49 protein-coding genes and 1 riboswitch (2 of these 50 only partly in view) are annotated in these 57,671 nt (G+C 40.0%); of the genes, 32 read left to right on the top strand and 17 right to left on the bottom strand.

The features are described 5' to 3' along the window. On the top strand, nt 1-118 hold the 3' portion of the coding sequence (locus PR725_RS10325) for a helix-turn-helix domain-containing protein (protein ID WP_004913320.1). 137 nt of this gene lie to the left of the window's left edge; 118 of the gene's 255 nt are visible here — the last part of the coding sequence; the start codon falls outside the window, past its left edge; it ends in the stop codon at nt 116-118. Between the two features lie 110 nt (nt 119-228). Here PR725_RS10325 and PR725_RS10320 read toward each other — a convergent pair whose 3' ends face one another. Beyond that, a complete protein-coding gene (locus PR725_RS10320) occupies nt 229-1,224 on the bottom strand; it encodes a hypothetical protein (RefSeq protein WP_267751132.1) in 996 nt (331 codons plus the stop codon). A gap of 232 nt (nt 1,225-1,456) precedes the next feature. Then, the gene (locus PR725_RS10315; RefSeq protein ID WP_004913314.1) at nt 1,457-2,293 is read right to left on the bottom strand and encodes a MurR/RpiR family transcriptional regulator; all 837 of its coding nucleotides are present in this window, start codon (nt 2,291-2,293) and stop codon (nt 1,457-1,459) included. A 393-nt stretch (nt 2,294-2,686) separates the two neighbouring features. Between PR725_RS10315 and PR725_RS10310 the strand changes: the two genes are divergently transcribed. From PR725_RS10310 to iolB, 9 genes are all read left to right on the top strand, one after another. After that, nucleotides 2,687-4,198, top strand: a complete 1,512-nt coding sequence (locus PR725_RS10310) for a CoA-acylating methylmalonate-semialdehyde dehydrogenase (RefSeq protein ID WP_004913311.1) — start codon at nt 2,687-2,689, stop codon at nt 4,196-4,198. A gap of 12 nt (nt 4,199-4,210) precedes the next feature. Continuing rightward, nucleotides 4,211-6,148 (top strand): 3D-(3,5/4)-trihydroxycyclohexane-1,2-dione acylhydrolase (decyclizing), encoded by a 1,938-nt coding sequence (gene iolD, locus PR725_RS10305; RefSeq protein WP_123382326.1) that lies wholly within the window; start codon nt 4,211-4,213, stop codon nt 6,146-6,148. 582 nt (nt 6,149-6,730) lie between these two features. After that, nucleotides 6,731-7,717: an inositol 2-dehydrogenase gene (gene iolG, locus PR725_RS10300; RefSeq protein ID WP_004262138.1), complete on the top strand. Its 987-nt coding sequence runs from the start codon at nt 6,731-6,733 to the stop codon at nt 7,715-7,717. Between the two features lie 393 nt (nt 7,718-8,110). Then, nucleotides 8,111-9,517: a sugar porter family MFS transporter gene (locus PR725_RS10295; protein ID WP_004913304.1), complete on the top strand. Its 1,407-nt coding sequence runs from the start codon at nt 8,111-8,113 to the stop codon at nt 9,515-9,517. 54 nt (nt 9,518-9,571) lie between these two features. After that, nucleotides 9,572-10,000 carry a PTS sugar transporter subunit IIA gene (locus PR725_RS10290; RefSeq protein ID WP_004262128.1) on the top strand — a complete coding sequence of 143 codons (429 nt, stop codon included), beginning with the start codon at nt 9,572-9,574 and terminating at the stop codon, nt 9,998-10,000. A gap of 316 nt (nt 10,001-10,316) precedes the next feature. Then, nucleotides 10,317-11,450: a Gfo/Idh/MocA family protein gene (locus PR725_RS10285; protein ID WP_004913299.1), complete on the top strand. Its 1,134-nt coding sequence runs from the start codon at nt 10,317-10,319 to the stop codon at nt 11,448-11,450. Nucleotides 11,451-11,475: 25 nt separating this feature from the next. Continuing rightward, entirely contained in the window at nt 11,476-13,380 is a 1,905-nt protein-coding gene (locus tag PR725_RS10280; RefSeq protein ID WP_109912707.1) for a bifunctional 5-dehydro-2-deoxygluconokinase/5-dehydro-2-deoxyphosphogluconate aldolase, read from the top strand. A 30-nt stretch (nt 13,381-13,410) separates the two neighbouring features. Further along, nucleotides 13,411-14,304, top strand: a complete 894-nt coding sequence (gene iolE / locus PR725_RS10275) for a myo-inosose-2 dehydratase (protein ID WP_004913294.1) — start codon at nt 13,411-13,413, stop codon at nt 14,302-14,304. 187 nt (nt 14,305-14,491) lie between these two features. Beyond that, nucleotides 14,492-15,322: a 5-deoxy-glucuronate isomerase gene (iolB, locus tag PR725_RS10270; protein WP_004913292.1), complete on the top strand. Its 831-nt coding sequence runs from the start codon at nt 14,492-14,494 to the stop codon at nt 15,320-15,322. A gap of 84 nt (nt 15,323-15,406) precedes the next feature. Here iolB and PR725_RS10265 read toward each other — a convergent pair whose 3' ends face one another. Both PR725_RS10265 and PR725_RS10260 read right to left on the bottom strand, forming a co-directional pair. Then, nucleotides 15,407-16,048 carry an NAD(P)-dependent oxidoreductase gene (locus PR725_RS10265; RefSeq protein ID WP_004913290.1) on the bottom strand — a complete coding sequence of 214 codons (642 nt, stop codon included), beginning with the start codon at nt 16,046-16,048 and terminating at the stop codon, nt 15,407-15,409. Nucleotides 16,049-16,188: 140 nt separating this feature from the next. After that, nucleotides 16,189-17,157 (bottom strand): FUSC family protein, encoded by a 969-nt coding sequence (locus PR725_RS10260; RefSeq protein ID WP_004913289.1) that lies wholly within the window; start codon nt 17,155-17,157, stop codon nt 16,189-16,191. Between the two features lie 210 nt (nt 17,158-17,367). Between PR725_RS10260 and PR725_RS10255 the strand changes: the two genes are divergently transcribed. Beyond that, nucleotides 17,368-17,988: a malonate decarboxylase holo-ACP synthase gene (locus tag PR725_RS10255; protein WP_004913285.1), complete on the top strand. Its 621-nt coding sequence runs from the start codon at nt 17,368-17,370 to the stop codon at nt 17,986-17,988. Nucleotides 17,989-18,129: 141 nt separating this feature from the next. Here PR725_RS10255 and PR725_RS10250 read toward each other — a convergent pair whose 3' ends face one another. Then, the gene (locus tag PR725_RS10250) at nt 18,130-18,759 is read right to left on the bottom strand and encodes a glutathione S-transferase family protein (RefSeq protein WP_109912706.1); all 630 of its coding nucleotides are present in this window, start codon (nt 18,757-18,759) and stop codon (nt 18,130-18,132) included. 383 nt (nt 18,760-19,142) lie between these two features. Here PR725_RS10250 and PR725_RS10245 point away from each other — a divergent pair, with 383 nt between their 5' ends. The 5 genes from PR725_RS10245 to tehB all read left to right on the top strand — a co-directional run bounded on the left by PR725_RS10245 (nt 19,143) and on the right by tehB (nt 23,635). Next, nucleotides 19,143-19,700, top strand: a complete 558-nt coding sequence (locus tag PR725_RS10245) for a cytochrome b (RefSeq protein ID WP_004913280.1) — start codon at nt 19,143-19,145, stop codon at nt 19,698-19,700. Between the two features lie 13 nt (nt 19,701-19,713). Beyond that, nucleotides 19,714-20,292, top strand: coding sequence for a YceI family protein (locus PR725_RS10240; RefSeq protein ID WP_042851639.1), 579 nt, complete (start codon nt 19,714-19,716; stop codon nt 20,290-20,292). Between the two features lie 318 nt (nt 20,293-20,610). Further along, a complete protein-coding gene (locus PR725_RS10235) occupies nt 20,611-21,384 on the top strand; it encodes a hypothetical protein (RefSeq protein ID WP_004913275.1) in 774 nt (257 codons plus the stop codon). Nucleotides 21,385-21,546: 162 nt separating this feature from the next. Beyond that, nucleotides 21,547-22,626, top strand: coding sequence for a linear amide C-N hydrolase (locus tag PR725_RS10230; protein ID WP_109912705.1), 1,080 nt, complete (start codon nt 21,547-21,549; stop codon nt 22,624-22,626). 121 nt (nt 22,627-22,747) lie between these two features. Next, on the top strand, nt 22,748-23,635 hold the full coding sequence (tehB, locus tag PR725_RS10225; RefSeq protein WP_004913269.1) for an SAM-dependent methyltransferase TehB: 888 nt from the start codon (nt 22,748-22,750) through the stop codon (nt 23,633-23,635). A 71-nt stretch (nt 23,636-23,706) separates the two neighbouring features. On the opposite strand, the gene clcA is transcribed toward tehB, so the two are convergent. Next, the gene (gene clcA / locus PR725_RS10220; RefSeq protein ID WP_004913264.1) at nt 23,707-25,104 is read right to left on the bottom strand and encodes a H(+)/Cl(-) exchange transporter ClcA; all 1,398 of its coding nucleotides are present in this window, start codon (nt 25,102-25,104) and stop codon (nt 23,707-23,709) included. A 305-nt stretch (nt 25,105-25,409) separates the two neighbouring features. Here clcA and hcp point away from each other — a divergent pair, with 305 nt between their 5' ends. Continuing rightward, nucleotides 25,410-27,062: a hydroxylamine reductase gene (gene hcp, locus PR725_RS10215; protein WP_004913261.1), complete on the top strand. Its 1,653-nt coding sequence runs from the start codon at nt 25,410-25,412 to the stop codon at nt 27,060-27,062. A gap of 75 nt (nt 27,063-27,137) precedes the next feature. After that, nucleotides 27,138-28,142, top strand: coding sequence for an NADH oxidoreductase (gene hcr, locus PR725_RS10210; protein ID WP_110732108.1), 1,005 nt, complete (start codon nt 27,138-27,140; stop codon nt 28,140-28,142). 101 nt (nt 28,143-28,243) lie between these two features. On the opposite strand, the gene PR725_RS10205 is transcribed toward hcr, so the two are convergent. Further along, a complete protein-coding gene (locus tag PR725_RS10205; protein ID WP_004913253.1) occupies nt 28,244-28,480 on the bottom strand; it encodes a HEAT repeat domain-containing protein in 237 nt (78 codons plus the stop codon). A 585-nt stretch (nt 28,481-29,065) separates the two neighbouring features. Next, nucleotides 29,066-29,237, top strand: a riboswitch (M-box (ykoK) riboswitch). 73 nt (nt 29,238-29,310) lie between these two features. On the opposite strand from PR725_RS10205, the gene PR725_RS10200 reads away from it, so the two are divergent. Further along, nucleotides 29,311-30,381, top strand: a complete 1,071-nt coding sequence (locus tag PR725_RS10200) for a magnesium transporter (protein ID WP_004913251.1) — start codon at nt 29,311-29,313, stop codon at nt 30,379-30,381. 32 nt (nt 30,382-30,413) lie between these two features. On the opposite strand, the gene PR725_RS10195 is transcribed toward PR725_RS10200, so the two are convergent. Continuing rightward, nucleotides 30,414-30,947, bottom strand: a complete 534-nt coding sequence (locus PR725_RS10195; protein ID WP_147318185.1) for a SprT family zinc-dependent metalloprotease — start codon at nt 30,945-30,947, stop codon at nt 30,414-30,416. 106 nt (nt 30,948-31,053) lie between these two features. On the opposite strand from PR725_RS10195, the gene PR725_RS10190 reads away from it, so the two are divergent. From PR725_RS10190 to PR725_RS10180, 3 genes are read left to right on the top strand one after another with little or no spacing between them, the layout of a single operon-like run. Continuing rightward, nucleotides 31,054-31,380, top strand: a complete 327-nt coding sequence (locus tag PR725_RS10190; protein ID WP_110732107.1) for an ArsR/SmtB family transcription factor — start codon at nt 31,054-31,056, stop codon at nt 31,378-31,380. Nucleotide 31,381: 1 nt separating this feature from the next. After that, nucleotides 31,382-31,819: a YeeE/YedE family protein gene (locus tag PR725_RS10185; protein ID WP_115166866.1), complete on the top strand. Its 438-nt coding sequence runs from the start codon at nt 31,382-31,384 to the stop codon at nt 31,817-31,819. Nucleotides 31,820-31,823: 4 nt separating this feature from the next. Further along, entirely contained in the window at nt 31,824-32,234 is a 411-nt protein-coding gene (locus PR725_RS10180; protein ID WP_004262080.1) for a DUF6691 family protein, read from the top strand. Between the two features lie 171 nt (nt 32,235-32,405). Here PR725_RS10180 and metK read toward each other — a convergent pair whose 3' ends face one another. Further along, a complete protein-coding gene (gene metK / locus PR725_RS10175) occupies nt 32,406-33,557 on the bottom strand; it encodes a methionine adenosyltransferase (protein ID WP_004262078.1) in 1,152 nt (383 codons plus the stop codon). A gap of 719 nt (nt 33,558-34,276) precedes the next feature. On the opposite strand from metK, the gene speA reads away from it, so the two are divergent. From speA to PR725_RS10160, 3 genes are all read left to right on the top strand, one after another. Then, on the top strand, nt 34,277-36,181 hold the full coding sequence (speA, locus tag PR725_RS10170) for a biosynthetic arginine decarboxylase (protein ID WP_004262076.1): 1,905 nt from the start codon (nt 34,277-34,279) through the stop codon (nt 36,179-36,181). 442 nt (nt 36,182-36,623) lie between these two features. Continuing rightward, nucleotides 36,624-37,544 carry an agmatinase gene (gene speB / locus PR725_RS10165; RefSeq protein WP_109912701.1) on the top strand — a complete coding sequence of 307 codons (921 nt, stop codon included), beginning with the start codon at nt 36,624-36,626 and terminating at the stop codon, nt 37,542-37,544. A 336-nt stretch (nt 37,545-37,880) separates the two neighbouring features. Continuing rightward, on the top strand, nt 37,881-38,660 hold the full coding sequence (locus PR725_RS10160; RefSeq protein ID WP_004913238.1) for an acetoin reductase: 780 nt from the start codon (nt 37,881-37,883) through the stop codon (nt 38,658-38,660). A gap of 62 nt (nt 38,661-38,722) precedes the next feature. Here the strand turns inward: PR725_RS10160 and PR725_RS10155 are convergent, their stop codons facing one another. After that, the gene (locus tag PR725_RS10155; protein ID WP_210850624.1) at nt 38,723-39,598 is read right to left on the bottom strand and encodes an alpha/beta fold hydrolase; all 876 of its coding nucleotides are present in this window, start codon (nt 39,596-39,598) and stop codon (nt 38,723-38,725) included. A 164-nt stretch (nt 39,599-39,762) separates the two neighbouring features. Here PR725_RS10155 and PR725_RS10150 point away from each other — a divergent pair, with 164 nt between their 5' ends. Next, complete coding sequence (locus tag PR725_RS10150; RefSeq protein WP_110732106.1) at nt 39,763-40,011, top strand: helix-hairpin-helix domain-containing protein; 249 nt, start codon at nt 39,763-39,765, stop codon at nt 40,009-40,011. Here PR725_RS10150 and PR725_RS10145 read toward each other — a convergent pair. The 7 genes from PR725_RS10145 to leuA all read right to left on the bottom strand — a co-directional run bounded on the left by PR725_RS10145 (nt 40,008) and on the right by leuA (nt 48,943). Beyond that, complete coding sequence (locus tag PR725_RS10145; RefSeq protein ID WP_272568831.1) at nt 40,008-40,739, bottom strand: TerC family protein; 732 nt, start codon at nt 40,737-40,739, stop codon at nt 40,008-40,010. The two genes, PR725_RS10150 and PR725_RS10145, sit on opposite strands and share 4 nt — an antisense overlap. 76 nt (nt 40,740-40,815) lie before the next feature. Further along, a complete protein-coding gene (gene mutH, locus PR725_RS10140; RefSeq protein WP_004913228.1) occupies nt 40,816-41,502 on the bottom strand; it encodes a DNA mismatch repair endonuclease MutH in 687 nt (228 codons plus the stop codon). Between the two features lie 560 nt (nt 41,503-42,062). After that, nucleotides 42,063-43,742, bottom strand: coding sequence for an HTH-type transcriptional regulator SgrR (gene sgrR / locus PR725_RS10135; RefSeq protein ID WP_109912698.1), 1,680 nt, complete (start codon nt 43,740-43,742; stop codon nt 42,063-42,065). A 514-nt stretch (nt 43,743-44,256) separates the two neighbouring features. Beyond that, nucleotides 44,257-44,862, bottom strand: coding sequence for a 3-isopropylmalate dehydratase small subunit (gene leuD, locus PR725_RS10130; RefSeq protein WP_123382319.1), 606 nt, complete (start codon nt 44,860-44,862; stop codon nt 44,257-44,259). A 7-nt stretch (nt 44,863-44,869) separates the two neighbouring features. Further along, the gene (gene leuC / locus PR725_RS10125; RefSeq protein ID WP_004913219.1) at nt 44,870-46,273 is read right to left on the bottom strand and encodes a 3-isopropylmalate dehydratase large subunit; all 1,404 of its coding nucleotides are present in this window, start codon (nt 46,271-46,273) and stop codon (nt 44,870-44,872) included. Nucleotide 46,274: 1 nt separating this feature from the next. Beyond that, on the bottom strand, nt 46,275-47,363 hold the full coding sequence (gene leuB / locus PR725_RS10120; protein ID WP_004913217.1) for a 3-isopropylmalate dehydrogenase: 1,089 nt from the start codon (nt 47,361-47,363) through the stop codon (nt 46,275-46,277). A 2-nt stretch (nt 47,364-47,365) separates the two neighbouring features. After that, nucleotides 47,366-48,943, bottom strand: coding sequence for a 2-isopropylmalate synthase (leuA, locus tag PR725_RS10115; protein ID WP_004262054.1), 1,578 nt, complete (start codon nt 48,941-48,943; stop codon nt 47,366-47,368). An 894-nt stretch (nt 48,944-49,837) separates the two neighbouring features. Between leuA and leuO the strand changes: the two genes are divergently transcribed. From leuO to mraZ, 6 genes are all read left to right on the top strand, one after another. Next, nucleotides 49,838-50,806: a transcriptional regulator LeuO gene (gene leuO, locus PR725_RS10110; RefSeq protein ID WP_004913213.1), complete on the top strand. Its 969-nt coding sequence runs from the start codon at nt 49,838-49,840 to the stop codon at nt 50,804-50,806. Nucleotides 50,807-51,162: 356 nt separating this feature from the next. Then, the gene (locus PR725_RS10105) at nt 51,163-52,995 is read left to right on the top strand and encodes an AMP-dependent synthetase/ligase (protein WP_109912945.1); all 1,833 of its coding nucleotides are present in this window, start codon (nt 51,163-51,165) and stop codon (nt 52,993-52,995) included. 370 nt (nt 52,996-53,365) lie between these two features. Further along, nucleotides 53,366-55,093, top strand: a complete 1,728-nt coding sequence (ilvI, locus tag PR725_RS10100) for an acetolactate synthase 3 large subunit (protein ID WP_004913206.1) — start codon at nt 53,366-53,368, stop codon at nt 55,091-55,093. A gap of 2 nt (nt 55,094-55,095) precedes the next feature. Then, nucleotides 55,096-55,587: an acetolactate synthase small subunit gene (ilvN, locus tag PR725_RS10095; protein WP_004262045.1), complete on the top strand. Its 492-nt coding sequence runs from the start codon at nt 55,096-55,098 to the stop codon at nt 55,585-55,587. 84 nt (nt 55,588-55,671) lie between these two features. Further along, entirely contained in the window at nt 55,672-56,682 is a 1,011-nt protein-coding gene (cra, locus tag PR725_RS10090) for a catabolite repressor/activator (RefSeq protein ID WP_004913203.1), read from the top strand. A 699-nt stretch (nt 56,683-57,381) separates the two neighbouring features. Further along, nucleotides 57,382-57,671 carry the 5' portion of a division/cell wall cluster transcriptional repressor MraZ gene (gene mraZ, locus PR725_RS10085; RefSeq protein WP_004262043.1) on the top strand. The gene runs 169 nt beyond the window's last position, so 290 of the gene's 459 nt are visible here — the first part of the coding sequence; the start codon lies at nt 57,382-57,384; its stop codon lies beyond the right edge, outside the window.

Genomic DNA, 57,671 nt, shown 5'->3' with positions numbered 1-57,671 from the left:
GAGTTGTATTGATGTTGATTCATTATTCCAATTTGCATACCTCTTCAATGTTGACCCGGCTTCTTTTTTATATGGGATTGTCAATGTAAATAGTGGAACGTGTAGGTTAATACACTGATTATAAGTAATTTGATTATGTTACATTAAATTTTAGAGTATTATTATATAACCCACTAATATAATAATGTGTTCTGTTTCTATCAGAATAATCTTTATATTTTATGGTAATCAAATATATCCATAGATATTTAACTGTTTTATTACTTTATCTGTTAGCTCATTAGCGCGGCTCCATTGATTAATCTTAGCTAATTTTGTATTACTACTGAGCCTTAAAACAAATTGGTCAAGTTGCTTTACAATGAAATTATCTTGATTAACCTCTTGATATTTTTCATTAAAAGAAAGTTTTTTCTCTACCTCATAGCGGTTATTGCACTGCTTCAATGATAGTTTGTCTGAGATCTTTCCTGTATTAAAAAAGATTTCAAATGAAACCAATAAACCGTTTTCTTGGCGTAAATTAATTATTAAGACGTCGCCATCGGCTCTTTGATTGAAGGGATGCGAGAACTGAATAGAAGGAAGTGAAAGGACAAAATCAGGCATTAGTGATAACAATAATTCTATGCTCTTTGTGATGGTGTTTCGTAATATATTGAATGGTAGTTGGTTTTCTGGCTCTACTATTCGGTGTGTTGTGATACGTAATAACCCTGTTTCGCTACCATGTTTAGGCATTAAAGATGCTTTTATTTGATTGAACTGGTTATCAGAGCTCAAAGGTTGGTTGTAGTCAATAAATACGTCATGGCGCATGGCTTGCTTTAATACTTCATTCAGTTCGCTTTCACTAAAGTTAGGGATATCATTCAATAGAACATCTTTTCCAGCAGTTACCGCTGTCTGAATAGCAAACTTTAGTAATTCATCACTACAAGTGGATGTCACTATGATGCAATCAACGTCATCATTGTTGATTAGCGCTTCTATTTTTTTCTTTTGGCACATGAAGTCAGTCATAGAAGGAAGAGATGGGGACAAATGGCAAATTGACTTTAGCTCACTATGATGGGTGCAGCATTTTATCGCATTTATATAAAGTTGGTTATAAGGTGCAGTGCCGATTAAACCAATACCAGAACGATTAATTGACGTGACAGAATGCTGTTCTTCAAGTAAACGCAGGTGGCCGAGTAAATGAAGAAAGTGTGTATTTAACATGCTTAGCCCTTATTCTTGGTTTATCTAACACGCGATATAATTCCAACATAACAGGGTGAAATAATAATTTCATTTTATTGTTATTTTAGAACTTGTATTTTCTGATGGGATTCACAAATTAAAGAAAAAGATGAAACTTAATTAGTATTCAATAATGACGTTTATGTTAATCAGGGAAAAGGTAGGAAGGGGCTCTGAATTAATGGAGGTGTTTAATTACAGAGCCGTATAACTAGACTAAGCTGCTGCCTTGACGATAGGCTAATGCAACGGTTAGTGATTGTGCTAAACATAAGGTGGCTGACTGCGAACGAAATGCATCTACTTGGGCTTCTTTGATAACAAAACAAACATCACTGAAACTTGCCAATGGGCTGATTTGACTATCAGTAATCACGATTTGCTGTGCACCCGCTTGAGCCGCTTTCTCACTTACCATGACAGTTTCCGAGGCGTAAGGTGTGAAACTGATTGAAATTACAACGTCGTTTTCACTGATCCGACTGATCTGCTCTTTGAACATTCCACCAAGACCATCAATAAGGACAGGGCGGCATTCCAAATGGCTAAGTGCGTAACTTAAATATGTTGCAACGCTGAATGAACGACGCAAACCGATAATGTAGATATTCTGTGCATTCGCTAAAAGTGATACGGCTTTTTCAATATCTTCAGCAGGGGTTCTGGCTGCCATTTGTTGTAACGCTTGGGCGTTAGAATGAGCGAACTCCTTCAAAATTTGTGAGGGGTCATCACTCAGTTCTTGGGAACCATCCATTTCACGAAACATACGGGCTCTATCTGTGTAGCTGGCCGTTTCTTCCACAAGGTTCATACGAAACAATTGTTTCATTTCATTAAACCCACTGAAATTAAAAGCATTTGCAAAGCGGATCAGCGTCGAAGGCGGAACCTTAGCTTCCTTTGCAATGACGGCAACGGTATCAAATGCCACACTATTCGTATTATCTAATACATAGCGTGCCACTTGCTGTAACCGTTTACTTAGTTCGTCATATCGTGAGCGAACTTGCTCTTGAAACTCATTTAAATTTGATGCACTTGACATATAACCTCCAGAATTTGGCTCTAATTGTAGTTGTTTTACAGCGTTAGTCGAATCTTTTTGAAACACTTAGTTCATATTTAAAAATTTTCTTTTTTTAGGATCGTGAAATAATTTGAATTTGGGATAATAAATTGAACAGCTTACATCAATTTGCTCTCTTATTTTCTTGATTGAAAGAAGGCCATGTTTAGCTCAATACAACGGCAAAATAGCCAATAAATAGGTGATGGACATAAGTTTAGGATTGGTATTTTTTTAGTCGCGATTAAAATTTCACAAAAACTTTGTCTAGATCACATAAATTGAATGTTATTTCAAATTTAGTTGTAAATGAAACAAATATTTCATATACATTGAGTAACAAGGTAACTCTGTCAGCTAAAGAGAGGCAACATGGAACAGATTCATAATTTCATTGGTGGTGAAATAGTATCCAGCAAAAGTGGGCGTTTTGCGCCTGTATTCAACCCGGCAACGGGGGAGCAAATTGCTCAAGTTGTACTCAGCAGTGCCGATGAAACAAAAAAAGCCATTGAGATTGCGAATAAAGCATTCCCTAAATGGTCAAAACTATCTCCCCTAAAACGTTCTCGGGTTTTATTCAAATTTAAAGCTTTACTTGAAGAGAATATGGATGAGCTGGCGCGTTTAATTTCAAGAGAACACGGTAAAGTTTTTTCTGATGCGGTAGGTGAATTAACCCGAGGTTTGGAAGTCGTTGAATTTGCATGCGGTATTCCTCACTTACAAAAAGGTGAGCACTCAGCCAATGTTGCTACAGGTGTTGATAGCCACTCATTAATGCAGCCTTTGGGTGTTTGTGCGGGGATCACGCCATTTAATTTTCCAGCAATGGTACCGATGTGGATGTTCCCAGTAGCTATTGCAACAGGTAATACCTTTGTTTTAAAACCATCAGAAAAAGATCCTTCATTAGCATTAGCATTAGCTAGATTATTAAAAGAAGCTGGCTTACCTGATGGCGTATTTAATGTTGTTCAAGGGGACAAAGAATCCGTTGATGTGCTCTTAACTGCACCAGAAGTTCAAGCCGTTAGTTTTGTTGGCTCAACGCCTATTGCTGAATATATTTACACGACGGCATCCGCTCATGGTAAGCGTTGCCAAGCACTCGGTGGAGCGAAAAACCATTGTATCTTAATGCCTGATGCAGACATGGGGCAGGCAGCTAATGCTATTATGGGCGCTGCGTTTGGTGCTGCAGGTGAACGTTGCATGGCATTATCCGTCGTCTTAGCTGTCGGTGATGAAACGGCAGATGCGCTCATTGCTAACCTGAAAGGCCAAATTGCCAAAATGTCCGTGGGTCCTGGTATTACTGACGGTAAAGAAAATGACATGGGACCTGTGATTTCCACACAACATAAAGCCAAAATCTGTGACTATATTACCAGTGGCGAAAAACAAGGTGCGACGTTATTGGTCGATGGCCGTGACTTTAAAGTGAAAGGCTTCGAAAATGGTTATTTTGTAGGGCCAACATTATTTGATAATGTCACGCCTGAAATGGACATTTATCAAGAAGAAATTTTTGGGCCTGTATTAGCCGTAGTGCGAGTTCCAGACTTTGAAACGGGTTTGAAACTGATTAACCAACATGAATATGGTAATGGAACGGCTATTTTCACCCGTGATGGTGAAACAGCGCGCGAATTCCAAGAAAATGTTCAAGCGGGAATGGTCGGAATTAACATACCTATTCCAGTACCGATGGCATTCCACAGTTTTGGTGGTTGGAAACGGTCTATTTTTGGTCCATTAAATGTACATGGAAATGACGGTGTTCGTTTCTATACTCGCATGAAAACAGTCACTAGCCGTTGGCCTGCCAGTGTTCGCTTAGAGCACCATGAAAGTAGTTTCACAATGCCAACCATGGAATAAACGGAGACCCGTATGAATAAGCAGAAAATGACGACCGCTCAGGCGTTGGTTAAATTTTTAAACCAACAATACGTTGATGTTGATGGTGAGCAATATCCGTTTATTCAGGGAGTATTTACGATTTTTGGCCATGGTAATGTTGTGGGTTTAGGTCAGGCGCTTGAAGAAGCGCCTGGTCATCTACGCGTTTATCAAGGATGTAATGAGCAAGGTATGGCGCACATTGCGACGGGTTTTGCTAAACAAAAAAAACGTAAACAAATTTTTGCTGTGACATCTTCAGTCGGCCCCGGTGCCGCAAATATGATTACCGCAGCAGCAACGGCAACTGCCAATCGTATTCCATTATTATTGTTGCCAGGGGATACCTTTGCGACTCGTCAGCCCGACCCAGTACTGCAGCAAGTCGAACAATACGGTGATGGGACTATCAGTACTAATGATTGTTTTCGCCCGGTTTCACGTTATTGGGATAGGGTTTCACGGCCTGAACAACTGATGGCGGCGATGGTTAATGCCATGCGAGTGTTAACTGACCCTGCGGATACTGGCGCGGTAACCATTTGCCTACCTCAAGATGTTCAAGGTGAGGCGTGGGATTACCCCGATTATTTTTTCCAAAAACGCATCCATCGTATTGAACGTAGACCACCGACAACGGTGAGTATCGAAGAAGCCGTAAATTTAATTCGTGGCAAGAAAAAACCATTGCTCATCTGTGGTGGTGGGGTACGTTATTCCGAAGCTCACGACGCATTTTTGCAATTTGCGGAAGATTACCGTATTCCATTTGGCGAAACTCAAGCAGGTAAAAGTGCCATCGTTGCTAGTCATCCCTTGAATATGGGCGGAATTGGTACAACAGGTGGGTTAGCGGCAAATTTGTTGGCTAAAGAAACCGACTTAGTGATTGGTGTGGGGACTCGCTTTACGGATTTTACCACCGCCTCTAAGTCGTTATTTAGTCATCCGAATGTGATGTTCTTAAATATCAATGTTGCGGAGTTTGATGCAAGTAAGTTAGATGCATTGAAAGTGGTCGCAGATGCCAAAGAAGCGTTACAAGCACTGAGTGTAAAATTGAAAGATTCTCACTATGAAGCTCAGTGGGGGGATGAAATTCAACAGGCTAAACAACAGTGGAAAAATGAGCTGGAGCGCTTGTTTAGTATACAGTATCGGCCATTAGATTTTGTCCCTGAAATTGCAGGCCATCTTGATGACAAGCTTGAAGAGTACCGTAAAACGCTTGGTACAGAATTGGCGCAAACACGGGTGCTAGGCTTGATGCAGCAATACATGGAAGACGATGCCATTATTGTCGGGGCTGCAGGTTCATTACCGGGTGATTTACAACGTATTTGGCTACCAAAACAACGGGATACATACCACCTTGAATATGGCTATTCATGCATGGGGTACGAAATTGCCGCTGCTGTTGGGGCTAAAATTGCTGCGCCAAAACAACCTGTTTATGCGATGGTCGGAGATGGCTCTTATTTAATGCTACACAGTGAGCTGCAAACTGCGATTCAGGAGAATATTAAGATCACCATCTTATTGTTTGATAACGCGGGATTCGGCTGTATTAATAATCTGCAGATGAGCCAAGGCATGGGAAGTTTTGGTACAGAGAACCGGCATCGAAACCCACAGACGGGGTTGATGGATGGGCCGTTAGTGAAGGTCGATTTTGCTAAAAACGCAGAAAGCTATGGCTGTCAAAGTTATCGGGTACATGATGAGGAACAATTGATTGCTGCACTGAAAGACGCGAAGTCCCATTCGGGCTGTGTATTGATTGATATTAAAGTACTTCCGAAAACAATGACCGATGGTTATGAAGCTTGGTGGCGCACAGGAACGGCTCAAGTTTCTAAAAAGCCTCAAATAGTTGCTTCCGCTGAAAAAATTAAAGAGATGGTTGAACATAAAGTTCGTCTTTATTAATCAACATATTGCGCTAGTGCCTTATAGTGTCAAAATAACTCGACGGTGTTTTACCGTCGAGGAATGTTTTTCGTTTTCTTAATGAGTCAGATGTGTAACTAAGTAGGGTAGTTACTGGAAACTTAGCAGGGATTGCTTTGGTTTTTATTTGCATAGTGGTTATCACTTGCCGTTCTATATTCGTCATACTTCAAGTTAAATGGGGATAGCGTTACGCTCATCGCCAACACAACTCGAATCATTTTGGATTATATACCCAGCTTTGGCTGGGTTTTTTTATGGTTTTTATAGTTTAAAAATTTATTTATTGAAATATATGTTTTATTGCGAGGCAGGGAAAGAACAAAAAAAGAAGTTATGGAAATTTAATATGCCAACAAACACAGACTTTATTGTTAAATGCTATTCGCTTGCATTGTCAATTTGTGATCTGAATAACACTAAAAATACACTTTAATATAACATTTGTTATCTAGAGCCCAAAAATATAATTTTCAAAAAATTATAAATTGAAATGAATGTTTTATTTGGTATATTCCGTAATATCCAAATAGTGGATTTAAGGTATCAAGGAGCATTTGAATGTTCAATATAGCACTATTCGGCGCAGGACGTATCGGACAGGTTCATGCTGTTAATATTGCCGGCCATAAAGAAACCAAACTTTATTCTGTCATCGACCCTTATCAACCGAATGCGGTTGCCTTGGCTGAAAAATACCAAGCAAAAGTACAGACGACAGAAGAAGCAATGCAAGACCCTAATATACAAGGGGTTTTAATCGCTTCAGCCACAGATACTCACGCTGATTTAATCGAACTCGCAGCCAAACATAAAAAAGTGATCTTCTGTGAAAAGCCTGTTCATCTCGATCTTGAGCGTGTGAAACAGTGTTTAAAAAGCGTGAAAGAACATAATGTTCCACTGTTTATTGGTTTTAATCGTCGTTATGACCCTCAATTTCGCCACTTGAAAAATTTATTCCAACAAGGCGCTATTGGTAAAGCAGAATCTTTAATTATCACGTCTCGTGATCCGTCACCACCACCTGCGGAATACGTCAAAGTCTCCGGTGGTATGTTCAGAGATATGACGATTCATGACTTTGATATGGCGCGCTTTATGATTGGCGAAGAGCCTTGCTCTGTCTATGCACAAGGCAGCAATGTTGTTGACCCTGCTATCGGCCAAGCAGGTGATATTGATACTGCATTTATTATCTTAAAATTTCCATCAGGCGCAATGGCGACCATCTCTAACAGCCGTCGTTCAGGTTACGGTTATGACCAACGCATTGAATTACATGGTGAAAAAGGCTTATTAACGGCAGGTAATATTAAAGAGAACAGTGTTGCGCTGTTAAGCGAAGTTGGATGTTTATCTGCCAAGCCAGAGTATTTCTTCTTACAACGTTACCATGAAGCATACCAAGCAGAGTGGCAGCATTTTGTTGATATCTTAGCAGGCCGTGCGGAATCTGAAACGACAGGTACCGATGGTGAATTGGCTTTATATCTTGCAGACAAAGCGCTGGAATCATTAAAAACGGGTAAAGAAGTTAAATTGTAATTAATGCGGTAATACTATTTAACTTAATTATAGACTTGCGGTTAAAAATGTATTTTTAGCCGCAATTGTAAATATATTCATTTATCAATGAGTATATAAAATACTGACCTTACTTTTATTTAATACTCTTTAGGCTTTCAATATTCTGAGATTAATTGAGGCTTTTTATAATCTTACTTTCTTTAATTTAACTGATGTATTTATCGTTTTTAAATTCGCGAAAACTATTTTCAAAGAGTTTATCGAACAGGCCTAAAGCTAGCAAAGTAGCGATTCAAACCAGAGTGCCAGAAACTTATTTCATTATTTAACATTTAACATTAAACATTTATTTAAATATTGAAAAATTGTTTTTTTGGTAAGACATAATGATTCAAATAATAAGGTAATAATATGTCATTAATCATGAATCTCAATCAACAACAGAGAAAAAGGTTGCACCAAATAACCTTGGTTGCAACCTTTGGTGGATTACTATTTGGTTATGATACTGGTGTCATTAACGGTGCATTTTCATCACTGAAAGAAAACATGGGATTAACGCCAACCACGGAAGGGCTGGTAATGAGTGTCCTATTAGTGGGCGCGGCATTAGGCAGTGTTTGTGGTGGACGTGTAGCAGACTTTGTCGGGCGCCGTACTTATTTGCTTTACCTCTCATTTCTGTTTTTATTTGGGGCATTTTTATCTGCGGCGGCTCCAAACATTGAAGTTCTTCTTATTGCTCGGTTTATATTGGGGTTTGCGGTGGGCGGGGCTTCAGTGACAGCACCGACATTTATTTCGGAAGTGGCCCCGACTGAAATGCGGGGAAAACTTACCGGACTCAATGAAGTTGCTATTGTTATCGGGCAGTTAGCGGCATTTGCTATCAATGCGATTATCGGTTCTATTTGGGGTCATCTACCGGATGTCTGGCGTTATATGTTGTTAGTGCAGGCGGTACCTGCATTGTGCCTATTATTTGGTATGTGGAAAGCGCCTGAAAGCCCACGCTGGCTAATGAGTAAAAACCGTCGTGAAGAAGCGCTGAAAATTTTAAAGCAAATTCGCCCTGAAAAACGTGCTATTCAAGAATATGAAGATATCGTGACCTTATTAGATGTTGAAGCTGCGGAAGCTAAACGTCATCCGAATGCCAATAAACAAAATTTAGCGTTAATTTTTAATACGCCTTGGATTTTTAAATTGGTATTAATTGGGATGGTGTGGGCGGCATTACAGCAAACGACTGGGGTTAACGTTATTATGTATTATGGTACAGAAATTCTCAAAACAGCGGGTTTTTCTGAGCAAACTTCTTTAGTTTTCAACGTATTAAATGGTGTGTTTTCTGTTGGTGGTATGGTGATAGGGGTACTATTCCTTGTTGACCGATTTAAACGTAAGACACTGATTGTTGGTGGTTTTGCTCTAATGGCATCGTTACACTTATTAATTGCAGCAACAGACTACTTCTTAACCGGGGATGTTAAAGCAACATTAATTTGGTTACTTGGCGCGGTGTTTGTTGGGGTTATGCAAGGAACAATGGGCTTTTTAACTTGGGTAGTACTTGCAGAGCTATTTCCACTTAAAATCCGCGGGTTATCTATGGGGATCTCAGTCTTCTTTATGTGGATTATGAATGCGATTGTGAGTTATTTATTCCCTGTATTACAAGCAGAACTTGGTTTAGGTCCAGTATTCTTAATTTTTGCGGTAATAAACTACTTAGCTATCGTTTTTGTGGTGAAGTTATTACCAGAAACATCAAACAAATCATTAGAGCAATTAGAAGAAGAGCTCTCATCAATGTAATTATTACTTATTGGTGGTGTGAATATACCTAATTAACTTAATCGAGGGTTGGATATGATAGAACAACTAACCACAAGTAATTTGCATTTAGGTTGTCAGGCAAGAAATAAAGCTGAAGTACTCAAAATGGTGGGTACGGAATTTAAAAATAAAGGTTATGTTGATAGGGATTGTGTGCATTTCTTAACGGAAAGGGAACAACAAATATCAACATTCTTGGGGAATGGCATTACGTTGCCTCATCTACCTAAGTCCGCCAATGATATTATTTTGCATACCGGTGTTGAAATTTTTCAATTTCCTGACGGGGTGATATGGGACCGAACCAATGTGATGTTTATCGCAATAGGTGTGATTGCAAAATCAAGGGAACACATTGATGTACTTAGGGAAATTGCACTGATTTTCAGTGATGAGTTTATTGCCAATGCATTGTCTTTGACGTCAAGTAAAGAAGAATTTTTAAGCATTCTTCATCGCTAGCTTTGGGTTTTGAAGCGAGTATGGGATCTTTACCTGATCCCATACTCAATAAATTTCATCTTTGGTTATTCTATTTCATTTCATTCCAGGTTATTACCTCTTTATTGTTTTCATCCTCTCTGAAATTAATAATTATTTTCTTATATATTAGCTAATTACATTAAAAGTTAACGTTGGATCACATAATGAAATTAATATTCTCAATAATATTGATAATGAAACGAATGTTCCGTATAACATGATTATTGAAATAAAAATCTGGAACAAGTATTAGGCCAGCCATTGTGTTACAAAAAATGAGCGAGAGGTAGAACAGATGAAAGAGATCCGTATCGGGATGATAGGTACTGGCTATATAGGACGAGCTCATGCCATTGCTTATGCACAAGCAGCAACCGTTTTTCCATTACAGGGAAAATTGGTTCGTGAAATGATAGCAGAAATTACCCCTGAGTTAGCACAGACCCGAGCTCAGGAAATGGGATTTAATCGTGCAACCGATGACTGGCGAAAATTAGTTGCAGATCCAAATATTGACGTGGTGGATATCTGTTCGCCTAATTTCCTGCACAAAGAAATGGCAATGGAGGCAATTAAGCACGGTAAACACGTTTATTGCGAAAAACCATTAGCGCTCAATTCTGAAGATGCCAAAGAAATGGTCGAAGCGGCTAAAAAGGCGGGAGTCTTAACGTTAGTGGGGTTCAATTATATGAAAAACCCTACCTCTCAGCTAGCCAAAGAAATCATTGCAAATGGCGAAATTGGAGAAGTTATCCATTTTTATGGCACCCATAATGAAGATTATATGGCTGACCCTAGCGCGCCGATTCACTGGCATTGTTTTAAAGAAAAAGCTGGCCTAGGTGCTCTGGGCGATTTATCTGCACATATTATTAATATGGCGCAATTCCTCGTAGGGGATATTGAAACCGTTTGTGGTGATATGGAAATTGTCATTAAACAGCGTCCAGAAAAAGCGGGGTCAGCCGTTATGGTTACGGTTGAAAATGAAGATCAGGCGCATGCCATGGTGCGTTTTGCTGGTGGCGCAATGGGTGTCATAGAAACTTCACGAATCGCAGCTGGCCGTAAAATGGGGCTAACTTATGTGGTGACTGGCACCAAAGGAACACTGTCTTTCACCCAAGAAAGAATGGCAGAGCTAAAGCTCTATCGTCATGATGAACCTAGCAATCGTCAAGGTTTTAAAACCATTTTTGTGGGGCCAGAGCACCCGGATTATGCGCCATTTTGTAATGGTGCAGGCCATGGTATTGGCTTTAATGACCAAAAAACAGTTGAAGTGCGTGATTTAATTGATGGCGTTGCAACAGGGCAGCCAATGTGGCCTGATTTTGAAGAGGGCTGGAAAGTATCACGAATATTAGACGCGATAGCACGTTCATATGATGAACAACGTTGGGTTAACGTTAAAGAAATCAATTAATTCTGTTGTAGTTAAGGGGTAATTAATGGATAAGCAGAAGAAGTTAGATGTTATCTGTATGGGCCGTATTGCCGTTGACCTGTACGGACAACAGATAGGTTCTCGTTTAGAAGATGTGAGTTCGTTTGCCAAATATTTAGGCGGCTCTTCTGGAAACGTGGCATTCGGCACTGCAATACAAGGATTAAAATCGTCAATGCTTGCCCGTGTGGGGGATGAGCACATGGGACGCTTTTTACGTGAGGAATTACAGCGGGTAGGCTGTGATACCAGCCATCTTATTACAGACAAAGACAGATTAACGGCATTAGTTATCTTAGGGATCAAAGATCAGGATACTTTCCCATTAATTTTCTATCGTGATAACTGTGCAGATATGGCGATTACGCCAAATGATTTTACGGAAGAATATATTGCATCCGCGCGTTGCTTGGCAATTACAGGAACGCATTTATCTAATCCGAAAACCCGCGCGGCGGTATTGAAAGCGTTGGAATATGCTAAACATAATAACGTCAAAACAGCCATTGATATCGATTATCGCCCAGTCTTATGGGGGTTAACGTCTCTCGGTGATGGTGAAACGCGTTTTATTGCGTCTGATAGCGTGACTGCGCAGCTACAAGAAGTATTATCGCAGTTTGACCTGATTGTAGGTACCGAAGAAGAGTTCCACATTGCTGGTGGCACAACGGATACCGTTCAAGCCCTTAAAAATATCCGTCAATTAACGGATGCAGAACTAGTATGCAAGCGTGGCTCTCTTGGCTGCTCCGTATTTAGCGGTGCAATCCCCGAAACCTTGGACGAAGGGATCACTGTTCATGGTGTCAGAGTTGAAGTACTTAACGTATTAGGTGCTGGCGATGCATTTATGTCTGGTCTACTACGCGGTTATTTAAACGGTGATGGTTGGGAAAAAGCCTGTGCTTATGCGAACGCTTGTGGGGCTTTAGTGGTTTCTCGCCATGGCTGTGCGCCTGCAATGCCAACAAAAATCGAGTTAGATAATTACCTTGAACGTGCTGCGGCAGTACCACGTCCAGATCTCGATCCTATACTCAACCATTTACATCGAGTGACTTCACGTCGCACACAGTGGAATGAGCTCTGTGTTATGGCATTCGACCATCGCATCCAATTTGTTGATATGGCTCGTAATGCTGGTGCTGATATTTCTTGTATTCCTTATCTGAAGAAATTGATTTTCCGTGCCAGTAGTGAAGTGGCGCAAGAAGCAAATTTACAAGGTAAAGCAGGGCTACTTTGCGACAGTACCTTTGGCCAAGACGTATTGAATGACGTGACTGGTCGTGGTTGGTGGATAGGCCGTCCAATTGAGCTACCGGCATCAAGACCATTGTGCTTAGAACATGGCAATATCGGTTCTCAGCTGATCAGTTGGCCAAAAGAGCATATTGTGAAATGTTTGGTATTTTTCCATCCAGAAGACAACCATCCCCTGCGTTTAGAGCAAGAAAAAACAGTTCAAGAAGTTTACAGCGCTTGCTGCCAATCAGGGCATGAATTATTGCTTGAAGTGATATTACCCGCAGATATGGAACGCAATGATGAGCTGTATTTACGCGCAATCAAACGCTTCTATAACTTAGGTATCAAGCCTGATTGGTGGAAATTACCACCACTACAAGCAGAAAATTGGGATGCGGTTGACCGATTAATTCAAGAGCGTGACCCATATTGCCGCGGTGTCGTACTCTTAGGGCTTGATGCGCCACAAGCTGAGTTACAAGCGGGTTTTAATGCCGCAGCTGGAAAATCCATCGTCAAAGGATTTGCTGTTGGTCGTACCTTATTTGGTAAGCCTTCGTTGGAGTGGATGAAAGGTGAAATCAATGACGATGAGCTGGTTCAGAAAATCAAAACTAATTACTTAAACCTGATAGCCCTATGGCGTCAGCGTAAATAATATTACTTTTACCTACACAGGAGCTTCATCATGGCAATCCAACTTGGTATTAACCCGTTGACATGGACGAATGATGATTTACCCACTTTAGGGGCAGAAACATCTCTAGAAACATGTTTAACTGAAGGCCGTCAAGCAGGTTTCGCTGGTTTTGAATTAGGTAATAAATTTCCACGCAAAGCGGAGATTCTAGGGCCGATTTTAAAACAGCATGACTTACAACTGGTTTCAGGCTGGTATTCGGGAGAACTATTATCTCGCAGCGTGGAAGAAGAAATTGAAGCGGTACAAGGGCACTTAGCGTTACTGCGTGATTTAGGCGCTAAAGTGATGGTGTTTGCAGAAGTGACCAACTGTATTCATGGCGACCAAAACAAACCTGTTCATATGCGTCCATTGTTCCCAGCCGATAAATGGGAAGAATACGGTAAGAAACTGACCGAATTCGCGAAATATACCTTATCTCAAGGCGTGAAAATCGCCTATCACCACCATATGGGAACCGTGATTGAGTCAGCAGAAGATGTTGATAACCTAATGAAGCACACGGGCGATGAGGTCGGTTTATTGCTAGATACTGGCCACTTAACCTTTGCTGGCGCAGACCCGGTTGAAGTGGCTAAACGTTGGGCAAAACGGATCAATCACGTACATTGCAAAGATGTCCGTGCAGATGTCCTAAAAGATGTTAAAAACCGTAAAACCAGCTTCTTAGATGCCGTATTAGCCGGTGTGTTCACGGTACCGGGTGATGGTTGCGTTAACTATCCTGACGTGTTTAAGGTATTGAAAAATAGCCAATATGAAAATGGCTGGCTGGTGGTTGAAGCAGAGCAAGACCCTGCGATTGCGCATCCATTAACTTATGCCACATTGGGTTACAACAATTTGTCTAAGTTTGCTAAGGATGCGGGTTTAATCTAAATCGTCGTCATATTTCAGTCTGTGGCGTTGTTGGCTTCGCTTACCCCCCCTAGTCACATACTTGTGTATGCTCCTAGGGATTGGTGCGCTAGCCGCCTAGCCACAAACTGAACTATTTGATTGATGAAACGGTTAGTGACTAAAAAGAATTGCCTATCTAGAATCTAAAAAGTGTCAGAGGAAAGTTATGTCAAAATTATTGTCGAAATACCATGCTCCAGATGCACATAAGCGTACTCAGCATATCACTCCACAAATCGCTAACTGGGGTTATGTTCACTTTGATGTTTACGAATTAAAACAAGGTGAGTCTATTTCCTTACCTGCTTCTGAAAATGAAATGTGCTTAGTCTTAGTAGCAGGTAAAGCGACGATTAAAACAACTAATCAAACGTTTGAAAACATTGGCGACCGAATGGATCCTTTCGAACGTAAAAAACCCTATGCTGTGTATGTGACAGCCCAAGAGTTTGCTGAGGTCATCGCAGATACCGATCTTGAATTGGCCGTTTGCAGTGCTAAAGGAAAGGGCACCTATCCAACACGTTTAATTGGTCCAGATGATATTGGTGCAGAGCAACGTGGCCATGGTTATAACAAGCGCTACGTGCATAATATTTTACCGGATGATAAAGCCGCTGATAGCTTATTAGTCGTGGAGGTCTTTACAGATGAAGGCTGCACCAGCTCTTATCCAAGCCATAAACATGACACCGATAATGAACCCAATGAAACTTATCTAGAAGAAACCTATTATCATCGTTTAAATCCATCTCAAGGTTTTTGTATGCAGCGTGTTTACACTGACGACCGCGAGTTAGATGAGTGCATGGCGGTATATAACAAAGATGTTGTTATGGTACCAAAAGGGTATCACCCAATGGCGACAGTGGCTGGCTATGATAACTATTACCTTAATGTGATGGCGGGACCAACACGTAAATGGTTATTTACATGGGAAAAAGACCATAACTGGGTGAACAGCGAAATCTATGCAGCGAAACATCGTGAAAAGTAAGTTAAAAACAGCAATATGTGAATGAATTAAGTTCTGTTATCTATCTTTGCCGGTAACTATTTACCGGCTTTTTTATGCTTAAACTTAATAGGCTGCGGTAAATTGTTGGCGAATAAATTGTGAATTATTCACTTCATCAAGAATAGCAACTGCAAAGTCTTCAACAGAAATTTTAGCGGGAGTATTACCATTCATTAATAATTGATTCCCGCCAAGCCGGAAGGTTTCTGTTCTTTCTCCTTCTTCAAGCATGGCGGCAGGAGAAACGTAGGTCCAATCTAATGAATCAATGGATTGTAATTGGTTTTTAAATTCTCTCATTGCTTGGGCGCCAGGCTTTATTTCAGCAGGAAAATCAGGGGAGTCAATTAAATCAATACCTGCAGTGGTTTTTAGACTTCCTGCACCACCCACCACAATGAACCGTTTGACCATGGATTTTTGTACAGCATGTAAAATTGCGAGGTTACCCGCAACAGTATCTTGATACAAATTAGGGTTCTGCCAACCGCCATTAAACGCACTGATGACAACATCCTGCCCCTTTAGCCGAGAGGTTAACCATGGAATATCGGTGATATCTCCAGCCGCGGTGATTAAGTGAGCGTGTTGAGATAGTTGATTACTATGACGAGAAATCGCTGTTACTTGGTGATGCCGAAGTAGCGCTTCAGCAACTAATGCTCTGCCAACAAAACCTGTTGCGCCAATAATCGATATTTTCATCTTCAGTTCCTCTTTGCTTGAATGTCACACTCAAGAATAATGATACTGATAGGGCTAGGCTTTAGGACTAAGACTTCTTTTCCCAATGTGTTCTTTTTTGAGTATAGAACAGACGTTCTTATTGGGGAATATGCTTAATTTTATTTTGTTTCTCTAAATAACTTTAAAATAATACTCGTCATGATGGCGATGGTTCCTCCTAAGGCGGTTTCAAGAACGCGGTCAAACAATAATTCATAGGTTGGGTGACGCCAATATATAACGAGCTCAAGAATGGATAAAATTAAGCTTGTCACGACAAATGTCATAAACGTATATCCATGATGAAAACTCATTGGCATTAAAAAGGCGAATACCACAACTGCAATTAAACCGATGTATGGCATAAGTGGTAGGTTGAATAAAAAATACAGCAATAAAACAGAAATAAGGCTGCCTAAGACTCTCTGCAAAGTAATTTTAACGATGCTTTGTGATTTTGGATGCAATACAAAAACAAAGGTCAATAATGTCCAATAAAAGTGCCCTAGATCTATACTGCGTGGAATGGCAAGTGCGAGTAATAGCCCTAAAGCATAAATCATCGAACGGGGAATAATATTTTTTCTCAACGTAAACAAATTTTGTTCAACTAAAGCACTCGTAATAACGCTATGGCGTGTCATTTTATGACTAAGGAGATAATACGTGATTAGCGTTACTCCACTGCCAATAATAAAACCTAACGCCAAACTTCTTGATATATCAGGTAAAATGGTGCCAATTGTCGACATGATAATCATAAACTTCATCGTTAAATCCATTGCGGGATCTGTGCCATACAATTGGTAATAAATGAACGAAAAAATGGCGAGATAAATATAATACGCCGTACCAAGCCGCAGGGTATCACCGATAAAAATAGCCACTAAAATCATCAATAAACAACAAGCGGTGTAAGCATAGTTTTTATATTCTTTTGCTGCATTGAATAAATTAAATGAATACAGTGTTGAGAATGTCGCCCACATCGCTGCTTGCGCATCTAAAATCACAAAAGCAGTTGCGGCACTAAAAAACATACAGCTGGTAAAAATAATCCCATCATGAATAGCAGGAAACGTTCTCATAATTCGATGCTCGTAAATAGAAGCTTAACTCATTAATTAATAACGTAATTAAATATTATACGGTGTGAAATTTCAAGGCAATCACTCAGTATTTATGACAAGTTACCATTAAATGGTATCAGTGGTGTTGTTAGTATTGATATTCTGTTTTTATGTGACAAAAAAGGCATAATAGGGAAGAGCAGTCGTAGCAATCATAAAGGTAATAAAATGCAAATAATCAATCCTCATGATTTTGTTTGGGTCAGCAGTAATAATGATGTCGCGATAGAATCGCTTCCTGAATGGGTTGGCTCACAATGGAACAGTAAATTACCGTTGACGGTATATCGAAATAAAGCGGATGAGAATAAACTGACTGTCGCAATTCGAGGAATTAAGCCACACCAACGCATCACGACACAAATTGAAAAATCGGCAATCACGCATATTATGAATGTGGAATCCTTGGTGGCAAATTCGGTGGAACTACAACGTTCAATGTTTATTGCTTTACCACCTGTGCAGGTTTTATGGATCATTTCGCAAACTAAATGGCCTTGGCAATGGGGAGTCACAGGCAGCTGTGCTTACACTTTAGCGACAGATATCCAAAGTATGTTGTCAGACTGCGACCTTGATGTGGTCATTCGCTGTCCGAACCCTCAAGAAAAAGAAGATTTTGCTGAGTTTGCTATTAAGGCGAATACACCCTATTGCCCAATCGATATCCATGTTGAAACGCCGAAGGGTGGGTTTTCATTAGCAGAGTGGTTTAAAAATGAACAGGTTACATTACACACACCACTTGGCGATATTATGACGGCAGACCCATGGGATGAAAAATTATAGCTGCTGTTTGTCTGTTAAATAACCGACTGTAGCTTGAATAGCCGACAAATTGATTAAATATTAATTTTGATGTTCGAGCAGGTGATTTTTTACTAATCAAATAAAATCGGAGGCACATAATGCCTCCCCACTCGCTTATTATTAATGCTCAATATTCGGTTCTTGTAAACCTGCGTCATGCCATTCTTTCATTGCAGGCAAAACTAAAACTCGGTCAACCCATTGTTTAGCCGCTGGGCTTACAGGTAAATGATAACTGCGGATTCGGAAGGCAACGGGTGCAAAGAAGGCATCTACAGCCGTAAATTCATTGCCCGCAAGCCAAGGGCCGCCAAATTGGTTCAACCCATCCTGCCATAGTTTCTGCAAGCGGTTTAAGTCAGTTTGTAATTCAATTGAAATATTATTAAGTGGTGCATTATGAGCACCATCCATCGGACACTGCTGGCGTAACGCACTAAAACCTGAGTGCATTTCTGCGCTAGCACTTCGAGCCCATGCTCTGGCTTTGCGATCTTTTGGCCAGACTTGCGGGAAGTCTTCTGCAATATATTCACAAATGGCTAATGAATCCCATATTGTTTGGTTTTCATCGATTAAACAAGGGACTAAACCGGTAGGGGAAAAACGACTGAATTTCTCATGACTGCTTTTACCGTTTTCAAATAAACACAAATTTTCTTCAAACGGGATCTGTAATACCTTTAGTAAAACCCATGGGCGCAATGACCATGAAGAGTAGTTTTTATTTGCTATCCAAAGTTTATACATAGTATTTAACCTATCAGTCAGTTCGCGCAATGTTAAAAGGACGAATACCAATGTATGGGGAAAAAGGCAGACCTACAAATGTTATTTTATCGAAAATAGCTTATATCTATTAGGAATAAGCTAGATTTAATTGAAATTAATAAATAAATGAACTAAGTATTTAGTTACGACCATTTACAAAAGTGGAAGAATCTTTATTCAACTTTTATAATTAAAACTAGACAAAATCAAATAGTAATCTATTTTTCATTATGTTGATCGTATTTGAATGTCTTCAACAAAATATTTGTTTAACTTTGGGATAGGAATAAAATTAATTTCACCTTATGATTATTACGGCTTAGTTAATAAAATATTACCTTCTTCTCTAAATGGTTTTTATCATGCAATGGAAAAATAATGCAAGCCGCTATGGGCATATCTCTTTGCTCGTACATTGGCTAGTCGCAATTGTCGTATATGGAATGTTCGCTTTAGGTTTATGGATGGTGACACTAGGCTATTATGATAGTTGGTATCATCAAGCTCCTGAGATACATAAAAGTATAGGAATATTATTATTTATTGTTATGGCATTTCGTGTGATTTGGCGATTTATTTCACCGCCGCCGAAGCCATTAGCAAGCTACAGTAAATTAACGAAAGCTAGCTCTATTATTGTTCAAATTCTGATTTATATTATTTTATTCAGTATTTTGATCAGTGGTTATTTAATCTCAACCGCTGATGGACAACCTATTAGTGTGTTTGGTTGGTTTGATGTTCCTGCACTATTTACCGGTGCTGCGACACAAGCAGATACCGCAGGTGAAGTTCATTTATATTTAGCTTGGGCAGTGGTTCTATTATCAGTGTTGCATGCTTTTGCAGCTTTTAAACATCACTTTTTTGATCGTGATATTACATTAAAAAGAATGTTGGGCTTTAACCCCGATAAGTAACGTGGAGATAATTATGTTGAAGAAAACGGTTCTTGGTCTGGCTACTGGTGCACTTTTTTTAACGGCAGGTTCAGCATTAGCAGAAACTTACCAATTTGATAAGCAAGGCCAACACGCGTTTATTGAATTTCGTATTCAGCATTTAGGTTATAGCTGGGTATATGGTAGTTTTAAAGACTTTGATGGGTCTTTTACTTATGATGCAAAAGATCCATCAAAAGATAAAGTCGAAGTTACTATTAAGACAGGTAGCATTGATACTAACCATGCAGAGCGTGACAAACATTTACGCAGTGGTGATTTCTTAAATGCAGCCAAATTCCCTGAAGCGAAATTCGTTTCAACAGAAGTGAAGAAAGACGGTGAAGCCTACAAAATCACTGGTGATTTCACTTTAAATGGTGTCACTAAGCCAATTACATTAGACGCTAAATTAATGGGTGAAGGTAAAGATCCTTGGGGTGGATACCGTGCAGGTTTTGAAGCAGAAGGTAATATTAAGTTAAAAGAATTTAACATCAAATCTGATTTGGGTCCTAAATCTCAAGAAGCACAACTGTTGATTTCAGTTGAAGGTGTTCAAGTTAAATAAGATTTTTATCATAAAAAACCTTCAGGCTTTCGAGTGCTGGAGGTTTTTTTATATCCAGCGTATTATAAATTGTTTCTTTGTGGCAAATTCCCCCGTCTGAACCTCGCAATTTCCCTTATTCCTATAGCTAGACGACTTTAATACAAGCTAAAATAAGCATTATTACTTTTTATCGTTCAATTCGTGGCATTAACACTTTAGATACGTGAATATTATCGGTTTTAGATGCCATGGCATTATATGCAATTGGTTCTACAGTATATAAGTAGCTTGAAAGTGTTTGTGGGGAACCGTTTTACAAGAAAAGGCAGGGTAACTTTGAATACAAATAACTCACGTAAAACCGCATTAATTGTTAGCATTATTTTTATTGCATTTGCATTCGGTTTTTATTGGTTAAGTAAAGATAACAATGTGTTATCTACAGAAAATAATAGTGCAATTCATTCAGAGGCACTTGCTCAAGTTGAAAAAGAATTACCGATTATCGCGACGGTTAAGAAAATAAGCCCTGAAACCTATCAAAGTTTTGAGCATCTAATTACACAATACGACCCAACTAATGAAGATTTACGCCGTCAACTGTTTGACCAAGTAGTCGGGAATGTCATGAAGTTAGTACTAGAGCGTATGGAATATGCCTCTGATGACTCCGTGATTAACTTTACTAGCAGAGTTAATGATTACCTAAAAATCTTATTGGAAGAAGACCCAACGGGAAAAACGTGTTTTTATTCACTATTTCCGCATTTGAGAGAAACAGCAGAAATTATTCCACCACAAAAAAGCCAAGCTGTTTTGTTGAAACAAATTCAGGCAACCAATGAACTTTTAATTTCAAGTGAAGCGGGTGTAAAACAGGCGTTAATGTCCCCGACAGAATATTCTGAGGAATTAACCCAACTTGCTAGTGGGCTTTCTGCAAAGTATGGTGAAGATACTGCAATTCTTGGGAATTTAGAAGCAGGGAAGAAATCACCTGCACTAGCGTGCCGTATTTCTATTAGTTTTTATGATGAAATATTATCTATTCCAGATAATCCGAAAAAAGCGGCATTGTTACGTTCTTTATTTTCATCAGTAAATAATTAATTCTTTTTAGCAAAATGGTGCTGATTAATATTGGTACCTAAGTATTACATTTCATAGCGTTAATCGCACTTTTTTTAATGCATTATTATTTGAGCATAAATAGTTCGTATTTATGTAGTATGCTTATTATATAAATTTATTTTTAACTATTTTGGAGATGGCATGCAATTTATTAAGAAAAGTATCATCGCACTTGCCGCTGCGGCTGCGATATCAATGCCAATTGCAGTAAGTCAAGCTTGTACTCGGGTTGTTTATTTAGGTGAAAATGAACAGATAATGACCGGAAGAACAATGGATTGGAAATACGATATAGGCACTAATCTATGGATCTTTCCTCGAGGTATGGAGCGTGATGGCATTGCAGGACCTAACTCTTTAAAATGGAAATCAAAATACGGTAGTGTGATCGCCTCAGGTTATGATATTTCAACAACTGATGGAGTGAACGAAGAAGGTCTAGTTGCCAATTTATTATGGCTTGCTGAATCAAAATACCCTCAAGTAGATAATAAGCAACCTGCGTTGTCGATATCGCTATGGGCACAATATGTGCTAGATAATTATGCGACAGTGGAAGAGGCTGTTGCAGCGTTAGAAAAAAATCCACTGGTCGTGGCAACGGATAATGTTCCTGGGCAAGATAGGTTAGCGACTTTACATTTGTCATTATCAGATGCGAGTGGCGATAGCGCAATTATTGAATATATTGATGGTAAGCAGGTCATTCATCATAGTCGCAAGTATCAAGTTATGACTAATTCGCCTACTTATGAGAAGCAATTAGCAATGCAGGAATATTGGCAAGGGATTGGTGGTACTGTCATGCTACCGGGGACAAACCGTTCCGCTGATAGATTTGCTCGTGCGCAATTTTATATTAATGCAATTCCTCAGAAAACAACGCCTAATAAAGCGGTCGCCAGTGTTTTCAGTGTCGTACGTAATGTGTCTGTCCCTTACGGATTGACGTCCGAAAATTCACCTGAAATATCGTCAACGCGTTGGCGGACATTAGTTGACCATAAACGTCAGCTCTATTTTTTTGAATCTGCATTGACGCCAAATATTTTTTGGACTGATTTGGCAAAAATTGACTTTTCAGCAGAAACTGGACAAGTGAAAAAGTTGGATCTGGGTGAAGAGCAGAGCCATATTTATTCGGGGGATGCGACCAATAAATATGTGGTTACAAAACCTTTTGAATTCTTAGGGTTAAGTGCGAAACAGTTAGGTTACTAACTTATCCTATAGCGCGTATCAGCCCTCTTTATCTATAGGGGGTTGATATGAATCAAGTCCTCGATAATTTATCCATGAATGTTTTGCAGATAGCAAACGAACGGTATAAGATGTATTTAAAATGCAACTTATTGGTGATGATATGAATAATCTCGTGTGTTACAAAACCATGCCGGTTTGGAATAAAGCGTCTTTACCGTTAATGTTCCAAGAGCGTCATAATACAAAAGAAGATACATATGCACAGTTGAAAGTGCTAAAAGGCTCTTTAGATTTTATCATTTTTAATGAGGATGGCAGCGAACAACATTTTACTTTTGATATTCATAACCAGCCGCCTATTATCGAACCTCAAGTTTGGCATCGTATTTCTGCTTGTAGTGATGACATGGAATGCCAATTGGCTTTTTTATGCAAACCAGAACTGAAATTTTATAAAGAACACGGGTTAACGACTCCACATTCAGAAGTGCGCTACCTGTGTGAGAACCACCTTAGTAAGCCATGTAAAACATTAGATTTAGGCTCGGGAAGAGGCCGAAATAGCTTTTATCTTGCGTTACAGGGTTATGACGTAACCTCGGTAGATATCAACCCTCAGCATATCCAAGCAATTGACTTCGTTAAAAAACAAGCTGGGGTAGAGAATATTCATACGGCTGTTTATGATATTAATAGTCACCAAATACAAGAGAACTACGAACTTATTATTTCCACTGTCGTGCTAATGTTCTTGCAGCGAGAAAAAATCGCCAATGTTATTACTAATATGCAAGAACATACCCTGCCAGGGGGAGTTAACGTTATTGTGTGTGCCGTTGAAACGCCAGATGCACCGCTGGATTTAGTGCCATTTAAATGCTTCTTAAAACCAGGGGAGCTAGAAGGGTATTATAAGGATTGGGATATTTTAAAATATAACGAAAACCCTGGTCATTTACACCGCACTGATTCACAAGGTAATCGTATTAAATTAAATTTTGCAACACTCATTGCACGGAAAAAGTAAGTAAGAGACTTGCATAGGTTATCTTAGTAAAAGAGTTGCCGTGGGTGGCAACTCTTTTTTATTTCTAATCGTTAAGGTTTGCTAGCGGCGGAATTAGCGGTTTCTTTTTCGCTTCGGGCTAAAGTCTTTTCGAGCAAGACAGAATATAGCGGTTTACCACCTAAAAATTGGGCTATCATTGTGGCACCAATACAGGTAATAATCATCGGTAAGATTAACTGGTAGTTATTTGTCATTTCTAAAACTAAAACTATCCCAGTTAATGGTGCTCTGACGGTTGCGGCAAATAATGCTCCCATGCCTGCTATAGCGAAAGTCCCCACTTCAATTTGGTAATTAGGGAATATTTCGAGGGCAGCGTAGCCGAAAACACCACCAAATAAGGTACCAAGGGCGAGTAAAGGGGAGAAAATACCCCCTGGAGCGCCAGAGCTAAAGCTAATCGTCGAAGTTAAAAACCGTAAAGCAAAAAATATGAATAATAAAGTGATGGTAAATTGCCCTGCAACCATCTGGTGGATCACTGAATAGCCGCCACCAACAATTTCAGGTAGATAAACGCCAATTGCACCACAAGCCCCACCAATTAGCCCGCCCATCAATACAAAGCGAGAAATTTTATTTTGGTAAAATGCTAAAAATTTACTTTGTAGGTACAATAAAAAACCATTAAAACAGATACCGATGACACCAAACATTAATCCTAAAATTAAATAAAGCCATAAAGTATTCATCGGTGCAGAGGAGAATTGACCGATATTTAATATAATAGCTTCCCCATTAATTAACCGATAGACAATGGTGGAGGTAACAACACCGATAAATACCGCTTTAATTGAAATTAAACTGTATTTAAATTGCGGGCGCATTTCTTCAATAATAAATAAAATGCCAGCTAAAGGGGCATTAAATGCTGTAGATAAACCAGCAGCAGCACCAGAGGCAAGTAAGGTATGGCGCGACTCATTATCTTTTAAACGAAATAAATCATAAAACATTTGGCTAAGGTTCGCACCAAGCTGTACAGTTGGCCCTTCGCGCCCTAACACCATGCCTGAACCCAATGTCCCTAATCCACCAATAAACTTAACTGGGATGACTCTCCACCATCTTACGGGGCGCAAATCTTGTAATGCACCTTCAATTTCGGGGATCCCAGACCCACCCGATTCAGGGGAGAACCGTTTAACTAGGTAATAGCCTAACATGGCAAGAAGTGCCGAGATAAAAAACATCCCAACAACCATCAGCCATTTTGGAGCAACCCATTCACTCACTGATTGAACGCGATAGTTGCTAATCCAAGTTGTTCCTATTTCAAATAGAGAACCGATAAGACCGACCGCAGCACCAATGAGTGCCGCGAGTAGTAAGATTTTTACAGGTGTTTTATCTGATTCTTTTAACCGTTTAAAAATCCGTAACCGGCTTTTTATCATAGATTTACTTGCTGAATTTACCTGGCTCATCTTTATTGGATTCTCTTTATACGATGGAATAACAAACACTTATAGGTAAGTATAACAAGAGTTACCGTAAGAACGGTATCAGGAAAAAAATAAAATGCAAAATAGTGTATTTAAGCAAGGCAGCTGAAATACAAAAAACAGCAGCACGAATAGCATACTTTCATTACTGTGAATAGTTCTCATTTGCAATGAATATTAATATAGATCAATAAACCATTAGATAATGAATAATTCCACTTTTTTATTCTAATAAAGAGCGTAGTCTTAATGTTGTATTTGAAATGCAACTTTAAGAGGCTAACAACATGTACTGTGTGCAATGTGAACAAACAATTAGAACTCCAGCTGGAAATGGCTGTGCATACGCGCAGGGTATGTGCGGTAAAACAGCAGAAACATCTGACCTTCAAGATTTATTAGTTGCTGTATTGCAAAGCTTATCTGCAAGCGCAGTCACTGCTCGCTCGCTGGGTATTATTGACCATGATATTGATAGTTTTGCTCCGCGCGCATTTTTCTCTACTTTAACTAACGTCAACTTTGATTCAGAACGTATTATCGGTTATGCCCGTGAAGCTATTTATTTGCGTGATAAATTAATCAAACATTGTCAATCTGTGAATAGTGTTGTGGCTTTCAATCATCCATTAATTAATTTGCAATTAAATGGGACTGACATTCCAACCCTACAGGCACAAGCGGCTCAATTTTCATTAGATATTGATAAAGCTGATGTCGGCGAAGACATTCACGGTTTACGTATGTTATGCCTATATGGCCTAAAAGGGGCGGCAGCCTATATGGAACACGCCCATGTTTTAGGTCAGTATGATAATGAGGTTTATGGCCAATACCATGAAATTATGGCTTGGCTTGGAACATTGCCATCAGATATGAATGAGCTGCTTGATAATGCGATGGCTATTGGTCTGATGAATTTCAAGATCATGGAAATTTTGGATGCAGGTGAAACGAGCGAATTTGGTCATCCAACACCAACGGAAGTTAACGTTCGTCCAGTCGCAGGGAAGTGTATTTTAATTTCAGGTCATGACCTGAAAGACTTAAAAATGTTGTTAGAACAAACTGAAGGTACGGGTATCAATGTTTATACCCACGGTGAAATGCTGCCAGCACATGGTTATCCAGAGCTGAAAAAATATGCGCATTTAGTCGGTAACTATGGTAGCGGTTGGCAAAACCAGCAGGTGGAATTTGCTAAGTTCCCAGGGTCTATCTTGATGACCTCTAACTGTATTATTGACCCTGATGTCGGTGATTATAAAGACCGTATCTGGACGCGTAGTATTGTGGGTTGGCCGGGTGCAAAACATTTAGTGGGCGATGATTTTTCTGCAATGATTGCTCAAGCTCAGTCGCTAGCTGGTTTCCCGTATACCGAAATCGAACACAAAATTACAGTTGGCTTCGGTCGTCAAACACTACTCGGTGCGGCAGATGCGGTGATTGATTTAGTTTCACAGAAAAAATTACGTCACGTATTCCTCGTTGGTGGATGCGATGGTAGCCGCGGTGAGCGTAGCTACTACACGGACTTTGCGCGTAGTGTACCCGAAGATTGCTTAATCCTTACACTCGCTTGTGGTAAATATCGTTTTAATAAATTAGATTTTGGTACGTTAGAAGGGCTTCCGCGTTTATTGGATGTGGGCCAATGTAACGATGCGTACTCTGCCATTATGCTTGCGGTGAATCTATCAGAGAAACTTGGTTGTGGTATTAATGACTTACCATTGAGTTTGATTCTGTCTTGGTTTGAGCAAAAAGCAATTGTTATCCTCTTAACATTATTAGCGTTGGGTGTGAAAAATATTTATACCGGCCCAACAGCGCCTGGTTTCTTAACTGAAAACTTATTGAATGTGTTAAATGAGAAATTTGGCATGCGAAGTATTACAACAGTTGAGCAAGATCTGGCAGAAATTTTACCTGCATGATCAATAAACCGATAGAAAAAGCTTAAAAACGATGTGAAAGATGGGGGCAGCGACCCCCTTTAAAGGAGTAGCGCGATGACCATGCCAAGTAGTTTATGTCCAAATAGAATGCAAGTTCATTCTATTATTCAAGAAACATCAGATGTCTGGACAATCAACCTTATCAATCATGATTTTTATACATATTCACCCGGTCAATATGCCTTGGTCAGTATTAAAAATAGTGATGATGTCATGCGTGCTTACACTCTTTCATCATCACCGGGACAAAGTCGTTTTATTTCCATTACTGTCAGGCGGTTAGACGATGGAGAAGGGTCAAATTGGCTAACACGCTCAGTTAAAGAAGGTGACTACCTTTGGCTTTCAGAAGCACAAGGGGAATTCACCTGTGCCAATCTACAAAACTCGCAGTATTTGATGTTAGCTGCTGGGTGTGGGGTGACACCGATTATGTCAATGACACGTTGGCTGATGGTGAATCGCCCAAATTCTCATGTAAAAGTGCTATTCAATGTTCGCGATGATAAGCAAGTTATTTTTGCTGAGGAATGGCAAAAGCTCGTCCGGTTATATCCAGAACGGTTGCAATTGTGTGTCATGGCGGAAACACCAGATAATGGCGATATTGCTCAAGGGCGTTTAACCGAAGACAAATTGAAAGCGTTAGTACCCGATATTAATTCACGAATTGTGATGACGTGTGGGCCTGTACCTTATATGAAAAATGCACAGCAATTTGCTGCAAATTTAGGTGTTCCTGCTGAACATTTCTTTATGGAGCGTTTTTCTACTGAACCAGAAGTTGTTGATAGTGAAGATATTCTTACGTTAAAAATTCGTCAACGATTGGTCGATTTTAAAGTCCCAGTGGGGACGTCTTTATTATCTGCACTGGAGCAAAATAAACAACCTGTTATTGCGGCTTGCCGAGCGGGTGTTTGCGGAAGTTGTAAAACAAAAGTGCTGTCAGGAAATTATACAACCACAAGTACAATGACATTAACCGAAGCAGAAATAGCGGAAGGTTATGTTTTAGCGTGTAGTTGCCAATTGCAGGGCGACACTGAAATAGCGTAAAATTATTTAATATATGCAAACTGTCTCATTAGATTATTAATGGGACAGTATTATAAAATAAATCATAGTAATTATTTACAATACTCGAATTGAGAGTGTAATTAATGTTCCGGTAGTGAACTACGTAAAAAATAAATAGATAATTTGCTGAGTGTATTAATCGCTGACACAGCAACCTCTTTATTTGGGTCTTGACATAAGTCTATGATTCTTATGATGGCATCATTATACTCAATCGTTGCTTTGAAATCTCCTAAAGCAGAAATGGCAGCAATTTTGATTTCATCATTTACGCGAAATGTTAAGTTTGTTAACATTCCAACAATTACTTTATCCATAATAAAACTTTCACTGTTAAATAAAATAAAAAATATTCTAAGATAATTCTTGTGATATTTAATACTGTATTGATGTCTGAAATTAAATATTAACAATTTAAAAGAATAGTTTTTAATGATAATGTCGAATTAAATAGTGATATAAGTGTATTTTCTTATATCATAATTTACTTGTTTGATTATTTTTAATATAAAAAACCAATAGGTGATTAATATTAGTGATTGTATATACTCTAATAAAGCGTTTCAGTTATATTTAATTAGGCTAACTCCTTTATATTGTTTTTTTGTATTATAAGGTAAATCGACAGGTAAGTTTTGATTAATTATCGATAAGATTTACTAAATAATATTACAAATATTATTTAGATTTATCTAAGGGTTGGTTATTGATAAGTAACTAAATATATTTATTTTAATTTGAATATTTAATTTTATTATTAGTTACATTCTGTTACTTTGTGAAGATTTATTTAATATAAACTTAAACGAAACCTAAACAATAAGTTTCTCATGCGTAAAAAACCGTAGATATAGGGTGGCAATTAATTCACCAATGGGTATAATTCGCGCCGCATCCAAAGTGCAGTATCTCGTTAGGCGAGGCTCCTATACAAACATAGGTTACTGATCTGACGACGTCGAGAGACGCCCAAGATTAGGACAGGATATATCGACCGAAGGTATATCCCCATGTAACTTCCTGCTAAATCAGGATACGTTGTATAGTGCTAAAACCGAGACGAAGAGATAGCTTTCGCATTCTCTCATCTGGTTTCGCCCCTATGTGAGTACTGTTTGAGTAACCAACAGTAATAGGGACTAAAAAAATGACATTCACTACCCAGAACAAAGCGGGAGCAGTTGCTATTGCTCAATCCGCAATGAAAGGCGCGCGCCTCAAAGACAATAATACACCGTCACCAAAAGTTGATGATGCAACAGTCAGCGCTTATATGAGTCAATCATATTTGCCAGTTTCTGTCGCAGACTCAATAGCTTGTGTGAAACAAAATCTTATTGAGCACCTTGATGGCGAGCAAATCCCAACCTATTTATTTGTTGTCGATAACGACAATTATTTAAATGGTATTCTTTCAGTTAAATCATTATTAGCTTCACCTGAAAATTTATTAGTGTCTGATATCATGAGACACAATTATTTTTCTGTTGCCCCAGAACAATCACGTCATGATGTTTATGACCTGATTAATCATAGCGGTTTAGATATGATACCTGTGGTGCAATTTGGCAAATTAATGGGTGTTTTGCGTCCGCAAGATATCGCCGAACTGATTGAAGATGAGAATACACTTGATGCGCAGCTACAAGGCGCTACCACCCCATTAGATGAGCCCTACTTAACGACAAGCCCTATAACTTTATGGCGTAAACGTGTCGTTTGGTTGTTGATGCTATTTGTGGCCGAAGCGTATACAGGAACTGTATTAAAAGCATTTGAAGAACAACTCGAAGCCGCAATTTCGTTAGCGTTTTTCATTCCGCTGTTGATTGGTACAGGCGGTAATAGTGGAACACAAATTACATCAACATTAGTCCGTGCAATGGCATTGGGCGAGGTGAGTTTACGTAATCTCGGCACAGTACTAAAGAAAGAGGTCTCTACCTCATTTTTAGTTGCGGTGACTATCGGTGGTGCGGCATTAATCCGTGCATGGATTTTAGGTGTTGGCCACGAAGTGACTATTGTGGTTAGCTTAACCATCGTTGCGATTACAATGTGGAGCGCGGTTGTTTCTTCGATTATTCCAATGGTATTGAAAAAACTGAAAGTGGACCCAGCAGTCGTTTCTGCACCGTTCATTGCAACTTTTATTGATGGAACTGGCTTAATTATTTACTTTGAAATCGCAAAATTAGTGATGACAGAGTTTGCCTAAGCGCACACCTCAAACTTGATGCGGCAGAAAGGTTAATTTTCTGCCGCAGCGACAAAAACCTCTTCTTGTTTTAACACTTCCCCACATTTTCGACATAAATATTGGTTTTCACCTCGTAGCACTTTGTTATGACGGCGTATGGTTAATTCATGAGTCATTTCACAGGCACAATGGTAGCGAAAAGTTTTACTTTTTACTGTCGTAACCGCAAAGTTGTGTGTACGTTTCGCTGTGACTTCCAGTACGTGTTGCATCATCCATTTCCATTCTTTGCCATGTGGTGCGATATTTTTACGGCCAAATATATGAAAAACCAACAAATGCGCTAATTCATGAGGCACAACCTCATCAATAAATTGTTCTGTATTTTCGATGAGTAAACTGGGGTTGAGGCGAATTTCCCATTCTTTTAAGTAAGCACTACCCGCAGTTGTTCCCCGTTGTTTGTAATTAACCGTTGGTTCTGGAAATGACTGTTCGAGTTTATGCTCTGCAAGTGCGAGCTTTTCTCGCAATATGCGCATAACTTGTTGTTGTAGAAAAAGTGGAACACGGATTGTTTTCATGGAGTAAAGGATACGTGAAGGCAATGGGCATAAACAAGCAATAATTGACATATATTATACCAAAATATATATTGTATTTTTATATAATGTAAAACAGCAAGAACATATGCACAATAATCCATCTGAACAGCAACTATTAGCGATGAAGCAGGCCGCGTCAGAAACAGCTTCATTATTGAAAACACTAGGGAATCCTGATCGTTTAATTTTATTATGCCAATTAACACAGGGTGAAGCCTGCGTGAGTGAGTTAGAAGAGCAGTTAGGAATATTACAACCGACACTCTCTCAACAATTAACGGTATTGCGTAATGAAGGCTTAGTGATGACGCGTCGTGAAGGAAAGCGCATTTACTATGCGATTGCAGATGCGAAATTATTTACGTTACTCAATACATTATACCAGCTTTATTGCCCTGTGAAGGAGATATGAAATGACAATCGATTGGGCTAATTTTACACCACTGTCTGCTGCAATTGGCGGTGTATTGATTGGGTTAGCCGCTGCAATTTTATTAGTTTTTAACGGCCGTATTGCGGGTATTAGCGGTATTTTAGGTGGGTTGCTAAAACCAACGAAGGGAGATACTGCGTGGAAAGTCGCTTTTATTATTGGTCTGATGAGCGCCCCAGCACTATTTACTTGGTTGGCGTTTACACCAGAAGTTAGCATTGCAACCAGTACACCTATTTTAGTTTTAGCTGGGCTGTTTGTTGGTTTTGGCTCACGGCTTGGAAGTGGTTGTACTAGCGGCCATGGGATTTGTGGCATGGCAAGGTTATCTCGTCGTTCAATTGTTGCTGTATTGGTCTTTATGATTGTTGCTTTTGTAACAGTCGCATTAGCTAACCATTATGGGATAGGGAGATAAACCAATGCCTATTCTTATCGCATTAATTTCAGGGATACTGTTTGGTTTAGGATTGGTCATTGCCGGAATGGGAAATCCAGCAAAGATTTTAGCGTTTTTAGATATTACTGGAACGTGGGATCCCTCTTTATTAATTACGATGGCAGTTGGAATGGTAATCAGTGGTATTGCTTTCTTAGGGGTTAAAAAACGCTCTGTTAGTGTACTAAATTGCCCATTGCAAATTCCGACCAATCAAACGATAGATAAAAAACTAGTCACCGGAAGTGTGTTATTTGGTGTGGGATGGGGGCTAGCAGGGATTTGCCCAGGGCCTGCATTATTGTTAACGGGAATGGGATTAACACAAGGGATAATATTTACATTAGCGATGGTTGCTGGAATGGCTATTTTCCAGTTTACGCAAAAAAATTAACCGTTAATTCAGCGCAAGTCTAATCGGTTTTGAAAATAAACGAGGAAAATCAATTTATTGATTTCGGCTGATAATACAAAGCGGGAAAAACCACGCTTTTATCCCGCTTTGTCAACAACCAAACCCATCATTAGATGGGTTTTTTTGTATGTGGTTTATTTACCGACGTAATTACAAGCCTGCGGCGGCACGCAATGCTTCAGCTTTGTCAGTTTTTTCCCATGGGAACTGTGAACGACCAAAGTGGCCGTATGAAGCAGTTTGTTGGTAAATTGGGTGTAATAAGTCAAGCATCTTGATTAAGCCGTAAGGACGTAAGTCAAAGAATTCACGAACTAATTGAATTAATAATGACTCATCAACTTTACCTGTTCCAAAGGTTTCTACCATAATCGATGTCGGTTCTGCCACGCCGATAGCGTAAGATACTTGAATTTCACAACGGTCTGCGAGGCCCGCGGCGACAATATTTTTTGCCACGTAACGTGCTGCATAGGCTGCTGAACGGTCAACTTTTGATGGGTCTTTACCAGAGAATGCCCCACCGCCATGGCGAGCCATACCGCCGTAGGTATCTACAATGATTTTACGGCCTGTTAAGCCACAGTCACCCATCGGCCCACCGATAACAAAACGACCCGTTGGGTTAATAAAGTACTTGGTATCTTTTGATAACCACTCTGCTGGTAGAACTGGCTTGATGATCTCTTCCATCACCGCTTCATGCAGGTCTTTTTGTTGAATATCTTCAGAATGCTGAGTAGATAAAACAACGGCATCAATACCTACAATTTTGTTATTGTCGTATTGGAATGTTACCTGACTTTTCGCATCTGGGCGTAACCATGGCAACGTGCCATTTTTACGAACATCCGCTTGGCGCTGAACTAAGCGGTGTGCATAAGTAATAGGAGCAGGCATTAATACATCAGTTTCGTTGGTTGCATAACCAAACATTAGGCCTTGGTCACCCGCGCCTTGTTCTGATGGGTCAACACGGTCAACACCTTGGTTGATATCAGGCGACTGTTTACCAATTGCACTTAAAACAGCACATGAATTGGCATCGAAGCCCATTTCGGAACTGGTGTAGCCAATTTCGCGAACAGTTTTGCGCGTGATTTCTTCAATATCAACCCAAGCACTGGTGGTGATTTCTCCCCCGACCATTACCATACCTGTTTTGACGTAGGTTTCGCAGGCAACGCGAGCTTTCGGGTCTTGTTCCAGAATAGCATCAAGTACTGCGTCAGAGATTTGATCAGCAATTTTATCTGGATGCCCTTCTGATACAGACTCAGAAGTAAAGAGATGTGTAGCCATGAGATTAATACCTTAAGAATTCGCAAATTTATAATTGGATGTTTTAACATCTAGACGGCTATTTTAGTCCCATACGGTAAAAATTTCTACCTGTATTTATACAAAAAAGGAATAGAGCCATAAAACAGCAATGGGTAAAGTTTTATCGCAATTTAGTCATTTTGGTTTTGCTTTTTGAGCGCAATAGATGTATAAACTGCGACCGTAACGGATGGTTGTTGTTTCCCGTTATATACCAGCAGAATGATATAAAACTTCTGCTATCTATCAGGAATGTTTATAAACTTTTGAATTTCAATAAAAAATAAGGTGATATAGCTTAAATCAACAGGTCAAACTGCCAAAATAGTGCTACCACATTGAAATTTTAAAGGGGTAAACAGTTATATTGGGGGTTAATGGGTAATGATCCATAATCTACTGAATAACAGTATCCAACCGTCATATGCGGATCGCCGCGTGACTTTGGCATTTACTTTCCTGTCATTCTTTACTTCATCACGAAGTTACCGTCACATCTTTAATACACCTTCGAGGCTGAGTCATTAATCTGTCAGCTTAAGGTCGTATATTGTCACTGTTTAGAAGTTCTAAGCACTTTTTATTAAAATCTGAGTATTGCCGTTTCCCCGACATAACTGCCTTGCAGTGTTATGTCCTCACTGACATGCATCAGGAAGGAGAACGCGTCACTCACCCCTCCATAAAAGGAGTTTATTATGAATGATAATATCGCTCGCAAAATGCGTCAGACGTACAACATCGCGTATTGGGGTGGTGGTTACTATCAGGTGAATGAGCGCGGAAATGTCTGTGTTTGCCCGAATCCTGAGAACCCTGACACCTTTGTTGATTTAGCTGACCTCGTTAATCAGGTTAAAGAAGAGCAGGAGCATTTACGCTTACCTGCATTGTTTTGTTTCCCGCAAATCTTACAGCATCGTTTACGTTCAATAAACGCGGCATTTAGACGCGCACGTGAGTCTTATGGCTATAAAGGCGATTACTTTCTGGTTTATCCCATAAAAGTTAACCAGCAACGCCGAGTCATTGAATCGCTGGTTAATTCTGGCGAGCCGCTCGGCCTTGAAGCGGGTTCAAAAGCTGAATTAATGGCTGTTTTAGCCAACGCAGGTAAAACACAGACTGTTATCGTCTGTAATGGGTATAAAGACCGTGAATATATCCGATTAGCGTTAATTGGGGAAAAATTAGGTCACAAGGTTTATCTTGTTATCGAAAAAATGTCTGAAATTGAGATGGTATTGGCAGAAGCGGAAAGCTTAAATGTCACACCACGCTTAGGGGTTCGTGCCCGTTTGGCTTCCCAAGGCTCAGGTAAATGGCAGGCAAGTGGCGGTGAAAAATCTAAATTTGGTTTGGCTGCAACTCAAGTACTGCAATTAGTGGAAATTTTACGCAATGCGAATCGCCTAGACAGCTTACAGTTGCTTCATTTCCATTTAGGCTCTCAGATGGCCAATATTCGCGACATCGCTACGGGTGTCCGTGAATCAGCGCGTTTCTATGTGGAATTACATCGCCTAGGCGTTAACATTCAGTGCTTTGATGTGGGCGGTGGCCTTGGTGTTGACTATGAAGGTACTCGTTCTCAATCCGATTGCTCGGTCAACTATGGTTTAAATGAATACGCTAACAACGTGATTTGGGCAATTGGGGATGCGTGTGAAGAATTCGATTTACCGCACCCAACCGTAATCACAGAGTCTGGCCGAGCTCTTACTGCTCATCATACCGTTTTAGTCTCCAATGTAATTGGTGTTGAGCGTAATGAATTTACCAAAACAACACCACCTCATGAAGATGCACCACGTTCATTGATTTCCTTATGGGAAACGTGGGAGTCAATGCAGCATCAAGGTAATAGCCGTTCATTACGTGAATGGCTGCATGATAGCCAGTTCGACTTACAAGAAGCGCACACTCAGTATGCACACGGCGTACTAGATTTAACGCAACGAGCATGGGCAGAAGAGTTATATCTAAATATTTGCCGCCGTATTCAACAGGATTTAGATCCAAGTAATCGTGCTCATCGTCCGATAATCGACGAACTCCAAGAGCGCATGGCTGATAAGTTTTATGTGAATTTTTCCTTATTCCAATCGCTACCAGACTCTTGGGGAATCGACCAAGTGTTCCCAGTATTACCGATTGAAGGGTTAGATAAACCATTAGACCGTCGCGCGGTACTGTTAGATATCACCTGTGACTCAGACGGTATTATTGACCATTATGTGGATGGTGATGGCGTTGAAACCACAATGCCAATGCCTGCATATGACCCAGAAAACCCACCAATGATAGGTTTCTTTATGATTGGGGCATACCAAGAAATTTTAGGTAACATGCATAACCTATTTGGTGATACTGCCGCGATAGATGTCTGGGTTGATAGCCAAGGCAACTTGCGTTACTTGCAAAGTGAAGAGGGCGATTCTGTGGCAGATATGCTGCAATACGTCAAATTAGTACCGGAAGTCCTACTAGAAAGCTTTACAGAGCAAGTAAAAGGCACCGGTTTAAGTGAGCAACTTCAAAAAGACTTTGTGGAAGAGTTCGAGAATGGCCTATATGGGTATACTTATTTAGAAGACGAATAAATGCTCAATGCGCGTTATATTTCGCACCGCCGCGTTGTTGGCTGCATTTGCCAACCCTAGTCACATACTTGTGTATGCTCCTAGGGATTAGCTCATTTTGCCGCCTAGCGACAGCACGAACTATTTAGCGCATTAATATATGAGATTAATATATTCAATGTTCGTTATGCTTCAAGTGGTGGTGGTGTGGCAACGCTCAGTTATTCGGGTCACATACTTGTGTATGCTCCTAGGGATTGGCTCATTTTGCCGCCTAGCCACAACATAAACTATTTAGCTCATTAAATGACTCATAGGGCATTAAGATAGTGAACAGATAATAACTTTGTGCAAATAACATGATTTGTTTATTATTTATACTGTACGAAGTTAATTAGGTAAAACTATTCGAACCAAATATAAAAAGGGCTTGCTAACGGGCTGGCCTATTTGAGGAAGAAAAATGATTAATAGTACTTTAGGCAATCAAGTTGATAATTCACTGGTTTCTAACGCATTTGGTTTCTTACGTTTTCCGCTGAATTTTCAGCCTTACAGCTCAGACGCTGAGTGGGTGATCACGGGTGTGCCCTTCGATATGGCAACCTCAGGCCGTGCAGGTAGCCGTCATGGGCCAGCCGCTATTCGCCAAGTGTCTACTAACCTTGCATGGGAAAGTCACCGTTGGCCGTGGAACTTTAAACTAACCGAACGTTTAAATGTCGTCGATTGTGGTGATGTGGTGTTTGCTTTCGGTGATGCGCAAGACATGAGTGATAAACTGCAAGCACATACTGAAAAACTACTTGAATCAGGTAAACGCTGCTTGACCTTTGGTGGTGACCATTTCGTTACACTGCCATTGCTGCGCGCTCATGCAAAACACTTCGGTAAAATGGCCTTGGTTCATTTCGATGCGCACACTGACACCTATGGCAATGGCAGCAAATTTGACCACGGAACCATGTTCTATCATGCACCAAAAGAAGGTCTGATCGACCCAAATCATTCAGTACAAATTGGTATTCGTACCGAACATGACAGCGATAATGGCTTTACTGTATTGGATGCAGGTCAGGTGAATGATCGCAGTGTGGATGATATGGTCGCGCAGATCAAAGAGATTGTCGGTGACCTACCTGTTTACCTGACTTTCGATATAGACTGCCTTGACCCTGCATTTGCACCGGGCACAGGAACCCCTGTTATTGGTGGTTTAACGTCAGATCGTGCATTGAAATTATTGCGTGGAATACAGTCATTAAATATCGTGGGTATGGATTTAGTGGAAGTCGCTCCGGCTTATGACCAATCTGAAATCACGGCATTAGCCGCAGCATCTATCGCATTAGAGATGCTGTATATCCAAGCCGCTAAAAAATAAGTCATTTATTTTCAATTGCATCATTAAGCCACCGATTGGTGGCTTTTTTATGTCCATATTTTATATAAGTGGTTATCAATTATACTAAAAATCAATAAATCGCATTTTTTGTTTATTAAATTGAGAATGATTTTTATTAACAATAATCTTATAATTTACGTCTATATGTATTTTTCTACGGTAAAAAAAACATATTAACCTTGTAAATAGTGAAATATTTTTTATAAATAACAAATATTAGGCTAAAATTAATACTTTGTAACTTATTGTTATTGTTGCTAACTTAATATTAAAGGTGAACTAGTCAATTTGGCTATTATTCAGTAGGAGAAAAGTATGGCGTTAAATAATAAAGTTATCTTAGTTACTGGTGCAGCTCAAGGTATTGGTCGTGGTATCGCATTGCGTTTAGCGAAAGAAGGCGCTGATATCGCACTGGTGGATTTGAAAAAAGACAAGCTCCAAGATGTTGCCAAAGAAATTGAAGCGTTAGGCCGTAAAGTAACAACATTTGCCGCAGATATCAGTCAACGTGACCAAGTTTTTGCTGCGGTGGCTCATGCAGAAGCTGAATTGGGTGGTTTTGATGTAATGATTAATAACGCGGGGATTGCACAAGTTAAGCCAATCGCTGATGTTCGCCAAGAAGATATGGATTTAATCTTCAAAATCAACGTAGATGGAACCATGTGGGGCATTCAAGCTGCTAGTGAAAAATTCCAAGAACGTAAACACAAAGGAAAAATCATCAATGCATCCTCTATTGCAGGACATGATGGTTTTGCAATGTTAGGCGTTTACTCTGCCACAAAATTTGCCGTACGCGCATTAACGCAAGCCGCGGCAAAAGAATACGCCAGTTCAGGTATCACTGTGAATGCTTATTGCCCAGGTATTGTTGGGACAGATATGTGGGTAGAGATTGATGAGCGCTTCTCTGAAATCACAGGTACGCCAAAAGGTGAAACCTATAAAAAATATGTCGAAGGCATCGCATTAGGTCGTGCACAAACGCCAGATGATGTGGCAGGTTTGGTTGCATTTTTAGCGAGCGATGACTCTGACTATATTACTGGCCAATCTATTTTGACTGATGGCGGGATTGTGTATCGTTAATTCATTCATATGAATCTAGGATGCAATAATAGCCGCGATGAATAACTCATCGCGGTTTTTGTTTATGCGGCGTATTTCTGAATATCAACTAAGATATTGTCTGCTTGAGTCCAAAGCAAAGAGCCGCCTTCTTGCGAATGTAAATGGTGGTTGCAGTTTAGTAAGCGACCGGACAAAATTTTACCAAAATCGGGGGAGTGTACGGTGCTCATATCTAATTCGCCATACCATAAGGATGTCGGGCATTGAATATCTTCAGGGGTGAATCCCCAAGGCTGTAAAGAGAGGATTAAATCCTGTACATAACCTTGATTACCTTGTGCAAAAGCGCGTCGAATACACGCAGTATAGGCATCAAGGAATTGTTCTTCATTATAAAGTTGTTGGTCAATATCTGCGCTGCAATTAAGAATAAATGCCAACAGCCACTCACCAGTGACATTCTTTAATAGCCAATCTGACAGGGCTTCAGGGGTGTTAAGAGCTTGTTCTTGCATGTTCACGACATCCGTGCGGAGTATCGCGCGAGTTGCAGGGTATTCAAATTGGTCTTGCCCAGACACAATAGACAGTGAAATAGGCTGGCAATAGTGGGCGATAGCCATCGCAAAAACAGCACCTTGAGAAAAACCAACGACAGAAAATCGGGTAATGGATTGCTCATTTAGCAGTGCTTGCACATCCATAGCAAAGCTTTTCAATGATTTTTCAGGGTGAAAAGTGGATTCACCAAGGCCCGCACGTTCAGGAACAATCAAACGAATGTTCAGCTGTTCGAGTAAATCCAAACCAAACCCTAATGAACCACTCATCCCTGCTCCTGTACAAAAAATAACAGGAAAACCTGTTTTAGGGCCTGATTCAAACCAGTAAAATTGGCGGTTATCAGGTAATTTCATCGTGTGTTGATGTGTGTTGGTCAGTGGTGCGTTATACATGGTGAATTCCTAACACAGAGCAGGTACAGATTGGGTGATAAGATAGGTCAGCTAATAATTATTAAAACTGGCATTGTTATAGTTGCAATTTTAAAGTATTAAATAGGTAAAATGCAAAATATTAGCTTAATAAATATCAATTCATTAACAATGAGAAGAGTAAAATGGCATTTTCTGAATCAGAAAAACAGATTTTGTTGGCAGTTAAAGGGGTCGGGCCCACAGTGATTAGCCGTTTAGAACAAATGGGGTTTAGTTCACTCGCACAATTAAGTGAAGCTTCCTACGATGAAATTTTAATTTATGGGGCCGCATTAACAGGCTCAAGTTGCTGGAAAAATAGCCCACAAGCGAAAAAAGCGGTAGAAGGGGCTATTTTAGCAGCTAAACAAGCGGTTAGATTGCCATCTTAATCAGTTTGGTTTCTCGTTTTCCATTTCTTACTACGCAAGATATTGAGAACTTGTACTGCCATGGAAAAGAACATCGCAAAGTAGATATAGCCTTTTGATACATGAACTTGAACACTTTCAAGTAGTAAGGTGAAACCAACAAGAATCAAAAATGATAAGGCTAAGATTTTTACAGAAGGGTAGCGCTCAACAAAGTTGCCAATGGGTTTGGCTGCAAGCATCATAATGAGCACAGCGATGACGACCGCAGCCATCATGATAAATAAGTGGTCTGATAGCCCCACAGCCGTGATCACGGAATCTAAACTGAAGATAATGTCTAACAAAGCAATTTGAACGATAGCCCCCCAAAATGAGCTCACTTTTTTATTTGCTAGGCTATTTTCACCTTCTCCTTCAATCGTATCAAAAATTTCTTGGCTTGCTTTCCAAATAAGGAAGATCCCACCTGCACATAATATGAGATCGCGAGCGGATACCACATGGTCAGCGACAGTAAAAAGTGGGGTGGTAAGGCGTGATAACCACGCAATAGAAGCCAATAATGCAAGACGCATCACCATTGCTGCAATAAGCCCAGTCCGTCTGGCACTATTTTGTTGGTGACTAGGAAGTTTGCTCACCACAATACTGAGGAAAATAATATTATCGATGCCTAGGACAATTTCTAATATGGTTAATGTAGCGAGTGCCATCCAGGCATTGGGATCCAGTATCCACTCAAACATCTTGGTACCTTCTAATTAACGAATTAAACAGTGATAATAATTTATCGTCTGCTTTGGTACAGGCGATGGTTAGCGACTAACTTAAACTAAAATGCCGTGCTAGTAAGGGCGCGGTAAAATCTTTTTTAAGATAAAAACCACGTGGTAGCGTCATAATAGGCTGACCAAACTCACCAATAGCTTCCGTTAGTGCTTTATTGTTTGCGGCCTTAGGGCGAATTTGTAATACCTGCCCATGACGTGCAGTAATACTTTCCACTTTGCCTAACACAATGAGGTCCATTAACTCTTCCCAATCTTGCCGTAGCAACTGTTCTTCAAACGGGGACGGGCTCCAAATTAATGGGTTTGCAACTCTACGTTGTGAGAGTGGGATTTGCCTTTCCCCTTCAATAGGAAACCATAAAATACGGGACAGCTTGCGGCGAACATGGCTATTTTCCCATGTTAAACCACTGTTTCCTGTTAACGGTGCAACAGAAACAAAAGTGGTTTCAAGTGGAACACCATACCGGTCAATCGGAATGGTTTTTAATTCAATTCCAATATGGGCGAAATCTTGCTCTGCCTTACTTCCCGCATTCGCGCCTAAATAATATTCCAATAGCATACCAACCCAGCCTTTATCGCGCTTGAGATCCTGAGGAATAGGGATAGCTGCGTGTTGGGCGAGCTCACCAAGCGTGTAGCCAGCAAGAGCTTGCGCTCGGCTCATTAAGGTCGCTTCGTTATCAGGTGGTGGTGGTGCAATAAATGGCGTCATGGTTTGAATAGTAATGTATAAAAAGTAGCCAGTGAAAATACATATAACTCAAGAAGTATAACACTTTTTCTTTGGTATTTTTAACTATCTGATATATAGGGGTATAATATCATTTATTCATCCAAGTTATAAATTATTACAGAGGTTATTCAAGTTCATCCCAAGATAATCACAGGATCATGCACTAGGTTATCCACAGGATTTCTGGATAACTGTGAAAAATAGAGATTACTGTGTGTATTTACAGCCTTGACTAAACGGTTTTTATGACGCAAATCACAAAATATGAGTAAGTTAAGCACATATCTTGTGGATAAATACAACGTTGTTTGATCTTTGCTCAGTTAAAGTCCTAAGCATGTTAGTTAAAAAAGTAGTCAGTGGATGAAAGGCTGTTTTGCTATTTATTTGTTTGATTTATCAGTGATTATTCAACTGTGCTTTTTTTTGATAAAAAAGCGACTTGGGGATATACCCTGATTACCATGAGGTTGTTCACATGGATATCCACAGAAAAAGTGAATAACATCCTTATTATTCATTTCATCTGTTTATAACTATCAATATTTTTCTAGGTTATCCTCAGACGGTTTAAACCACGCAGATTTAAAATCAAACCAGCCAAAGGTATTCATTCGTACACCGCGCATGGTTTTTTGGCCTTGCAATTCAAGCCAATGATGAAAAACGGGGTGAAAGATTTGTGAGTCAACTAAGCTTTCACACCAAGCTTCGACATCTAATTGGTTATTACGCCACAGATTAAGTTCATTGCTGAGAGGGTTATTAAGGCATTGTCGTAGCAATGGCATTTCGTACAAGGTTGCAAAGATGGAAAATTCGAGAGGTTTAAAAAAGTTAGCTGTTGCTAACCAAATATCACTTTCTCCATTGCCATTAAACCAATCATCGTAATCAATGATATTGATCTTAAGTTCCACACCTTGCATCTGTAAAACCCGTTTCATAATTTGGCTAATTGCGTAGAACTCATGGTGGTGGCGATAAAAAGTGACAGTAAGCTCAGTTAAATCTTCAGGCTTGGGAAACAAGGTTAGCATTTTACTGTGATGCCAATGGAGTAACAGGCCATAAGCAGGTGCCCAATGGCGCTGATAAAAAGGTTCGCAATGTGCAAGTAGGTTGACAGGGGTTAAAAAGCTACATAACCACTTACGAACATCTTCACGCTGAGCTATCGGTGAACGCTGATCCATTAACAGGAAATAACAGCCTTCTTCCATACGACTTTCGAGCGAGCCATTATGGTGCTTATCACCATCCATTTTTAATGTTGTACAGACCATTTGCTCAGAGAGTTCAGGAACTACCCAAATGGTCACTTCATCGAGTAGCGCACGATAGCCAAAATAGCGGTCGAAAGCCGTAATGGTCAGCTTTTGTGGCAAGTTTTTTTCTACTTGATAAGGGCCAGTGCCGATTGGGGAACGGCTAAAGTTTTCGAGGCTCTCCCACTCTTTCGGTAAAATGGCGGCATGGTGGCTACCTAATAACCAAGGTAGTTGTTTATCAGGCTCACTTAACGTGATATCAATGACATAAGGCTGCGGTGAGCTAACGGATTGAATATGTGAGAATAGCGGCCAACAGGTTTTTAAGCGTAAAAGGGAATAAATAATATCGTCGGTAACCATTTCTCGCCCATGATGGAAATAAATAGCGGGGCGTAAATAAAAACGCCATTGGGTATCGCTGGTGGATTGCCAATGGTGGGCAAGGCCATCTTCTACTTCCCCTTTTTCCTCATTTATATGGGTAAGGCCATTAAATATTTGGCTCATCAAGTGAATTTCTGAGCGGCGCATTGGCGCACCAGGAAGCAATGTCGGGAAATCTCGATAATAAATAATTCGTAATAAATTCTTACCTTGTCGATAGCTGCGTTCCAGTTCAGACAATACCATTTGACGAATGGTTTCCTTATCACCCACTAGGGCGACAAGTTTTTCAATACTTTCTTCTTTGAGTAGTTGTTCAGCCTGTGCCTGCTGTAGCTCCAAGCCATTAACATGAAAAATAAGGGTAGAGCGTTTTCCTCGACCAGACTCTGCTTGCCAACTAAGCCAACCTTGTGACTGCATATTATTAAGCAGAGTACGGACATGACGGCGAGAGCAAAACAGCGTATCAGCGATGTCTTGTAGTGTTGTTTCACTGTCTTGACCCTGAAAATGTTGCCAGAGACGAATGAATTGGGTTTGTAATCGCGAATTAGACATAAAAGAGGAACTCCGGCAAAAAATACATCAATTTTAATTTCCTAAATTCTCACGATAATAGAAGGTAGTAAGTAGCTCGTTTGGTCTGCAGTTGCAGGCCGACTCCCCCATTTAGAGTAATGGTGTTTCTCACCGAGCCGGTTTTTACCGGCTTTTTTTTATTTTTTTCGTCATATTTTGCGCCGTGGCTGTGTTGGCTTCACTCCGCTACCCTAGTCACATACCGGTGTATGCTCCTAGGGATATCTTCATTTTTCCGCCTTGCCACAACACAAACTATTTAGAAAAAATCGTTAAGTAAAAGTAAAAGTAAAAGTAAAAGTAAAAGTAAATTTTGTGATGGGCAAAATATTTAGGTTAATTATACAGGAAGATATTAACGGGGAAGTGATTTTGGATTGTAAATTTTTAATGATGGATGAATTCCGCATTTTTGGTGCGAAGTAGGCGGTTTAGTTGGATAATTAGAGCTAAAAGAGGAACTACGCCCACCAAAGTAGGCGTAGAAAAGGATTTACTGCATAAAGGATGGAATCTTGCTTTCAAAATCGGTGATCTGGTCGACATGTTGCAACGTCAAACCAATACTATCCAAACCATTCATCATGCAGTGGCGACGGAAGCTATCAATTTCAAAATGATAGGTTTTATCACCCGCAGTCACCGTTTGAGCATCTAAGTCTACCGTAAACTGGCAACCTTCATGGTCATTAACATAGTTAAACAGCTCATCTACTTCGGTTTCACTTAATTTAATTGGTAATAATTGGTTGTTGAACGAGTTGCCATAAAAAATATCAGCAAAACTTGGGGCGATAACCACTTGAATACCAAAGTCAGTCAATGCCCAAGGTGCGTGCTCACGGGATGAACCGCAACCAAAGTTTTCACGAGCTAATAAAATACTTGCCCCTTTGAAAACTGGCTTATTTAAGACGAAATCAGGGTTAGGTTGTTGCCCGTTCTCATCTAAAAAACGCCAGTCATTAAACAAGTGTTGGCCAAAACCAGTGCGAGTCACTTTTTGCAAAAATTGTTTAGGGATAATGGCATCAGTATCCACATTGGCTGCATCTAAAGGAGCAACAATCCCGACGTGTGTAATAAACTTTTCCATCATTTTCTCCTTAGATTTGAATATCACGTACATCAGCAAAATGGCCATTAATCGCTGCTGCAGCCGCCATTGCTGGGCTAACTAAGTGAGTACGGCCTGCTCGACCTTGGCGACCTTCAAAGTTACGGTTACTGGTTGATGCACAGCGTTCGCCAGGGTTTAAACGGTCGTTATTCATCGCTAAGCACATAGAGCATCCAGGTAAACGCCATTCAAAGCCCGCTTCAATGAAAATTTTATCTAAACCTTCTTGTTCCGCTTGGGCTTTAACAGGGCCAGATCCCGGAACAACGATGGCTTGCACGCCATTGGCAACTTTTTTTCCTTTAGCAATTGCAGCTGCTGCACGTAAATCTTCAATACGCGAATTAGTACATGAACCAATAAATACTTTATCAATTTTTACATCAGATAATTTAATACCGGACTCTAACCCCATGTAAGCTAATGCTTTCTCCGCAGAAGCACGCTCAACAGGGTCTGCAAATGATTCTGGGGCAGGTATCGGTTGGTTAATGGCAATTACTTGCCCCGGGTTAGTTCCCCATGTGACTTGTGGTGCGATGCTACTTGCTTGAATAGTAATGACTTTATCAAATTGTGCATCATCATCAGTTTTTAACGTTTTCCAATACGCAACCGCGTCGTCCCACTGTTGGCCTTTAGGTGCAAATTGGCGACCTTTCATATAGGCAAAGGTGGTTTCATCTGGTGCGATAATCCCCGCTTTCGCACCTAATTCAATAGCCATGTTGCATACCGTCATACGGCCTTCCATGCTCAAGTTTTCGATGGCTTCACCGCAAAACTCAACAATATAGCCAGTACCGCCTGCGCTACCAGTTGTACCGATAATCGCTAAAACGATATCTTTTGCGGTAATGCCAGCAGGAGCTTTGCCGACGACTTCAATTTTCATTGTTTTAGCGCGTGCTTGTTTCAGTGTTTGAGTCGCCATCACGTGCTCAACTTCTGACGTCCCGATACCAAAGGCTAATGAGCCAAATGCACCGTGTGTTGCGGTGTGGGAGTCTCCACATACAATGGTCATACCGGGTAAAGTGATACCTTGCTCAGGCCCCATCACATGGACAATACCTTGGTATGGGTGATTCAAATCATATAAAGTTACGCCAAACTCTTTACAGTTTTTCATTAACTCTTGCATTTGAATACGAGCCATATCGCCACAAGCATTAATATCTTTGGTTTGCGTCGATACGTTGTGATCCATGGTGGCAAATGTTTTACTTGGTTGATGCAATGGGCGTTTTTTAGTTCTCAAACCATCAAATGCTTGAGGTGATGTAACTTCATGTACCAAGTGACGATCGATATAAATCAAAGGGATTTCATTTTCGACCTCACGGACAACGTGGGCATCATACAATTTTTGGTATAAAGTCTTGGCCATGTTAAACCCCTTCTGCAATATAACGAGCAATAATATCGCCCATTTCACTGGTACTTATTGACTGACCTGCACCTGCTAAGTCTGATGTTCTATAACCTTCTTCTAAGGCTTTATTGACTGCACGCTCGATGGCATCTGCCGCATCCGTTTGGTCTAAGCTAAATCTTAACAGCATGGAAGCAGATAAAATTTGTGCAATTGGGTTGGCAATATTTTTTCCTGCAATATCTGGTGCAGAGCCGCCTGCAGGTTCATATAAACCAAATCCAGCTTCATTCAAGCTTGCAGAAGGTAACATGCCCATAGAACCGGTGATCATCGCACATTCATCAGAAATGATATCGCCGAACAAGTTAGAACATAACACCACATCAAATTGAGATGGGGCTTTGATCATTTGCATTGCTGCGTTATCGATATACATATGGCTGACTTCAACATCTGGATATTCTTGAGCAATTTGGTTGACCACTTCACGCCATAATACTGAACTTTGCAACACGTTTGCTTTATCGATTGATGTGACTTTGTTATTACGTTTGCGAGCCGATTCAAAAGCAATACGCGCGATACGCTCGATTTCATAGCGGTGATAAACTTCAGTATCAAATGCATATTCTTCTTGGCCTTCACCTTTGCGGCCTTTCGGTTGACCGAAGTAAATTCCACCGGTTAATTCACGGACACAAAGAATATCGAAACCTTGAGCTGCGATGTCTGCACGTAATGGGCAAAATGCTTCTAATGCTTGATATAAGCGAGCAGGGCGTAAATTACTGAATAATTTAAAATGCTTACGTAAAGGTAATAATGCACCGCGTTCAGGCTGGCTATCAGGTGGTAAGTGTTCCCATTTAGGCCCACCGACAGAGCCAAATAATACCGCATCAGCTTCCTCACAACCTGTTACTGTAGCCTGCGGTAACGGTTCACCGTGTTTGTCGATTGCCGCGCCGCCAACATCGTATTCAGTGGTGTTAATTGTTATTGCAAAACGTTTACTGATAGCGGCTAAAACCTTGTGAGCTTGCGCCATCACTTCTGGACCGATGCCATCTCCCGGTAATACGGCAATTTTATAGTTAGACATTGTTAAACTGCTTCCTTTGTGTTTGATTGTGATTCTTGATTTATTTTTTGTTTTTCTTTTTCAACTTGTTCAGAGCGCCAAATGCTATTTAATACATGCACCATGGCTTTCGCTGAAGATTCGACGATATCTGTTGCTAATCCCATCCCGTGGAACTTACGGTTATGGCATTCAACCACGATATCCACTTGGCCTAACGCATTTTCACCATGGCCCTTAGCAGATAACTGGTACGAGACTAATTTCATAGGGAATTGTGTGATGTTGCTGATGGCTTGGTAGATGGCATCAACGGGGCCATTACCGGTCGCCGCTTCAGACTTCACTTCATCGCCACACTGCATTTTGACTGTTGCTGTTGCAACAATACTAGAGCCTGATTGTGTACTGAAATAGTCCATCACGAAGTGGTCAGTTTCATCTTGTTGTTTCGTAAAGAAAGCTAAGGCTTCTAAGTCATAGTCAAAGACTTGACCTTTTTTATCAGCTAAATTCAAAAATGCAGTATACAATTCATCCAATTTGAAGTCTTTACCTTCGTGATACCCCATTTCCTCCATACGGTGTTTAACAGCGGCACGGCCTGAACGTGAGGTTAAATTTAATTGTTGTTCTTTTAAGCCGATAGACTCTGGTGTCATGATTTCGTAGGTTTCACGATTTTTCAACACACCGTCTTGGTGAATACCTGATGAGTGAGCAAATGCGTTACTACCTACAACGGCTTTATTAGCTGGAATTGGTGTATTACATAATTGGCTAACTAATTGGCTGGTACGGTAAATTTCTTTGTGATTAATATTGGTATGCACATTCAACATTTGTTCGCGCAGTTTAATGGCCATAATCACTTCTTCCAATGCCGTGTTGCCAGCGCGTTCGCCTAAGCCATTGATGGTACCTTCAACTTGGCGGGCACCGGCTTGCACAGCACTGATTGAGTTAGCAACTGACATCCCTAAATCATCATGGCAATGCACAGAAATAACAGCTTTATCGATATTTGGCACACGGTTATACAAATCAGTGATAATTCCGCCAAACTGGTAAGGTGTTGTATAACCTACAGTATCTGGAATATTGATTGTTGTTGCACCTGCATTAATAGCCGTTTCTACGATACGACATAAATTATCAGGGTCAGTACGGCCCGCATCTTCACAGGAGAATTCAACGTCATCGGTATAGCGTCTTGCGCGCTTAATGGAATTAATTGCCATATCCATTACGCCATCAAAGGATTTATTTAATTTCTTCTCCATATGTAAATTGGAGGTAGCTAAGAAAATATGGATACGAAAGGCTTCGGCAACCTTTAATGACTCAGCTGCAACATCAATGTCATTTTCAATACAACGCGCTAATGCACAAATTCGGCTGTTTTTGATTTCTCTCGCGATGGTTTGTACGGATTCGAAGTCACCCGGTGAAGAGACTGGGAAACCCGCTTCAATGATATCAACCCCTAAACGCTCTAATGCGAAGGCAATTTGTAATTTTTCTTTGACTGACAAACTTGCCTGTAATGCCTGCTCACCGTCGCGTAAGGTGGTATCGAAGATAATGACTTGGTTGCTCATATTGTGTTCCTCATATCGAATTTTGTTTTTTGCTGAGAGTTATGTTCTTCCAAAGCCGCAGGCATAAAAAAACCCGCGGGTTGCGCGGGTTTTTAATGTTTGTGGACAGTTTGTTTCTATTTTTCGTCCATAAGCATACCGCGCAAATTTAATGCGAGTAGTAGTAGGCTTAGTAGGCGAATAGAAAATGTCATTTTTAACTGTCTCTCTTGAGTATCTTAATCAAACTGTATTTATTGATACGTTATCTTAAAGTTAATGTCAATCATAGATTTTTAGCATATTTTTACCAATCATGAATTATGGCTTCTGGCTGGTGGTTGTTGCTGTTTTTTTTGTGTATCCCTTCTGTTTTGTCTGGATTTTTGCGTTGTTATAAGGGTAAAATTCTTTTGCTATGCTCATTCAAATGCTTTCATGATTAAAGTTATTGATTTTTATGCAATTTTTATTTTTTGATGTAAGGTGAGACTCAAGGTAGGGAATGAATCATCTTCGCCAATACTTTTTAATTAAGTTAATTATCTAATAAATGAGTATTTAAAAAATAATCTGATAATGAGAATATTTATTGATTCTACATACGATTTATTATGATTTCTTGCAAAAATTGCTTTATTATTTTTACGGTGAGTGATTGCAATGCTAATAAGTGGTTATCATTCATTATTTTGATGAATATTTACGTTTTATAATGATATTTATACTGCAAGTTTAATTAATAGGTAAAGTAATATAAACGTCGTTTTAATAAATGCAGGGAAAGCGAAATGACTTATTATCTATAAGTTGTTTTAAGAATAATATTTAATGAATTTATATATTCGTCGGTTTTTTAAGATGAATGACTCTTTTCGTTAATGAAAAATGATAAATATATTAGTGGAGTAAAAAATGACTGATTTTGATACAATTTCAACAGCTAAAAAAGACAGTAGCGATATTCATTTACGTAATGTTGATCTCAACCTATTAACGGTTTTTGACGTGGTTATGCAGATGCAAAACGTAACAAAAGCAGCGCAAGTTCTAGGGATGTCTCAACCTGCGGTGAGTAACGCAGTTTCACGTTTAAAATCAATGTTTAATGATGAGTTGTTTGTCCGGTATGGGCGTGGTATTCAGCCGACATCTCGTGCTAAGCAACTGTTCGGGCCTATTAGGCAAGCATTACAATTAGTTCATAATGAATTACCTAGTGCAGGTTTCAATCCACAAACTAGTGATCGAGTATTTAATTTATCTATTTGTTCACCGTTAGATATTCGTCTAGCTGCTATTATTGTCGAAAAATTTAAGGTAGTTTCGCCTAATATTAATATAGTCATTCATTCTTTTATGGATAATAAAATTGCTCATCAATTAAAATACCAAGAAATGGATTTTTTCCTTGGCTATAATCAATTAGAAAAGACAGAATTTCAACATCAGGTTTTATTTGATGATGAATTGGTATTAGTGGTGGCTAGTCATCACCCACGTATTGGTAATTCAATTTCTGAAATTGAATTAAATAATGAACGTCATGCTATTATGTCAATGGATAACATGGGATCATTTAGTAAACCTTATTATAATAATACTGAGTTATCGCATACGATTAGCTATCAAGGTACTGACTTAAATAGTGTCCTGAGTCTTGTTGCTCAAACTGATCTCGTCGCTATTGTGCCAAAATGGCTAGTGAGTCATTACTTTGGACAACTAAAATTACGGACATTAACGTTGCCTTGGCTTCGAGATACACTGCCTTGCTATTTAACTTGGCATGAATCAACGGTTAGGGATAAAGGCCATCAATGGATGAAATCTCAATTTAATCAGTTGATTGAGGAACTCTCTGAACAGGCTGTTGCTGCATAGTACTCCTATTTAAAAATTGTTAGAGGTTGTTGGCGAGCTCAGACATTGTGAGTAATAAATAACGCATATTGTTAAGGGGCAATAACAAATGAAATTGCCCCTTAAAGCCAATAACCTCTATATTTCTATAGACGTGCTTATAACAAAGATAGATACGCCAACAAGGTAATTAACTCATTATCGTGAGCGTTATGATGAGTTTTGTAGCAGACATAACATTTGCACAAAATTTACATATAAATGCTTTTCACGCATCTCTTTAGTCGATACACTGCGAATATTCAGCTAACACTTGTAAGCTGAAATAATAAGAATAGTTAAGTGCTTGTGAATGTACCGAGTAACTTATATCGATAATGACCTATAGGGAATACACTTTGATTACTGAAAATCTATATCCATACCACTTGGTTAATCGCTTACGTAGCAGGGTTACTGCGCACGAATCGGCGAACCGGATAGCTTTCAGTCAATGGGATAACGGGCAACAGAGCTCATTAACTTGGGGCGAGGTAGGCGATCACACATCAGCGATTTCTCGTCGTCTCTTAGCATTAAACGTTATCACACAAGAAAATATTGGGTTATTTGCCCATAACAGCATGAATTGGTCATTGGTTGACTTTGCCGCGTTACAAATTAGGGCTGTCACAGTGCCACTTTATGCAACTAGCAGTGTTGAGCAAGCGGCGTATATTATTAATGATGCCAATATTAAAGTGTTGTTTGTTGGGGAAGATATGCAATATCAAGTTGCATGCCAATTGCCAGCTCTTTGTCCTCAATTAACGACGATTATCGTGATGAACGACAATGTTGAGTTGGCTGATATTTCAATCGACACCCTGCATTTATCTACATTTATGGCGCAAGCACAAACCGCATACCAAACGGAACTTGATGAGCGCATCGCTGCACATAATCTCGGTGATTTATTTACCATCATTTATACATCAGGCACTACTGGGGAGCCCAAAGGCGTTATGTTGGATTACTACAACATGGCTGCCCAACTGTATCTCCATGACGAACGATTACAACTAACTGCTGATGATGTTTCTTTAAGTTTTTTACCACTTTCACATGTTTTTGAACGTGCGTGGAGCTTTTACGTTATGCACGTTGGGGCGTTAAACGTTTATTTAACAGACACCAATCAAGTTCGGGAAGCATTAACGGAAGTAAAACCGACTGTGATGTGTGCGGTTCCCCGTTTTTATGAAAAAGTTTATTCAGCAATACACAGTAAAGTGGCCAAAGCACCTCTCATCCGTAGGGCGCTATTTCGCTGTGCAATATCTCTTGGCAAGCGCCGTGTGAAAGCCTTAGCAAAAGGCCACAAACCCTCTTTAGTTAACCGCGCTATTTTTCCGATGGTTGATAAACTGGTTCTCAGTAGAATTCGCGAAGGGTTAGGCGGTCGAATTCGTTTCATGCCAGCAGCTGGCGCCCGTCTTGATGACGATGTGATTGCATTTTTCCTTTCAGCAGGGGTAAATATTAAATATGGCTATGGTATGTCAGAAACCTGTGCCACGGTATCTTGCTGGGAAGAAGGTAAATACCCATTAGGTTCGATAGGTACACCACTATCTTCTGTTTCAGTGCGTATTGGTAAAGACGATGAAATACAAGTAAAAGGGCCAGTGGTCATGAAAGGCTATTTCAATCGACCAATTGAAACCTTGGATACGTTTACAGCAGATGGCTGGCTAAAAACGGGGGATGCAGGAAAGATTGACGAACAAGGCAATTTATATATTACGGATAGGCTAAAAGATTTAATGAAAACGTCTAACGGAAAATATATTGCACCACAGATGATTGAAGGGGTATTAGGGCAAGACAAGTTTATTGAACACATTGCAGTTATTGCGGATGCACGCAAGTTTGTTTCAGCGCTGATCGTGCCTTGTTATGACAGCTTAGAAGAATATGCCCATTCAATAAACCTGAAATATCGAGATCGTTTAGAACTCTTAAAAGACTCAAATATTGTGGCCTTATTTGAGAGCCGTTTAAAAGATTTGCAAAAAAATATCGATAATTTCCACCAAGTTAAGCGTTTTATATTACTACCTACCACATTTTCAATGGAAAAAGGTGAATTAACGCCGACGTTGAAACTGCGCCGTAAAATTATTTCTGAGCGCTATCAATTAGAAATTGAATCGATGTACAAAGAATAATTTACCATCTAATTATCTGACTTACCTGTATTATGGGTAGGTCAGGTCTTGTTTTTGTTCTATTCATATTTATTTATTCAGATTATCACTTAATATTAAAATCAGAATGGTTCCAACTAATTAAAGTTGCACTGTTTTTCCATTCATAGTAGTCATTCTTTCTCCCATTATTTTTATACGCAGTCAATTTATCTATCAAATACTCATGTTCAAGATGATGTGAAAGTTTCGTGATCCTTGCACTGAAATGGTGTTTGCTTCGTTTCAGCCAGAGCGATATGTTAATAGCACGAATTTCACAATTTTAATGATAAAAATAAAGAGGTAGTTCATACCTCTTCACTTGCAAATAATGTCTGGGGGCAAACTCATGGAGATGTTGTCGGGAGCGGAAATGGTCGTCAAGTCGTTGATTGACCAAGGAGTAAAGCACGTGTTTGGTTATCCAGGCGGTGCGGTATTAGATATTTATGATGCACTTCATACAGTTGGTGGGGTAGAACATATTTTAGTGCGCCATGAACAAGCCGCCGTTCATATGGCAGATGGTTATGCACGCTCAACAGGGGATGTTGGGGTTGTTTTAGTGACATCTGGTCCTGGGGCAACAAATGCGATTACCGGTATTGCGACGGCTTATATGGACTCCGTACCAATGGTGGTGTTATCAGGGCAGGTTGCAAGCTCGCTAATTGGTAACGATGCGTTTCAAGAATGCGATATGGTTGGAATTTCAAGGCCAATAGTCAAACACAGTTTTTTAATTAAAAGCGCAGAAGAAATTCCTGAAACCATCAAGAAAGCGTTTTATATTGCAGCAAGTGGCCGTCCAGGGCCTGTGGTGATTGATTTTCCTAAGGACACCGTTAACCCAGCTTTGAAGTTTGCTTACCGTTATCCAGAGAACGTTTCTTTGCGGTCTTATAACCCTACATTACAAGGACACAAAGGCCAAATCAAAAAAGCATTAACTAAATTGGTTTCAGCCAAAAAACCAGTTTTCTATATTGGCGGAGGGGCGATTAACGCGAATTGCTCTGCTGAACTTATAGAGTTGGCAGAAAAACTGCAATTACCGGTGGTATCAACCTTAATGGGATTAGGGGCTTTCCCAGAAACGCACAAGCAATCCGTGGGAATGCTTGGGATGCATGGAACCTATGAAGCCAACAAGGTGATGCATAACTCGGATGTGATTTTTGCCGTTGGTGTTCGTTTTGATGATAGAACAACGAACAATTTAGAAAAATATTGCCCAAATGCGACCGTCATTCAAATTGATGTTGACCCAACGTCTATCTCAAAAACGGTCAATGCCGATATCCCAATTGTTGGCGATGCAAAACTCACATTAAAACAAATGTTAGGTCAGTTAGACCAAGCTTCAGCCAAACAAGACAACCAAGCACTCACTGCGTGGTGGAAAGAAATTGAGCAATGGCGCAGCAAACAGTGTTTACGTTACGAAACAAGCCAAACAAAAGTTAAACCACAGCAAGCCATTGAAATGATTTATCGTTTAACGAAAGGTGAAGCGTATGTAACGTCTGACGTTGGGCAGCACCAAATGTTCGCCGCATTGTATTATCCCTTTGATAAACCTCGCCATTGGATAAACTCAGGAGGACTCGGCACGATGGGCTTTGGTTTACCTGCTGCTCTAGGGGTGAAATTAGCGCATCCAAAATCGACCGTTGTCTGTGTGACAGGGGATGGTAGCATCCAGATGAACATTCAAGAGCTTTCAACCGCTCTGCAATATGGCTTACCGGTTTTAGTGCTCAACTTAAATAATGGTTTTTTAGGCATGGTAAAACAGTGGCAGGATATGATTTATCAAGGCCGTCACTCACAATCTTACATGCAATCATTGCCTGATTTCATCAAGTTAGCACAAGCGTATGGCCACGTTGGTATTTCGATAGCAACACCTGATGAGCTAGAAGAAAAACTAAAACAAGCCCTTGTTGAAGTGAATGAAAATCAGCGATTAGTTTTCGTTGACGTCAATATTGATGAAACTGAGCACGTTTATCCAATGCAGATCCGTGGTGGTGCAATGGATGAAATGTGGTTGAGCAAAACAGAGAGGACCTGATCATGCGTCGTATTTTATCCGTTTTATTAGAAAATGAATCAGGTGCTTTGTCCCGTGTCATAGGTCTGTTCTCTCAACGTGGTTATAATATTGAAAGTTTGACCGTTGCACCAACAGATGACCCAACCCTGTCACGTATGACTATCCAAACTAAAGGGGATGCAAAGGTTCTGGAGCAAATTGAGAAACAATTGCATAAACTAGTTGATGTGTTGCGCGTCAGTGAGCTGACGGCGTCAGCACATATCGAACGTGAAATCATGTTAGTGAAGCTACAAGCCTCTGGATATGGGCGTGATGAAGTGAAGCGCTGTGCAGATATTTTCCGTGGACAAATTGTTGATGTCACCCCAACGCTTTATACCGTTCAGCTAGCGGGGACAAGCGAAAAACTGGACGCTTTCATCGAATCAGTGCGTGGTGTTGCTGAAATTGTTGAAGTTGTACGCTCAGGGATCGTCGGTGTTTCGCGCGGTGATAAAATTATGCGATGAAAAATTTATCTTCCGAAGGTAGAATAATCGCGTTTAAGGCCCCGAATGACTCGGGGCTATTCCCAAAATTGTAAAGAGGTTAACGTGAAACTGGATGAGATAGCCCGTCTAGCGGGTGTTTCCCGCACAACGGCTAGTTATGTGATCAACGGCAAGGCCAAGCAGTATCGAGTCAGCGATAAAACTGTAGAAAAAGTGATGGCAGTCGTCAGAGAGCACAATTACCATCCAAATGCAGTTGCTGCGGGGCTACGAGCAGGGCGTACCCGTTCTATAGGGTTAGTGATCCCTGACTTGGAAAATACGAGCTATACCCGTATAGCAAATTACCTTGAAAGGCAGGCGCGTCAGCGTGGTTATCAATTGTTGATAGCATGCTCAGAAGACCAACCCGACAATGAAATTCGTTGTGTTGAACACCTTTTACAACGACAAGTTGATGCCATAATTGTTTCGACAGCATTACCGCCAGAACACCCGTTCTATCAGCGTTGGGCGAATCGTTCTTTACCGATTATCGCACTGGATAGAGCCCTTGAAAAAGAACACTTTATTAGTGTTGTTGGTGATGACCAAGAAGATGCTTTCATGATTTCAGCAGAATTACGCAAATTTAAAGCTGAATCGGTATTGTATTTGGGGGCGTTACCTGAATTATCAGTCAGTTACCTGCGCGAGCAAGGTTTCCGTAAAGCATGGCATGAAGACCCGCGCAAGATTGATTACCTGTATGCAAATAGCTATGAACGCGATTCAGCCGCAGAGGTTTTTGCTCATTGGCTTGATAGTGGCAACAAGATGCCAGACGCACTATTTACAACATCATTCTCCTTACTACAAGGCGTGCTAGATGTCGCATTGAAGCGCAGTGGTCGTTTACCTGAGCATATGGTTATTGCCACATTTGGTGATAATGAATTATTAGACTTCCTTGAATGCCCAGTGCTTTCTTTGGCACAGCGCCATAGAGACATCGCTGAACGCATCTTAGAATTGGTGCTTGCCAGCCTTGATGAAAAGCAAAAACCAGAACCTGGTATTACACGTATTCGTCGTGATTTATGTCGCCGTGGAAGTTTAGGTCGTAAGCAGTAATAAAATAGACTTAACTTTAATCGAACAGTGAATATTTACACGATAATGAGTGATGTTGGTCACAATAATGAGTAATATAACGGCCCCTATCTTGTAGGGGCTTTTTTTTTATAGGCAAAAATTAGGTAAATATTTAACTTTAGGATTTATCTTAATTGGTTTGTTGCGGATTTTAAAATGAAAGCTAAATCGGATAAATAAATTAATATAAATTTATTATGGTTGTATTACTGATTTGTGCGATAAATATTTTGAATTAAATTACTGTTTATTAAAACAGTTATTTATTCTATTGATATGTAATGATTTTATTTTATTGGCAGCACGTTTTGGGCCTATTTAAAAATTAATGACTATTTGAGGACTCAACAGAAGTAAATAACCGGTACAAGATACACTGATTAAAAATGAGACATAAGTTGAATTTCCATTAATTTGTATGATTTTACAGCAAACTATTATGTTAGCGCTTATTTAGGTGATACTTAATAAAATATGTTAATCATATCAACTTGTTATTTCCCATTTTATTTCCAAGTTAGATTTTACCTCCCCTTATTTTTTCTGAATTGTTCTGTAAATAAAGCTAAAGCCGGATGTTACTGGCTTGACAACGTTTTCATACCATTCGTAAACTTTATATGTGGTGAATTGTGGGGTAAAGTGGGTGGGTGGAAAATAAAAGGGGTTTAATCGGGTATGTTTCGTGGGGCAACACTGGTTAATCTCGACAGCAAAGGGCGTCTAACCGTGCCAACTCGTTATCGAGGAATGCTGAACGAGGAATCGAAAGGGCAAATGGTTTGTACCATTGACCTTCACCAGCCATGCCTGTTGCTTTATACCTTACCTGAATGGGAGATTATCGAGGAAAAACTTTCTCGGCTATCGACGATGAACCCAGCAGAACGACGCGTGCAACGGCTGTTATTAGGTCATGCAAGTGAATGCCAAATGGACAACGCGGGGCGTCTTTTGTTAGCCAGTAC

The organism is Providencia sp. PROV255 (assembly GCF_028478065.1).
GTDB classification, from domain to species: Bacteria; Pseudomonadota; Gammaproteobacteria; order Enterobacterales; family Enterobacteriaceae; genus Providencia; species Providencia rettgeri.
This window is presented reverse-complemented; position numbering and strand designations above follow the sequence as displayed.

What these genes read in the sequence shown, in the direction of transcription:
- PR725_RS10180 (WP_004262080.1), top strand. Translation starts at nt 31,824, where the DNA reads ATGCCTATTCTTATCGCATTAATTTCAGGGATACTGTTTGGTTTAGGA.
- speA (WP_004262076.1), top strand. Translation starts at nt 34,277, where the DNA reads ATGAATGATAATATCGCTCGCAAAATGCGTCAGACGTACAACATCGCG.
- PR725_RS10195 (WP_147318185.1), bottom strand. Translation starts at nt 30,947, where the DNA reads ATGAAAACAATCCGTGTTCCACTTTTTCTACAACAACAAGTTATGCGC.
- iolB (WP_004913292.1), top strand. Translation starts at nt 14,492, where the DNA reads ATGTCAAAATTATTGTCGAAATACCATGCTCCAGATGCACATAAGCGT.
- PR725_RS10280 (WP_109912707.1), top strand. Translation starts at nt 11,476, where the DNA reads ATGGATAAGCAGAAGAAGTTAGATGTTATCTGTATGGGCCGTATTGCC.
- iolE (WP_004913294.1), top strand. Translation starts at nt 13,411, where the DNA reads ATGGCAATCCAACTTGGTATTAACCCGTTGACATGGACGAATGATGAT.
- tehB (WP_004913269.1), top strand. Translation starts at nt 22,748, where the DNA reads ATGCAACTTATTGGTGATGATATGAATAATCTCGTGTGTTACAAAACC.
- leuC (WP_004913219.1), bottom strand. Translation starts at nt 46,273, where the DNA reads ATGGCCAAGACTTTATACCAAAAATTGTATGATGCCCACGTTGTCCGT.
- clcA (WP_004913264.1), bottom strand. Translation starts at nt 25,104, where the DNA reads ATGAGCCAGGTAAATTCAGCAAGTAAATCTATGATAAAAAGCCGGTTA.
- PR725_RS10320 (WP_267751132.1), bottom strand. Translation starts at nt 1,224, where the DNA reads ATGTTAAATACACACTTTCTTCATTTACTCGGCCACCTGCGTTTACTT.
- PR725_RS10205 (WP_004913253.1), bottom strand. Translation starts at nt 28,480, where the DNA reads ATGGATAAAGTAATTGTTGGAATGTTAACAAACTTAACATTTCGCGTA.
- PR725_RS10285 (WP_004913299.1), top strand. Translation starts at nt 10,317, where the DNA reads ATGAAAGAGATCCGTATCGGGATGATAGGTACTGGCTATATAGGACGA.
- PR725_RS10260 (WP_004913289.1), bottom strand. Translation starts at nt 17,157, where the DNA reads ATGAGAACGTTTCCTGCTATTCATGATGGGATTATTTTTACCAGCTGT.
- sgrR (WP_109912698.1), bottom strand. Translation starts at nt 43,742, where the DNA reads ATGTCTAATTCGCGATTACAAACCCAATTCATTCGTCTCTGGCAACAT.
- metK (WP_004262078.1), bottom strand. Translation starts at nt 33,557, where the DNA reads ATGGCTACACATCTCTTTACTTCTGAGTCTGTATCAGAAGGGCATCCA.
- leuA (WP_004262054.1), bottom strand. Translation starts at nt 48,943, where the DNA reads ATGAGCAACCAAGTCATTATCTTCGATACCACCTTACGCGACGGTGAG.
- iolG (WP_004262138.1), top strand. Translation starts at nt 6,731, where the DNA reads ATGTTCAATATAGCACTATTCGGCGCAGGACGTATCGGACAGGTTCAT.
- hcp (WP_004913261.1), top strand. Translation starts at nt 25,410, where the DNA reads ATGTACTGTGTGCAATGTGAACAAACAATTAGAACTCCAGCTGGAAAT.
- hcr (WP_110732108.1), top strand. Translation starts at nt 27,138, where the DNA reads ATGACCATGCCAAGTAGTTTATGTCCAAATAGAATGCAAGTTCATTCT.
- leuD (WP_123382319.1), bottom strand. Translation starts at nt 44,862, where the DNA reads ATGATGGAAAAGTTTATTACACACGTCGGGATTGTTGCTCCTTTAGAT.
- PR725_RS10150 (WP_110732106.1), top strand. Translation starts at nt 39,763, where the DNA reads ATGGCATTTTCTGAATCAGAAAAACAGATTTTGTTGGCAGTTAAAGGG.
- PR725_RS10250 (WP_109912706.1), bottom strand. Translation starts at nt 18,759, where the DNA reads ATGTATAAACTTTGGATAGCAAATAAAAACTACTCTTCATGGTCATTG.
- leuO (WP_004913213.1), top strand. Translation starts at nt 49,838, where the DNA reads ATGACTGATTTTGATACAATTTCAACAGCTAAAAAAGACAGTAGCGAT.
- PR725_RS10310 (WP_004913311.1), top strand. Translation starts at nt 2,687, where the DNA reads ATGGAACAGATTCATAATTTCATTGGTGGTGAAATAGTATCCAGCAAA.
- PR725_RS10265 (WP_004913290.1), bottom strand. Translation starts at nt 16,048, where the DNA reads ATGAAAATATCGATTATTGGCGCAACAGGTTTTGTTGGCAGAGCATTA.
- PR725_RS10230 (WP_109912705.1), top strand. Translation starts at nt 21,547, where the DNA reads ATGCAATTTATTAAGAAAAGTATCATCGCACTTGCCGCTGCGGCTGCG.
- leuB (WP_004913217.1), bottom strand. Translation starts at nt 47,363, where the DNA reads ATGTCTAACTATAAAATTGCCGTATTACCGGGAGATGGCATCGGTCCA.
- PR725_RS10255 (WP_004913285.1), top strand. Translation starts at nt 17,368, where the DNA reads ATGCAAATAATCAATCCTCATGATTTTGTTTGGGTCAGCAGTAATAAT.
- PR725_RS10290 (WP_004262128.1), top strand. Translation starts at nt 9,572, where the DNA reads ATGATAGAACAACTAACCACAAGTAATTTGCATTTAGGTTGTCAGGCA.
- iolD (WP_123382326.1), top strand. Translation starts at nt 4,211, where the DNA reads ATGAATAAGCAGAAAATGACGACCGCTCAGGCGTTGGTTAAATTTTTA.
- ilvN (WP_004262045.1), top strand. Translation starts at nt 55,096, where the DNA reads ATGCGTCGTATTTTATCCGTTTTATTAGAAAATGAATCAGGTGCTTTG.
- PR725_RS10295 (WP_004913304.1), top strand. Translation starts at nt 8,111, where the DNA reads ATGTCATTAATCATGAATCTCAATCAACAACAGAGAAAAAGGTTGCAC.
- PR725_RS10160 (WP_004913238.1), top strand. Translation starts at nt 37,881, where the DNA reads ATGGCGTTAAATAATAAAGTTATCTTAGTTACTGGTGCAGCTCAAGGT.
- PR725_RS10105 (WP_109912945.1), top strand. Translation starts at nt 51,163, where the DNA reads ATGACCTATAGGGAATACACTTTGATTACTGAAAATCTATATCCATAC.
- speB (WP_109912701.1), top strand. Translation starts at nt 36,624, where the DNA reads ATGATTAATAGTACTTTAGGCAATCAAGTTGATAATTCACTGGTTTCT.
- PR725_RS10200 (WP_004913251.1), top strand. Translation starts at nt 29,311, where the DNA reads ATGACATTCACTACCCAGAACAAAGCGGGAGCAGTTGCTATTGCTCAA.
- PR725_RS10315 (WP_004913314.1), bottom strand. Translation starts at nt 2,293, where the DNA reads ATGTCAAGTGCATCAAATTTAAATGAGTTTCAAGAGCAAGTTCGCTCA.
- PR725_RS10145 (WP_272568831.1), bottom strand. Translation starts at nt 40,739, where the DNA reads ATGTTTGAGTGGATACTGGATCCCAATGCCTGGATGGCACTCGCTACA.
- PR725_RS10245 (WP_004913280.1), top strand. Translation starts at nt 19,143, where the DNA reads ATGCAATGGAAAAATAATGCAAGCCGCTATGGGCATATCTCTTTGCTC.
- mutH (WP_004913228.1), bottom strand. Translation starts at nt 41,502, where the DNA reads ATGACGCCATTTATTGCACCACCACCACCTGATAACGAAGCGACCTTA.
- PR725_RS10190 (WP_110732107.1), top strand. Translation starts at nt 31,054, where the DNA reads ATGCACAATAATCCATCTGAACAGCAACTATTAGCGATGAAGCAGGCC.
- ilvI (WP_004913206.1), top strand. Translation starts at nt 53,366, where the DNA reads ATGGAGATGTTGTCGGGAGCGGAAATGGTCGTCAAGTCGTTGATTGAC.
- PR725_RS10185 (WP_115166866.1), top strand. Translation starts at nt 31,382, where the DNA reads ATGACAATCGATTGGGCTAATTTTACACCACTGTCTGCTGCAATTGGC.
- PR725_RS10240 (WP_042851639.1), top strand. Translation starts at nt 19,714, where the DNA reads ATGTTGAAGAAAACGGTTCTTGGTCTGGCTACTGGTGCACTTTTTTTA.
- PR725_RS10155 (WP_210850624.1), bottom strand. Translation starts at nt 39,598, where the DNA reads ATGTATAACGCACCACTGACCAACACACATCAACACACGATGAAATTA.